We start from the raw sequence: 57,671 nt of genomic DNA, 5'->3' as shown, positions 1-57,671 counted from the left end.
CTCAGCTGGCTTGAGGGATTTGCAGCCAGTTATTTTCTCTGTACCAGCGGGCAGACTCTATGATGCCCGCTTCATTGCTCCAGATCGGGGTGTACCCCAGCACATCCTGCATTTTCCTGGTGGAAAAGTTTCTGTCCTTTGAATAAAAGGCGACTCTTCGGCGATAGATTGGAGGTTCAATTTTAAAAGGTCTGCAGAGGGCTTCGCAGATGTCACCCAAGAGGAAAAATGGGCCAATGGGAAGTCTCAGAATCCTGAGTCTGGTATTGTACTCTTTTGCGATGATGGCGGCCATATCTTCCAGACGGATGGGTTCTGTGGCTCCGATAATAAACGCCTCACCAAGGGCTTTTTCTGCGGTTGCAGCAAGGATAATGGCATTGGTCAGATCGTCTACATGGACAAGGTGGTACCAGCATTTGCCTTTTCCCAAAATAGGAAAGACCTTTGCCACCGCCATTTTATAGAGCTTCAGTAAGCGCTTTTCACCCGGTCCGTAGATGGCACAGGGGCGGATAATGCTAAAAGGGAAAGGGGTGGTGCTGGTAAACTCCCTCAGCCAGTCCTCTGCCTCAACTTTTGTTCGCTGGTATCCGTCGCCGGGGCTAAAGGGCGAGTTCTCATCCCCCGGAGGATTGGGGATATGGCCATGCACTCCCATGGTAGAGACGTGGACAAGGCGTTTGAAGCCTGGGTTTTTCAGAGCTTCCTGGACAATGAGCTGGGTGGAAACCAGATGAACATTTCTATAGTCCTGCTCGGTACTTTTTGCCTCTCGAAAGGCGGCGGCGACATGAAAAACATAGTCCACATCTTTCATTGCGACCTGTACGGTGCTTTCATCGTACACCTCGCCACGAAACCAGGTGACGGGCATGCCGTCAAAAGGGGTTATGTTCGAGGTGGCTCTTGCTATGGCGTTGACCTGGAGGCCCTGGGCCACCAATTTTTTAACCAGAACCGTGCCGGTAAAGCCGGTGGCCCCTGTTACGAGTACTTTTGTGCCGGTTGGGATAGTATTTGTCATTGAACTTTTGTCGGGTTATTCAAATTTGTTGGGCTCCTGAAAAGCTTCCTCCGTATCGTTGTAGCTCGTAGGCGCCAATTCACTGTCCCCCATGTTGGTACGAGCGAATCGGCTGCTAGAATGCTGCACCTGATACATCGTGCTTTTTCTGGAGCCTGCCTTTAGTTGTAGAATGTTTTATCAGACTTTACACAATCGTGATTTCGCCCAGTCGTACAACTCGTCCACCCTTCGTTTATGGGCTGCGTAAACATGGTCCTTTTCTACAAAGGCGCGGCCATTCCTACCGAGTTTCAAGCGTAATTTTGCATTTTTGGCAAGCTCTATAATGCCCGCACCAAATGCTTTGGGTTTGGCCTCAGCCAGGTAGGCTTCGTTTTCGGTGACGATCTGGGTGTGGGTGTAGAGCTTTGTCAGCAGGACCGGTTTCCCTGAGTGGAGATAAGGAAAAATCTTCATGGGGGTATTCACGCCTCTCACCCGTGGAGCCACAAGAATGTCGGCATCTGCAAGATACGCGTCGAGTTGATCAAAGGGGCGGGGGCCGAGAAAATGGATATTTTTCTCTACGCCCAGATCGGTTGCTTTTTGTTTGTAACGCTCAATATCCTCTGGAACACCACCAATAATGACGAGTTCAACCTCGACCTTTTCTTTCACAACGTAAGGAAAACTCTCAATAAGCAGGTCAACTCCCTGGTATTCTTCGAGGTTGCCGCAATACAGCAAGATCAGGCCATCGGATTTGATCTCGTTTCTGATCAGTCCCGTCGGTTCCATGTCGGGATTTTTCAGCTGAGAGATATCATGGAGGGTGATGGTTTTGGACGATTCATTTTGCTCGCACAGTTCCCGCAGCGCGTGGCAGACCGGAGCGTTTGCCAGAGCACCTTTCATGGCGTGCGCCTCAAACCAGTTAAATATTTTTGCTAATGGTTTTAAGCGTGGATTTTTTTCGACCATCTGCTGGGCGATGGAGGAGTCGATGTCGTAGATATATGGAATTTTGTATATCAACTTCATCATCATTGCCATAAAGACGGCCTCTTCGCCGGCGTGGATGATGGAGTATTTGTTTTTATGCACCATTTTCCAGGTGTAAAAAAACATAAAGAAATCGATATACAGTTTCTTCAGTGAGAATCCGGGGCGGACATTTTTGACATAACCGCAAAAAGGGACCCGATACAGTTGCACGTTGGGCAGATCAATATCTTCTCCTTCCGGGTATGCAATGATATCGACATCGGTGTCGTTTCTTTCTGAGAGAGCCTGAAGAATGAGGAAGGCGTCAATGGGAGTCCCTCTGTTAATAAAAAACGGGTGAGGACTAAGTTTTAATATCTTCATTTGTTTGTTGTCAGTGTCCATGTAATTCTTGTTAGTGTGCTATGCATCTTTAAATCCGTCTGGGTGATTAGAATGCCAGTTCCACGCAGTTTGGAGGATACTTTCAAGAGAATTGAATTGCGGTTTCCAACCAAGTTCCCGGATGATCAGCTCAGCTGATCCCACGAGTGCTGCCGGATCACCGGGCCGCCGTTCTGCATAGCTGTGTGGTATCGTTTTCTTCGTCACTGCTTCAGCGGTTTTAATGACATCAAGAATGGAATAGCCGTTACCGTTGCCAAGATTGTACTTCTTGCTTGCCCCGCCTGCAAGGAGATGGAGCAATGAGAGGTGGTGGGCCTGCGCCAGGTCCTCTATGTGAATATAATCTCTGATACAGGTTCCATCCTGGGTGGGATAATCGGAACCGAAAATAGTCAGTTTTTCCCGTTGTCCCAGTGCCGTTTGCAGGACCAGTGGGATGAGGTGGGTCTCGGGATCATGATCTTCACCGATCTCACCCTCAGAATCAGCACCGGCCGCATTGAAATATCTCAAGCAGACGGATTTTAAATTGTGGGCGTGGTCGAGATCGCCCAGTATCTGTTCCATCATCAGTTTGGAGCGCCCGTAGGGATTGATCGGGTTTTGCGGAAAATCCTCAAGTAACGGAAGTTGCTCCGGCTCTCCGTAGGTCGCACAGGTGGACGAGAAGATGAAGTTGAGAATATTGTGCTCCACCATCTCGGTCAGCAGGGTCAGGGTGGCAGCGATATTATTCTGGTAATACTTCAGCGGCAGCTGCATGGATTCTCCCACGTAGCAAAACGCTGCAAAATGCATGACCGCTTCAATCCTGTGTTCTGAGAAGATCTTTTTGAGGAGGGCTGTGTCCGCCATTTCCCCCTCGTAGAAGGGACCCCATTGGACAGCCTGACGATGTCCGTAGCTGAGGTTGTCAAGGACTACCGGGGTCATGCCGTTTTTGTGGAGATACTTGCACATGTGGGAGCCGATGTAGCCAGCTCCTCCAACGACGAGGATTTCTTTCATTGCAAACTTCCTATATTGTTTTGATCATTAATTTTAAGCACTGTATTTGTTATTGTATATCCAAATTTGACTTATTTTTTAGTATGTATTGAACTCATTACCTGCTGAGCTGCGATGTTTCCTGCTCCAATTGCCCGGGGGTCCAGAGTAATAATCTGGCCATTTCATCAGAAATAGTGGTCAACAGTTCTGGATCTGGGGGGCATGGGCTGTCTGGGAAAAGCCTGCGGTAGATGAGATCATCCAGGTGGAAGGTCATTTCATGGTCAACACAGTATCGGGTAAGGCCTGTATAGAATGCATGGTCTGAGATCGGTTGCCCTTTCTCGATCAGAGAAGTCAGGTAGAACTGTATCACATAAGGAAGAGCATTGCCAAAAAGTTGGAAGGCTATTTTGCACTGCTGATGATTTAAAACACCCAGGTATCGAGTCCGGTAGAGTCGAAAAAGTTGATTGCTGTCCTCTGCCGGGCTGCCGTAGGGTAGATTGCTGAAAGAAAGAACATCTTTGACTTTTCTGCTCGGGAAAAGATGTTGCAAAGCCTTTAAAACCACATCAAAGGCGGTGGTGAATTTCACCCCTACCACCTGAATAACATCACCTGGACTATTTTCTTCCCGATCGACAATTTTATAATGACCAAGGATGCGGTCGGAGGCCATGGGTTTGCCATCGGTTGTGCCGGGAACATAGCCGACATGGGTTGATTGGATGGATACCTGATTGTTTTCCTCCCTGAGTGCTTTCTGGGTTGTCAGGTGAAACTCTTGTACGGTGCTGTCTTTGGCTTCCCAGGGTTTTGAGGGGTCAGGACAATCTTCCCAGTGGGTACCTTCAATGGAATAGTTTTTCCAGGGGACGATAAACAGGAACCTGGAGCCATCTCCTTTGGCGTTGCGAACTTTTGTGGCAAAAGAGGTGGCAGAGTTAAACAGGGAGGGCACTATGACGTTCAATCCCCTGATCAGCGAGAGTTTTTGCAGCTCGACAGGCAGTGGCCGCAGTTCAAGATCATCCTGAAACCAGGAGCCGGTGCAGAGGGCTATTTTTTTCGTCAGCAGACAAAAGGTTTTCTTTTCGAGTTTGTCCTCGACAAAGACGGCAAGGTGATCCCTTGTCCTTCTCTTGATCTTTACCACCTTCATCTGGTTGGCGATTTTCCCACCAAGTTTGGCTGCACTCTGTAAAAGGCCGATGACAACCCGTTCTGGTTCAAGACAGATGCCATCATACCAGAGTGCGCCACCACGGATGTTTTCTTCTGCCATGTGTGGAAAGCGTCTGGCAACTTCTTGTCTGGAGAGGATCTCCGGGCGTTTATTGAGGTTTTTGGTTAATTTGTTTCCACAGACCAGTTTTTCGATCGTGCCATACATTAAAAAAGCAAGGCGAAAGGCCTCATTACCTTTCATGGTATAGCCACTGGTGGGCAGCAGGCACGGCAGAGGTTTTACCTGATGGGGAAACAGATGGTAAAAACGTTGTTTTTCCCGGATGGATTCCACGACACGTTTTATATCAAGGGTCTGCAGATAGCGCAGTCCTCCATGGATAACCTTTTGAGAATTGGCGGAGGTGTGTTCGCAGAAATCATCCTGTTCAAGTAAAACAGGACTGATACCGTTTAATGCTGAGGTGTAGGCCATTGAGGCCCCATATATACCACCACCGACAATGATAAGATCATGGATTGTCGTGTCGTTTTCAGGAGAATAGCGTTTCATGTTTTCTGGGTAAAACGGATATACCCGTATGGTTTATTTATTATTTTTTCAGGGGAGGTGGTCAGTTGGCTGGAAAACAGCTGCTGGAGGGTATCGTTGGGTTTTCAGTTTTCCGGACAGCCCATGTTGGAAAGGTGCTGTGCTGTGCCCGATCCTCTCCTGTCATCAGAATTATTTTTACTGGGCTGCCTGGCTTTTGCATAGGTTACTGACCGGCGCGGTTTTTGAGCAGATTGTCGAAGTATTCAATGGTTTTCACCAGACCATCTTCGAGCTTGACCTTAGGGGTCCAGTCCAGTTTTTGCTGGGCAAGGCTGATCTCAGGCTTTCTCTGTTTGGGGTCATCCTGGGGCAGGTCGACAAAGGTGAGCTGTGACTTTGAGTTTGACATGGTAATAATACGTTCAGCCAGTTCTTTAATCGTGAACTCTCCGGGATTTCCCATGTTCATCGGGCCGATAAAATCGTCGCCGGCAGACATGAAGCGGATCATCAGTTCAATGAGATCATCCACATAGCAAAAAGAACGGGTCTGTTCTCCGTCCCCATAAATGGTAATGGGTTTATTCTGCAGGGCCTGAATGATGAAATTAGAAACGACACGGCCATCATTGGGGTGCATGTTCGGGCCATAGGTGTTGAACAGTCGACCCACCCTTATATTGACCCTGTGCTGGCGATGATAATCAAAAAAGAGGGTTTCAGCGCAGCGTTTACCTTCGTCGTAGCAGGATCTGATTCCGATTGGATTTACATTTCCCCAGTAGGACTCCGGTTGCGGATGGATAGCAGGGTCGCCATAGACTTCACTGGTGGAGGCCTGGAAGATTTTGGCTTTTACTCTTTTGGCCAGACCGAGCATGTTGATTGCTCCGTGCACACTTGTCTTGAGGGTCTGGACCGGGTCATGCTGGTAATGAATAGGCGATGCTGGGCAGGCAAGATTATATATTTCATCAATTTCCAGATAGAGCGGGAAGGTGATGTCGTGGCGTATTAGCTCGAAATAGGGATGTCCAATCAGGTCAACAATATTGTCTTTTGAGCCGGTGAAATAGTTGTCAAGACAGAGAACCTCACAGGATTCTTCAAGCAATCGTTTGCATAAATGTGAGCCAAGGAAGCCAGCACCGCCGGTGACGAGAATTCTTTTTTGTTCTTTTTTCATAATATTGACCTGATATCTTACGTTGTACGCCTATTTCAACAGCGTATGCACCCTTCGAAAAGGAAATGGTAGAGCCTGAGTGTACAAGAAATGCATCTATACTATACAAAGTGTATCTTTCCCATGAAAAGCGGTAACAGTGGGTGAATTTTTTTCGGAATTCAATTGTCTTTTTGTGTGTATCTCATTGTAATGATGGAAATACCTGTGTGAATTATGTAACGACAGCCGGTCATCTTTCTCCAATCTCATAGTGTGGTCACTCTTTTTTTTGATTGTCGTTCTTCCTGTGCCTATAGTTATGTCTTTACCGTGTAGGGTTCCGTGATTCTGGCTTGATCGGGACTTCTATGCATTATGAATAATTATGGTTTGTTATGGCAGTTGAGAAAGATTTACCCTTGAGAGGAGTAACTGTACTGGAGCTTGGTCATATGGTCATGGGCCCCACCTGCGGTCTGGTTCTGGGCGATCTGGGCGCAGACGTCTACAAGGTTGAACCCACTGGCAGCGGTGATGACACCCGTTGGCTGAAAAACTTTGGTTCTGGTTTTTTCACCTTTTTAAACAGGAATAAAAAAAGTATTTCCATAGACTTAAAATCCGATCAGGGTCGGGATGTATTTTATCAACTTGTTCAGGTGGCCGATGTTGTGATCGAGAATTTTGGTCCCGGTACTGTGGAGCGGCTTGGGGTGGACTACGATAGTTGCAAGAAGATGAACCCTGGTCTTATCTACTGTTCCCTGAAGGGTTTTATGCCAGGGCCCTATGAAAAAAGGTTTGCTCTCGATGAGGTGGTACAGATGATGGGAGGCCTTGCCTATATGACCGGGCCTTCAGGCAGGCCGCTCAGGGCTGGCGCTTCTGTGACCGATATTTTTGGTGGCAGTTTTGGTGTGATAGGAATCCTGGCGGCTCTCTATGAGAGAAAAACGTCCGGGAAAGGTACCTTTGTTCAGGCAGGGCTCTATGAATCTGTCGCCTTTCTGGTTGGCCAGCATATGGCGGTTGCAGCTGTTACCGGGGAGGCGCCTCAACCCATGCCGGAGCGGGGAAGGTCCTGGGCGGTGTATGATCTTTTTACCACAGCAGATAACAAAGAGGTCTTTATCGGTATAACCTCAGATCGACACTGGTCAAGATTCTGCCGGGTTTTCGATTTTTCAGACTGGCAGGATAATCAGGAGCTTGCCACAAACCAGTTGCGCATAGAGGCGCGGGAGTGGTTGCTGCCTGAACTGACGAGACGATTATCACTGCTTTCTCAAACGGAACTGATGGATAAGGCTGAGCAGGCAGGGATCCCTTTTGGACCGGTGAATCAGCCGGTGGATCTCAAAGATGATGTTCACATGAATGAATCGGACTCCCTTTGTCTGGTGAAAACTCCTGCCGGTCAAATGGCGAAGCTTCCAAAAATTCCGCTTCGCCTTGACGGCAGCTCTTTTGGTATTCGGCATCAGCCGCCAGGGGTCGGGGAAGGGACCCTGGAGCTTTTACAGAAAACAGGTATGACTGAGGCTGAGATTGAGCGTCTTGTCCTGCAGGGAGTTCTTCAGGTAGAACAATAATGGCTATTCTTCGTTCTGAAAAAATTTCAGCCTACTCCCATGCGGCTACAATTCCGGTCTTTGTTGCTGGAACGCTTCTTCTTGCCATTATTGGATCAGGAAATCTTGCAATGCAGGTTGCTTCCATTGTTTATGGACTTTCCGCAATTTTTCTGTTTAGCGCCAGTTTTTTGTATCACGCCAATAAAAGAGCAGAAAATGACAGGAGCCTGTGGAGAAAATTTGACCACATGGCAATTTTTTGTCTTATCGCCGGGACCTATACGCCGATCTGCTTTTTTTACCTCGAGGGCCCTATGAAGTGGTCTATTCTTGGCGCTCAGTGGGGACTTGTCATTGCGGGTACTCTTTTTAAGTTCTATTTCATTAATGCCCCACGCTATATCGGGACCCTGATTTATCTTATTATGGGCTGGATTGTTCTGGTTCCCATTGCAACCCTGGTGCGAACCATGCCCCAAACCGGTCTCATTCTCCTTACCGCAGGCGGTGTACTGTATACCGTGGGTGCAGTAATCTACGGTTTTAAATGGCCAAATCCTATGCCGCGTTTTTTTGGGTTTCACGAGATTTTCCATTTCTTCGTCTCAGGGGGTGCGATTTTGCATTTGCTGATGGTCTGTTATTGTCTGAAAGATGTCATAGCAATTTAATTCTGGCTGTAGTTATCGTGCAGGTGAACCGGTTTCCCTTCTCCTTTCATCATTTTTTCTGCAGTAGACAAAACAAGGGAGGTCGAGAAACAGAAAAATATTGACCCGTTGCAATAATATGATATCATATTGTCTGATACGCTATGTATGATATAATATTGTATGAAATAATATGAGCTGAAATTCAAGGAAGTGGAACAGGTTTATGTCTATAGTTTTAGTAGGTGGAGAAAAGGGTGGGACCGGTAAGACGACACTGGCAACAAATATGGCAGCTCTTCTTGCCCTCGAAGGCAAAGATGTGCTGTTGATTGATACCGATCGGCAGGGTACCGCCTCGTTTTGGGCTGCCGTGCGCGAAGAGGCGGAGGTAGAGCCGCGTATTGCCAGTGTACAGAAATTTGGCAAAGGTTTAGCAGGACAGGTTCAGGATCTGGCCAATCGTTACGATGAGGTGATTATCGATGCCGGTGGGCGTGATTCCATGGAACTCAGGTATGCACTTGGAGTCTGTGACAGGGCGTACGTCCCGGTACAGCCCTTTCAATTTGATATCTGGACCATCAGGCAGATGGATGAACTGGTCTCCATGGCAAAGGGGTTTAATCCCAAGCTACAGGCCTCGATCGTACTCAATAGGGTTTCGACAAATCCTGTGGTACGCGAGGATAAGGAAACGAGGGAGTTTTTTGCAGGAGAAGGTTTTGAACATCTGTCGATTATGGAACCTATTCTCCACGAACGTATATCATTTCGAAAATCTGCAAGGGATGGATTGTCTGTTACGGAATGGAAGCAGGACAAGAAGGCAAGTGCAGAAATGAATCAGTTTTTCAGGGAGATTTATTGTGGCTGAAAATAAGAAATCGGTTCTTCGTTCTACCCCGACAATCAAAAAAACATCGGATCTTGATAAATTCGCAGCAGCAGCTGGTAAAGACAGTGTTGCAGTTGATAAGGTCTACCCGTGGGAAGACCCCAGAATTCGGGAGGATGTGAAGAAGAATCTGCCTCTTCGCCTCCCCGAGCCGTTGTATATGAAACTGAAATACATCGCCGACCATACACCCTACAGCATGAATTCTTTTATCCTCGAGAAGCTGACGGAGGAGATAGAAGAAGAGATTCAATCTCTGCTTGGATAACATTCGATCTCCTTGGTTGCAGGTTTTTCTCAGCTTCTCGACATACTCGCTGTATCGTCGAGAAGCTCCGAAAAAAGCTGCGGCCCGGATAACAAACCTTTTGAAAAAACGATGAGCGCCTGCTTACGACACCATTGTTACAAGGTGGTGTCGTAAGCAGGCCGATCTATGGCTTCATTTCATACTGATCTTTCATGCTGAAAACATAGGTTTCCCAAAGGTAGTCAAACCTCTTTTTGTCTTCTACAGGTCGTTTAATCATGCTCCGGCAGATGGTTTGCTGGACCAACGTCATTGATCCCTTGGTGTAGAGTTGCAGGGCAAATTTGGCAAAATCCCGTATCATTACATCAAAAATCTGATCGAGTAACTGTTCATCGATTCCCAGCAGTTTGGCGTTTTCAAGAATCAGTTGTCCATAGACGACCAGGGTGAAAAGTTCGCCTAAATTCAGGAGAAAGTCGAAATCCTTGATCTGTTCCTTGCCAGGCTTACCGAGGACAAGAAACAGCTTGAGGAGCCTGATCTGTTTTTTGAAGATGCTGATGTTAGGCAGATTGTACTGGTTGTAAATTTTTTTATAGTCGTGGAATCTGGTTTTTCCAAGACCTTTGGTTGCCCCCTGGTGAAAGAGGAAATCATCATTTTCAGGAGCTGTCCTGCTTTCAATATCCGGGTATTTTCCTGGTTTGAAGAAGTAGTTGGCCATAAACTTGACAATGAGCGCCATATTAACATGGACGGTGCCTTCCAGTTTTGGCAGGGCGCGGATATCGCGTGCGGCCATTTCAAAATACATATCCTTTTCGAAGCCTTTGGCTGCGATAACATCCCAGAGACCGTTAATAACCTCTTCACCCTGGGTGGTGACCTTCATTTTGACCATGGGGGTGAACAGCAGGTACCTGCGATCATCCGGGCCTGCGGCGCGCATATAATCTATGGCCCGAAGGGCAAAGAGCTTCATGGCGGCGAGCCGTACATAGGCGTCGACGAAAAGCTCTCTTATATGCACAAAATCGGTGACATAATGGTCAAAAAGATGGCGATGACAGGCATGGTTCAAGGCCTCGTAATAGGCATGGGTACAAATCCCAATGGAGGCCCAGCCAAGATTGAATTTTCCGACGTTTACGGTATTTAAGGCCATATCCCAGGCATCTCTGCCTTTGGCAAGGATCTCGTCTTCACCGATGGGGTAATCGCTGAGCTTATATTCAGCCACATAGTTTTGTGAGTTGAGAACGTTTTTGACGAGCTCATATTTTTCATGTTTTGGCTGTGCTACAAAAAACACATATTCGCCAGAGTCAGTGAATTTACCAAAGGTAGAAACAAGCCCTGCTTCATTGGCGTTGCCAATATAGTATTTCGAGCCGTTGGCCAGATAACTGCCGTCGGCTTGAGGGGTAAGTCCCATGTCACTGGTGTAGATGTCTGCACCATGTTCCTTTTCCGAGAGGCCGAAGGCGAAAATTGCACCTGTGTCAAGAAGCTCCGCTGTTTTCTTTTTTATCCCTTCATTATTGCTCATCCATATTGGGCCAAGCCCGAGAATAGTGACCTGCCAGGTATACCAGTAACTCAGACCATAGAAGCCCAGGACTTCATTGATAGCGCAGTTTCTATAGGTATCCCAACGCTTGGCACCTTCGCCGTATTGACTGGTGGTTAAAAAGGTGGCAAAAAGCTTTTCTTTTTTTGAAAACTCCAGAAAATCGGCATACCAGACCCTTTCGTGGTCGTCATGTTTGAGCTGTTCCTTACCTTTATCTTCAAAGAATTGAATAGTTTTTCGGACAAGATCTCTGGATTCCTGGTCGAGATGTTGATAGGCTTCATTTTTTGGATGTAACAGTAAGCCCCGGGTAACCACAATCTTGTCTTTTTGTGATGTATTGTTTAGCACACCCTCACTTGTAGACGTCAACAACATGACAAAAGCCTCCTTGTTAAAGTACATTGATTCGCACGTTTTTTCTTGTTAACGTGCGTTAACTTTCCCGGTAAAAAAAACTTATCTTTTATGTCAGTAAGCCAACGAGTAACCTGTGGAACATACGTTGATATTTTTTATGCATTTCTTCGTGGGTGTCGGACGCTTTTTTCGAAACATACAAACCAAAAAAACCGTTACAGGTAGAAAGAAGGAGCATCGCCACTTCTTCTGCATCATCTGATTTTAAACTTCCCTCCTCCATGCACTCCTGAACCCGCTGAACCATGAAATGCCGACTGATGGTCGCATCCTGGGTCAGGGCGCCTTTAACTTTGTGTTCAACGGTGTGGTCCATGGTAAGAAACAGAATTTCGTAATATTTCTTCTGCTCCGTTGCAAATGCAAAAAATCTTTCAGAGGCATGCTTGAGTCTTTCAAGGCCAGTGTTGTCACTCAGTGAAGATTGTAGATACGAGTTAAAGGTACGAAAACCTTCCCGCAACACCTGGTGGTGAAGGGATTCCTTGTTTTCAAAATGACGGTAGATGGCGGTGGCTGAAATGCCAGCGCGTCGAGCAACCTGGCGCATGCTCATACCCTTGTAACCATGCTGCAGATAGATATCACAGGCAGCCGATAGTATGGTTTCTTTAGTGTCTCTCATGTTAACACCTGTTAACACAAAGGCAAATATTTAGCAATAATTTATAAATTGGAAACGAAAAAGAGATAAAAGTAAGTGATTTTGCTGATTCCGGTTCCTTATTTCTATTTATCTCTAAATACTCAGCAAATTTGACAATGACAGAGTTTTTCGAGATAATTCGCATGTAAACAAAATGCATTTCATACAACCATAAGAGAGAGGCAAAAAATAATGGCAGTTTTTTATCCGATAGTGTCAGTTAGAAAGATTAAAAATAATTTTGCCTGCTGTTTATGCACTGGATTGGTTTTTCTCGCGATACCCCTTGCGGCACAAGAGAACGATCTGATCGATATGAGCATCGAGGATCTCATGGCTATCCAGGTGACATCGGTGAGCAAAAAGGCCCAGAGTCTCTCAGACAGCGCGGCAGCGGTCTTTGTTATTACCGCAGACGATATAAAGGCGTCAGCGGCTACCTCAATCCCTGAACTTTTACGGATGGTGCCGGGCCTCAGTGTTGCCCGCATTGATTCGAGCAAGTGGGCGATCAGTGCCAGGGGATTTAATTCGAGGTTCTCGGATAAACTGCTTGTACTCATGGATGGTCGAACCGTTTACAGCCCTCTCTATTCCGGAGTCTACTGGGAGGTTCAGGATACGGTTCTGGAGGATATCGAAAGAATTGAGGTGGTCAGGGGCCCGGGGGGAACCGTCTGGGGAGCAAATGCGGTAAATGGGGTTATCAATATTATTACCAAACATGCAGCGGATACACTCGGAGGACTTGCCACCGTCGGTGGTGGTACAGAAGAAAGGGCCTTTGCCGCAGGGCGTTACGGTGCGACCCTGGCAGAAGGAATTTATGGCAGGTTTTACAGCAAGGGCAGCTATCGGGATAGTTACCAGTTCGCTACAGGTGACGATGCCGGGGATTCCTGGCAGGACTACCGGGCTGGTTTTCGTGTAGATGGAAGTATGGCATCCACGAACAGTTTTAATGTTCAGGGAGATATTTATAAAGGTGATCTCAATCAGGAACTTGAATTTCCCGTTTTAGGGGAGCCCTATTACTATACTGACGATGCTGAAGCTGATACCGTCGGAGGTAATATCCTTGGATCATGGACACAATATCTGGCAAAGTGGGGAGAGTTGGATTTTCAGTTGTACTATGACCGTGCCAGTCGTGAAGAACCGGCTGCCTACGAAGAATCCGATACTCTTGATTTTGAGTTTAAACACCATGTGGCGCTTGGTGATAGAAATGATCTGATCTGGGGAATGAATTATCGCTATATCAGTATGGGGTTTGATAACACCTTTTGGACAAGTATGGACCCGGAAGACGACGACACCCAGCTTATCAGTTTTTTTCTCCAGGATGAATATAAGGCAATAAAAGATAAGCTCACCGTGACCATCGGTTCTAAATTTGAGCACAATGATTATACCGGTTACGAGGTTCAGCCGAGTATAAGGGCACTATTCGCCCCTCAGGAACACCATAAAATATGGGGATCCATAGCCAGGGCTGTCAGAACTCCCCACAGGGTAGAACGGGATTCTACCGTCGTAACCGTGGTGTTACCGCCTTCCTCTGGACCAAACGCTTTTCCCGTTCAGGCGGTGGGAGGTCTGGCTTCTAATGATGATTTTGATTCCCAGGAGGTGGTCGCCTACGAAGGGGGATATCGCTATCTGGCAAGTGAGAATCTCTCTTTTGATCTGGCGTTATTTTATAACGATTATGACAAGCTGCGCAGTTTTGCTATTAGCCCATATTTTAACGGCAGTTATGCGGAGGTGTACAATCATGTTTTTAATGAGGCGGAAGGTTCAACACATGGTGTTGAGCTTGCTGTTGCCTGGCAGGTCAGCGAGCCCCTGAAATTAGATTTTGCCTACTCCTACATAAAAGAAGATCTGACAGATATTTATACAAGTTGGGGGAGTGAGGCACCGACAAATCAGTTGTCCCTCAGAGCGAACTGGCAGATCAGCGATACTCTGGTGTTGGACGTCTGGGGACGTTATGTTGATGATGCTGCCTGCATGTATGTAAAGTCCTACTCTTCAAGGTATGATTACACCATTGAGGATTACTTCACTGCGGATGTTCAGATAACTTATAGTCCTACCAAAAATCTTGATGTATCCCTTGTTGGTCAAAATCTGATTGAAGAAAGTCATGAAGAATATGTTCAGGAGTTCTGGTCAAAACCAACTGAGGTGGAGCGCGGTGTGTATCTGAAAGCAACCTACCGTTTTTAAGAAAGTGCGATGAGGTCTGTTGCTATGGTGCATAAATGAGCCGCCTGTTTGCCGGAAAAACCAGATGTTGGCGATGTCTGTTGCTTGCCTGTCTGTTGAACATCTCCTTTATATTGTGTAGTTTTCTTGCTTTTGCTGAAGCAGAAAATGAATATGCGGTGAAAGCCGCCTTTATTGCTAATTTTATTGTTCTGACGGAATGGCCAGACGATGGAAGCAGTAAAGCTTTGGATGTGGTAACGCTCTGTGTTGTGAGTGACAGCCCTCTTCCGAGACCACTTCAGGGGTTAGAGGGAAAACAGGTGGGCAGCAAAACAATCCATGTCGTCACCGCCACACCGGACACCACCTTACCGGCCTGCCAGGTTGTCTTCTATATGCAGGATGTGGATTCGGAAAATCTTGTTCGAACCCTGACCGCCGTTCGTTTTGCACCTGTCCTTACAATAGGCGAAAATAACAACGTCACCAGGCTTGGGGGAACCATGCATTTTTATGAGAAGCAGGGGCGTTTGAGGTTTGTAATCAATCTTAAAGCAGTAACAGAGCAAAAATTAAAAATGAGTTCACGGTTGTTGCAAGTAGCCACCCTAATAAATGACTAAAATTAAAAATAATAATAATCAAGCTGTGGGATTCTTCTGTCTTTCCTCAATTCGGACAAAACTCGAGCTGGTTCTGTTAATGACGGCTCTTTTGGGTATCTGTCTGCTCAGCGGAACCCTTGCAATTTCCGAGCGGAAAAATGCAAGCAAGAGGCTGATCAGCGAATTGACAACCATGGCCGATGTCGTTGCATGGAACAGTAGTGTTAATTTGATCTTTGATGATAAAAAAGGTGCCACCGAGGCCCTGGTATCACTTGATAAAAAGCCTGATATCGCTTTTGCCTGTATTTATGACAAAGCCGGTAATGTCTATGCACAGTATCAAAAATCTGGCGGTACAGCATTTACAGTGGAGCAGGTTGATTCTGTCTTTCCACAAAATTTACGGCTTGGGTCAGTTTTTGAGAAACAAGGTTTACTGGCACAAATAACCCAGGATTATTGTTTTGTGCTGCGGCCGATTCTGGTAAACGGCATGGTTGAAGGATCATTATTGCTGGTTGACAATATGAACCAGCTACAAGAGCGTCTTCGTAACTTTTTTGTACTCCTTAGTTTTGCAATCGGTGCCATCCTTGTGGTGGTCTTTGGTGTATCGATCTGGGCGCAGAAGCTCTTCACCGCTCCACTGAACAGTCTGATTCTCAGTATGGAAAAGGTGACTAAAGATAAGGTGTATGACGCCTATGTTGAAAAGAAAAGCAGGGACGAGTTTGGAGAGCTGATTGATCATTTCAATGAAATGATAGCTGAGATTCATAGCCGGGACGACGAGCTTCGCAGCTATAGCCAGGATCTCGAGGAAAAGGTTGCCCAAAGAACGGATGCTCTCACTTTTGCCAAAAAGGAACTGGAGGCAAGTGTTGAGGATTTACTCAAGGCAAGGGATGTGGCGGAAGAAGCGAACAGGGCCAAAAGTCAGTTCCTGGCAAATATGAGCCATGAAATACGTACCCCGATGAACGGAGTTCTTGGAATGACAGAACTTCTGCTTGGGACAGAACTGACAAGGTCTCAGCGACAGTTCGCCTCAACCATTCAGGATTCGGGTGAATCTTTGTTGGAAATTATCAATGATATATTGGATTTTTCAAAGATTGAAGCGGGCAAACTTGAGCTGGAATCCGTGCCTTTTAATCTGCAGGAGCTGATTGAAGACGTTATTCAGTTGCTTTCGGTGAAAAGCCGGGCTCAGCGGGTTGAGCTGGCGGCCCTTATTCCACCGGATTGCCAAACCTCAATTACAGCAGATTCTCACCGCTTACGTCAGATTCTCGTAAACCTCGTTGGTAATGCAGTTAAATTTACTGAAAATGGAGAGGTGGTGATCAGGGTGGAGACCCGCAACACAGAGTCGGGCGTTGATCTGTCAATCTCGATTAAGGATACAGGAATAGGCATCAGTCTGAAAAATCAGGAAAAACTGTTCAAACCTTTTTCCCAGGCGGATGGAACAAGTACCAGAAAATATGGTGGCACTGGGCTTGGCCTTGTTATTTCAAGGGAATTGATTGAGCTGATGGGAGGGCATCTTACCCTAGTGAGTGAGTTGGGGAAAGGGTCTGACTTCTCATTTACCATTCCTGTGAAACTTGCCGAACCTCAGAGGGTGGAAAGCCTTGAAGATGATAGAAAAAGTCTTGCCGGACTGCGAGTCCTCGCAATTGATGACAACGCTACCAATCGCGAGATTCTCAGCCACCAGACGGCGTTTTGGAATATGCACTGTGAACTGGCAGAAAATGGACCAGCAGGACTGAAGAAAGTTGATGAGTCACTGCAAAATGGAGCGTACGACCTTATTCTGCTGGATTTAGATATGCCGGAGATGGATGGAATGGAGGTGGCCCAGCGGCTAAAAACGAATCCACTGACCCGTTCTATTCCGATAGTTATGCTTACATCGGTTGGTGCCTACGGAGATATACAGAAAAGCAGGGATATTGGTATTGATCTCTATCTGACCAAACCTCTTCGCCAGCGCGATCTTTATTCTGCAATATATTCAGTTGTCTATGAACCTGAAAAGATCGTCAGTAGAGAGGCGCAGAATGAGATTCAAGAGCATAAAGCAAGACAAGCGAGAAAATTTGGTTTAAAAGTCCTTGTCGTCGAGGATAATAGCACTAACCAGCTCGTTGCCATAAAAATGTTGCGTAAACTGGGCTGCGAAGCTCAGGTTGTCGGCAATGGGCAGGAGGCTGTAGACGCTTTTGGCAAATCCCAGTATGATCTGATTCTCATGGATTGTCAGATGCCGGTTATGGACGGATTTCAGGCAACCAAAAGAATTCGCGAAATTGAGAGTGGTTCACCTGAAAAAGGGAGAACGCCCATTGTCGCCCTGACAGCCAATGCTCTTCTCGGTGACAGAGAGACCTGTGTGGAAGTGGGAATGGATGATTATATCAGTAAGCCGTTTCTGCTTGAACAGATGGCGTCAACCTTATCCTACTGGTTTCCTGAAGGTGGTGGCGCAGAACGCAATGGAGCAGGAGAGAACCAAGGTCTTGTCGTTGACCAGACTCCTCCAGACAACGATGCAGGCGAACCGATTCTTGAGCGTGGTCTGTTAGAGCAGATACGTGAATTACAGATGGATGATGAACCTGATCTGGTCTCGGAGGTGATTTCAACCTACCTTCAGGACACAGAACAGATTATGAAGAATTTACTGACTGCTGATTTTACTGCAGCAAATAACATGGTAAAAAGCAGCGCGCACACGCTAAAATCCAGCAGTGCCAATGTGGGCGCCATGAGGCTTTCCGTCATGGCTAAACGACTGGAAGAGCGGTATGAAGGCAATAGCCCTGAAGAAAATAAAGTACTTATTCAGAAATTGCAGGTATGCTATGGCAGAACCAAAACCGAACTGAAAAAAGAACTGAACTAAACGAATTTTGGCAGTTACCATGACAAAAAAACCTCTCGCACTGGTTGTAGATGACGATAACGCCTCACGTATAACTATGGTGGCGGCGCTCAGAAAAGCCGGCTTTGAAACAGAACAGGCAGACAATGGTGAGAAGGCGGTTGATGTATTCACCCTGAGACAGCCTGATCTGGTTTTTCTGGATGTGATGATGCCCGGCATGGATGGTTTTGATACCTGCAGGGCTATCAGGGCATGTCCTGGGGGGGAATATGTTCAGATTCTCATGGTCACAGGTCTGGACGATACAAAATCTATCGAAAAATCCTTTCTTGCAGGAGGAAATGATTTTGTCTCAAAACCAATAAACTGGGCGGTTTTTGGACACCGTGCACGTTATATGTTGAGGGCGGGCAAGGCGTTAAAAGATGCCTATCTCAGCCGGGGCCTTCTCGCACAGACCCAGGATGTTGCCAAGATCGGCAACTGGAAAATTGATTTCCAGACCGGCCTCTGTACCATCTCTTCCGAGGCCATGGTGCTTCTTGGTTTTGGAGCCGAAGTAAAAGAAGATCTTTCAATTTCTGAAATGCTGGATCTTTTGATCGGCCAGCATAAGCCTGATGTGTATGATACGGTTGTTGATTCAATTCGAGGCCGGGAATCTTTCACGATCAATTTTCAAAGAGAAACACCCCAAGGCTCCGCTCAGCACATCTATATGCGGGGGGAAACCCTGCTCAATGAGAATCGAAAGCCCGATTTTCTCCTCGGCGTGGTGCAGGATATCACCAGGATGAAGCGGGCTGAGGATGAGATCAGATACCTTGCTTTTTATGATAGCTTAACCGGCCTTGCCAACAGAACCCTGTTTCTTGACAGGCTAAAGAAGATCATTGAATATTCAGAGCGCAATGGACGTTCCTTTGCTCTGCTCTTTATGGATATTGATAATTTTAAGCAGATAAATGATACAATGGGTCATTACGCCGGTGATATCCTGCTTAAAAATACAGCCGCAATCATTAAAAAGTGTACAAGAAAAAGCGATACCGTTGGTATCAAAGGTCTCAATTCACCGGGCAATCTGGTTGCCAGGCACGGTGGGGATGAGTTTGTGCTGATTCTGGCTGAAATTGCCTCGCCGGAAAGTGCAGCGATAGTAGCCAGGAGACTGCTTGAGGCAATACCGCAGCCTCAGATTATTGAGAATCAGGAAATATCTGTGACAACCAGCATCGGTATCAGTGTTTATCCGGAGGATGGTACCGATACCGATGTACTGTTCAGGCATGCTGATACGGCGATGTATCATGCCAAGAAAATTGGCAGAAATAATTTTCAGTTTTTTGATGAGTCTTTCAATGCAGCTGCTGTGGCCAGGTTTTCACTTGAACAGGATCTAAAAGTAGCCCTGGCAAATGACGATTTTATCCTCTATTTTCAGCCCCAGTTTAATCTTATTGATCAAAAGGTGGTTGGGGTCGAAGCACTCATCCGCTGGAATCACAGAGAAAAAGGCTTTATTGCCCCTGATCAGTTTATCGCTATTGCTGAAGATTGCGGTCTTATTGTCGAAATCAACAAGTGGGTTATCCGGGCGGCCTGTGAACAAAGTCGAAAATGGAGTAACAAGGGACTGGCTGATGTTCGTATTGCCGTCAATCTTTCAGGGTATAGACTTGGCGAACAGGATATTGTGGGTACTCTGAAAGCAAATCTGGACAAATTCTCCCTGAGCGGTCGTAACATAGAGGTTGAGGTTACTGAAAATGTCCTCATGCAGAATACAGAAGCCATCGTTGAGACCCTTAAAGGGATGAAAGAGCTTGGTGTAAGGGTGTCTCTTGATGATTTTGGTACCGGCTACTCCTCATTGAGTTATCTCACATCTTTTCAGGTCGATGTGATAAAAATAGACCGGTCTTTTGTCATGGGTTGTATCAGTAATAATAAAAATAAAGTCATTATCAAGGCTATTATTGCGATGGGGCACAGCCTTGGAATGAAAATTGTTGCCGAGGGGGTGGAGACCCTGGAACAGTTTGAGTTTTTGAAAAAATACGATTGTGACGAGTGCCAGGGCTACTATTTTTCCCCGGCTGTTCCTGCAATTGAAATTGAACAACGTCTTTTAAAGGCGTCGGCAGCGGTGAAAAGAGCGTAGCAGGTATCAAAAGCCACCTTTATTTTAGATGTTAAAAGAGCCTCCCCACTTATTTTCTAGTTCCGTCCCATTCTTCCTGCAGTCCGCAACCCGTTAACCGATAATTGCTTACCACACCCTTTTGAAGCCGGTAACCCTGTAGGCTGTTTTTTTCGTCTGATTGTTGCAATGTGACACTGTCGCTGACTATTTGTAATTTTTGCATATCTTAAAGTTTTGCTCAGGGTTTTATGTAGGGAATCCAGTGTGTAATGGTGTTGGATAATTGTTGATTTTCTCTTGTTGTCGTTAAAAAAGTGTTCACATCGCTGAGAAGGTTCTGGTCCATTCTGTTCACCGCCCAGGCAAGCATCTCTTCCTTGGCCAGTTGCAGGATCGGGCTGAGCCGGGCCGACTCATATTGGGCTGCAAGGTAGCAGATGACCGGTGCATCATGAACAAAGGCATCTATATCCCCCTTGATGAGAGCGGAGACCGCTTTTTCAGAGGAGCTGAACCTTGTAATATTCGCCCTGTGAATTGTTCTGGTGACGAAAAAGTCGCCAGTTGTGTTTGTTATCGTGCCAATAGCAGGCTTGTTACCCATGAGGCTAAAAATGCCTTTTGAGTAGCGCTTGGCCTCTTGCGACCTGACCAGCAGCAGTTGGCCAGAGCGCATGTAAGGTTGGGTAAAGCTCACTCTGTATGCACGTTTTGGGGTGATGGTCATTCCGGACATGATGATGTCAATCTTACCCGCCTCAAGGCTTGGAATCTGTTTGTCCCAATCCAGCTCAATAAATTTTACCGGCCTTTTGAGATAGACTCCGAGTTGCTGGGCTAAATCTATCTCCAGTCCCTGGAGACGGCCGTCAATTTTATAGACCATTGGAGGCATGTCGGCTGAAATCCCAACCCGTAGCGGAGGTGTGTTGTATGCATTTGGGTTACTAGTGTGATTGTTTTGTATGGCGGGTGTGCAGCCAAGTGTAAGGAGAAGGGTGAAGAGGCTGTAGAGTAGAGGCAGAGCTGGTAATTGGCGAGAACAAATCATTGTCGGGCTCCTGTACAAATAGTGTTCTTGAATGTGTCGAGCCTCACTATTACCTTGAAAACATGGGAGATGCAAGGAACATGGGGTGTTTCCTTGAAGGCTGACCGAAGCTCAGGACGGGAGGCGTATTGACCACGCGTGGTTACATCATTATGTTTCTTTATGAGCGAAAACCCTGGAAGCATGTATTACAAATCAATACCTTGGTGGCTGGTGAAAAGAATATTTCGAGATATCCTGCTGATTATATGGAGTGTTGGCCTTTGGGGATGTTCAGTTGTTCCGACAGGCGATTTTAACAATGTCGGGCCAGGCGCTGGCCAGGGTAGAAAACTGGTTGTCTGGATGTTGTCTGATATCCACTATAAAAATAAGGGCTATTCGGGGGTTTTTGAGTCTGCAATACAGGATCTCAATGAAAATATAGGTCCTGTGGATATGGGAATTATGGCTGGTGACCTCATTCAGTCAAGAAGTCCAGTATCAGTCTTTGAAAGTTTTTTACAGGCAAGAAATGGTTCAAAAGTTTCAGAGTGGTATGAAATTGCAGGCAATCATGATGTTCGTTCTGGAACACTTTTCTATGAGTATTTCAAGAAACCTGCCTACTATGCAGTGGAAACCGGTAACCTCCTGTTTCTTTTTCTCTCGGATCAGTCCGTATCCTCAAGAACAGATATCTCCGATGAGGCTTTTTTCTGGTGGCGAAATATGGTGGAGGGCAACAGAGACCGGATAATTATAACCGTGAGCCATGCACAACTTGCAAACAGCGGTCTTCTGGGATCGAGTGTGAGCAGCAGGGTTATTCATCGGTCCAGCCGCTTTGAAAATGTACTGAAAAAAGAAAATGTTGCATTGTGGATTTCCGGTCACTGCCATTTGCCCCAGACACTGACTGGTACCATGAGTGTACGTAACAATCTGGGTGGAACCTGTTTTGTCAATGTCAGCTCTATCAGCAATGAGCTGTTACTCGACAGTGAATCGAGGATTTTCTATTTTCAGGACGGTTCAGACATTGTCTGGATACGCTCTCGAAATCACACCCGGAAGAAATTCAACACTGCCCTTGATGTCCCTCTGCGACTGAATCATCCATTTAACTGGGGTGAGAAAAAATCCAGTAGCTCAAAGGTGTTAGAAGAGGCTATTTAAACAACTGGCCTTATATTGTAGGCAGGGACAACAATAAAAGGAATTACCGCACACACTGTTGTCAGATGCTGTACGAAAAATGCATGACGAAAATGTGGCGGGGTAAAGAAACTCAAACAAAAAGGACATAATGAGACTGTTTAAGAAAAAAACCCTGACGGGTCTTGCAAGAACATGTGGTTGAGCGGCTAAAATCGGTCCGGCGGATCTGTCGGACGCACTTGCTGGCCTTCAATTTAATCGTGATGAAAATCTTCTGGTCGGTATTGAAACCTCCGATGATGCGGCTGTCTATAAGCTGAGTGACGATATCGCAATGATCAACACGGTGGACTTTATCACTCCACCTGTGGATGATCCTTATTGGTTTGGACAGATTTCTGCTGCAAATTCCATTTCAGATGTTTACTCAATGGGTGGAAAGCCTCTGACAGCCCTGAATGTTGTTATGTTTCCTGCAGGTTATCTGGATATGGGGATACTAAAAGAGATATTACGCGGTGGCAACGACAAGGTGGTTGAAGCGGGCGCATGTCTGGTTGGAGGACATACCGTTGATGACAATGAACCCAAATACGGTCTTTGTGTAAACGGTACTGTTCATCCGGATCACATCATAACCAATGCGGGTGCACAGCCGGGAGATGGACTGGTGCTGACAAAACCTCTTGGCTCAGGGGTTCTTTTTAATGCGGTGAGGGCCGGAAAGTTCCCGCTAAAGGAGCTTGAGCGGGATGTTCTGCCTCTTGTCGCTGCGTTAAACGGTCTTGCCATGGAAAAAGCACTCAACTATGAGCTGCACGCCTGTACAGATATTACAGGTTTTGGAATTCTGGGACATCTTTTTGAGGTGTGCAACGGCAGTGGTGTCCAGGCAACGCTCAACTACAAGGCCTTACAATTTTACTCCGGCGCCTATGAAATGTACAAAAAAGGTCAGACAACCGGGAGTAACCGGGCAAACCGTGAGCTTGTTGCCAGATTTTCGCTCGCTGTCGAGCGAGAGCTTTCCGCAGTTGATGAAGAGTTACTCTACGATCCTCAGACCTCCGGCGGACTGCTGCTGGCCCTGCCGCTTCAGGAAGCCAGGAAACTCGTTATAGAGCTGAGTAATGCCGGGATAAAAGAGGCTGTTTTGGTGGGGGAGGTAACTGATGGCCCCGCGGGGGTGATCATTGCCTGAGGATGGAAAGAGATAATGTCGCCCTGTTGAAACTGATGAATGGAGTACGCGTTGAATTGGCGGCAATCGTATGTTGGTGTTGCAGGTCCATTTGACAGTTCAGTGTAGAGCTATGAGGTGAAGTTGGTTTGCCGGAACCTCAAGTCTTATGAAAACTCACGTACTGTTGGTCCATTTTTAATATATGGTCAATAATCCAGTTTCGGATGAGTTTGAGCAGCGAAGTAGTGAAGATAATCTGGCCGTTTTCAATATCTTCATGTAAACGGTTGACCTGTTTACTGAAATCACTGTGTATCCGGCGATGTTTTGTAAAATCCGGGTAGCCAATTTCTGTGAGATAGTTTTCCTCTGATTTGAAATGGTAATCGATGTAGTCAACGAGGTTGTCCAGGACCCGCGTCCGGGTGACCGTTGTGTTTTCAACGCTGTCATTGAGTAGAGCTTCATGAAGTTCATTGTAGAGGTCAAATAACTTTTTGTGCTGTCCGTCAAGTTCTTCATGCTGAACGCTAAAAGAATCATCCCAATCTATTCGAGCCATAGTTGTTCCCGTCGTAAAGAATTGCTGAGCGTAGTGGTTACCACTATTGTATTGCCTGTACTTTTGCGCGTAAAGGAAAAAAGATATGAATATGTGATTCAGGCTACCTTGGAGAATACAGGATATCCTTTGTTTAATCCTTCTTGGTTTTGAATGCTGAAAGAGAATTGTTAATAGAATTGTGTATTGTTATAAAGGTGTTAAACCCTGAAATTTCAAAGACCTCCAGCACGTGATCCTGCATGGCGCAAGTGGCAAAACAGTAAGGACCGTCTTTAAATGCTTTAGCAGTATTGAGAATAATCCTCAGACCGGCACTGGAGATGTACTCGAGGTCATTGAAGTCAAAGACAAGGTTCCCTTTCGGTGAGACGACAAATGACTGAAGTTCATCTTCAAAAAGAGGGGCTGAGTTTGAATCAAGACGACCAGCAAGACTTACAATCGTTGTGTTATCTTCTGTTTTTATGACAGTTTTCATATTCTGTTTGCAGAGGATTAGTTTTCTGCACTCTCCTTGTAGGTTTTTGTGAAGTGAAAAACATTCTTTCCGTCTGTGCGGTTATAGCTGCAGTTATCACTGAATTTATGGACAAAAAGAATACCCAGTCCACCACACTTCCTGCTTTCTACCGGTGTCGTTGTATCTGCTGATTTGCATTGAGTAGGATCAAATGGAGGTCCACCATCTGTAAGTTGTACCCTTATCTGGCAAGCCGTTTTTTGCATGCTGACTTCAATAGGACATTTTTTACATCCCCCCCCATGTTCAATGATGTTTGTTATAAGTTCATCTAAAACGAGATTCAGCTGCAAAACGTCCTTTTTGGTCATTTTCCATTCTTTACTTATGATGGCCAGGTGTTTCGAGAGCGTCGTCAGACCATCCTGATCTTTCAATATTTTAAAGATGTGGTTCATATCACAATATGGTAACTCCTGCCTGTTTAAGGCAACAGAGCTGTGCCTGGGTCAGGTTTTTACGTTCCCACTGGTATACTTCACGAATCAAGGCTTTAAGGGATAAGGCCGTTGTTTCGGGAAACTGTTCCTGTATTTTTGTATAATGTTCACGGCTAATGGTCAGAACCGTCGATTTCTTACCGGCTTTAAGTAAAAAGAGTGATGGTATGACCCCTAAAAGTGACAACGTCCCGAGGAGATTTCCCTGGTGAAAGTGTTGTACAACCTGTTTGGTATTGCCACTTTTTTTCATCAGTGTTAGCTCTCCTGATAATATAATATATGCCCTGCCATAGTCATCTCCCTCTTCAAAAATGGTTTCATCTTCACTAAAATGTTGACGTTCAGCCACAAAAGCAAGCAGTTTAATTGCCTTTAGCGGCAAGGCGGAAAAAAAATCCAGTTCCTGAAGCAGGGCAAGGTTCTCCTGCATTTCTGAAGGCTGTTTATTGCTTTCCATAGATGAGCTCATGGAGTGCTCCTTTTTGTTCGATGAGGGCCTGATACGTGCCAAATTCTACAAATTTGCCATTTTTTGTGACGGCGATTTTGTCGAAATTTTCTATAATATCAATCCGGTGGACGACGGCAATGACGGTACGTTTGCCTTTCCATCTTGTCGTCATCAGCTTTTGAATTCTGGCCTGGGATTTATTATCCAGAGCCGAGGTGGCTTCATCCATTAAGATAATTTTGGGCTGCTTGAGAAGTACCCTGGCAATGGCCAGTTTTTGTCGTTGTCCACCTGAGAGCTTATCGCCCATATTTCCGACATTAAAATCCATACCAATTTTTGCAATTTTTTCCAGATAATCCTCTTCTATGAGTAGATGAGTGATTGACTGATTGATAATCTCCTGGGCTCCTGGCAGGCCAGGACGGATTTTACCAAAAAATATGTTGTTGAGAATAGACTGATTGGGAAGGTAGCTTGTTTCACAATAAAAGTTGAATAATCCGGGTTTAATGCTGTTGCACCAGTCTGGAAAGCGCATTCTGGCCTGAAGAATTTTGTCCCGTAACTTCTCTGGAAGAGATGTCATGGAGTGGATGCCAGGAGTGAAGGCGAGTGCAATGGAGAGAAGCAGGGTTTGATCGGCCGGGGAGATTTGATCGAGGGTAGTGTTTTTGAGCCCCTTAATGATCTTTTCACATTCCTTGATATTTTCAAAAGAAACCGGACTTTTTTCAAAAAACAGATCCATGCTTTCCAGTCCGGAAAACAGATCGACGGCTTCTACGGCAAGTGTTTCGCCAAGCTGGAGGAGTGGCAGGTGTAGGTTTTCCTGTCTCAGGAAGAGAAGAAAGTTTTTATTTTCAGGGAGCAGGTGTGGGCCAAAATTGGGGTTGGTGCTGGAGCCGAAGATGATATTTTCACCAACACTGGAGTTATGGTGATAGCTGTCTCTGCTGTAAAATTCCACAGATTTTTTTAGTTTATCTCCAAATTTTTCCCGCAGCTTTTTACGGATTCGAATGATCGTCTCCATGGTTTTGGTGTCATCAGGGCCAACGGTACTCTCAAGACCAAAGCGCATTACATCCACAAAGAGTCCCACCTGTTGTAAGACAAGAATCATCTTGTCAAGATCGACAACTTCTTTCGGATCTCCGGATGCAGAGAGCGTGGTAGTTGCCCGTTTGGCGTAAAGGAGATTCTCCCGAATGGTATCGGTAAAAATAAAGGGATTTTGTGAAACGTAGCCGATATTTTCAATGACCTCCTGTTTGCTCAAACTCGACAACTCAACCCCGTCTATTTGTATTGAGCCTTGTGAATACGCATACATTTTGCCAATACATTGGATGAGAGTACTCTTGCCACTGCCTGAGAATCCAACCACCGCGAGGTGTTCACCCGGCTTGAGAGAAAACGTAATGTCCGAGAGCAGACGATGGCCATCTGAGGTCTGAAACGAAAGCCCCTGAACTTCGATGCCGCCGGTCAATGGTTGTTTTGGTGCGGAGGAGCATTCAACCGGGAATTCAGGGAGGGCGTCAAAGTAATTCATGGTGCGGTAATACTGGACTGAGGCATCCTGATAGGTCTGGTAGAAATCAATGAGTTCTTTCCAGGGATCAAAAAGTTTTTCCTGGGCCGAGAGAAACGCGACCATTGCACCAAGTTCCAGCTGACCATTCATAATGAGGTAGCCGCCGTAGATAAAAATGATAAATGGACCAAGGCCGACGAAATAATTGTTGGCGGTTTTAATGGCAAACCGAAAAAGGGACCAGCGTATTCTGATTTTTTTAAGCTGATCGGTTAAATGGCCAAATTTCCTGTTCTCTTCGGCGAAGGCTCCGTGAACCTGCACTTCATGGATACCGGAGATGGATTCGGCGATTTGACTTGAGGTTCTGCGGGACAGGTCCACCCTTTTTTTGTTGGCTCTATTGGCTTTTTTCTGAAGGATAGGCAGGACAAAGACGATAACAGGGTAGAGAAGCAGCGTTACCGTTGCAAGTTTTGTGTTAAGCCACAGCAGGTAGACTGCAAAGGCCAGCAAGGTTAAAATGTTGGTAACTGGTACAGCAAAAGCCATCCCGGCAAAACTTCCGGCAGTACTGAGTTCGGTCATGAGTGACGACACAACCATGCCGGGTTGGGTGGTACGAAAAAAACCTAAAGGCAGCGAGAGAATATGTGCGTAGACCTCCTTACGCATGGTGTTAATGGCATTTTCACCGATCAGGGCCTGCAGATAATTGATTGCCAGCTTCAGGCCTCCTGCGGCGGTAATGGCGATAATATAAATGGCGCTGTAGACCAGTAGTCCGTCGAAGTTTTTTAAGGCTATGGAGTCGTTGATTATTCTTTTTTGAACCTCCAGCGGGACGACTCTGGCAAAGACAATTAAAATGATAACCAGCAGCAGAATAAGCTGTAGCTTTAAATTTCCCGCAAATACCCAATGGAATAGAGATATTTGAGTGATCCGCTTTTTTGGTTTTTTTTGTTTCATATGTCGGTGTTAACGAAGTTTCTGCAATGACCATTTATGTCATTGTCACCACGTTTGTTGTGCCAAAACGATCTCTATTGGTGTTGTGTAACTCAGACATGTCGTCACTATCAATTACAAGAAGGAGTTTCCTCTGGGAGGTTTGAGCCGGTGTTCATGAAAACAGATCGGGGTCTTAATGGTATCTGCAATATAAATCTCTTTCTCGTTCAATAATTTACTTCTTTATTCAATTGTATAGCATGATGGTTGAGTATACCACAATGGCTTTTCATGGCCTGTGGTGCCGAATCTGTCGGACGGAATGTTATCGTCTTTTCTCTTGAGAAGATATTGCTCTGTTCATTAGTGCCGTTGAGGAAGAGTAAAATAACAGCCTTGGTATCAAAATGGTCGGAGTTGTGGACGCTCCGGTTCGCTTTTGAGACCATCTAAACACCTATTCTCAGGCAGAAGGCTGTGGCTATTGACAAATAGACATCCATCATATAAAAATAGCGGTTGCGTGTAAATGTACAATACTCGTTTTCCAGTGTCTGAAATTGTTTGTGATATGTATCTGCAATTACATGCTTTATGTTTGATAACGCAATAAATGCGTTTCCTTTTTTATAGAGCTCTTGGGTCAATGAGTACATTGTCAGCTGAAGCATTGTCTTGGACGAAGAAACAAGTAAAAATTTGAGATTTTAAAATATATTTCTCAACGGATTCATATGTTCCCCTTCGCCAGAGCTTTTTCCGGTCTGCACATGATACCTTCGACTATCAGAAAAAATGTGTTTCTACATATTGGCTCGTTGCGCGAAAAATATTTAACAGCAGTATCTGTTCATGATCAAGGCTTAGAGGGTTCCAGAGACGTCACCTGTCAGCGTTTCTGTGGTTAGGAGGCGAAATTTTTACTATTTTATATTAATGCAGTGCAATGTGGTCTTTTATTATGACTTGAAGGCTTGCAGGAGATCCGGAAGGTGGCTTACGTGCTGAATCGATGTAATTTCCAGGGTGTTGAGTAAATCAAGAGGTTTAAGGATGAAAATTGATGATTTAGAAAAGATGGAAAGCGAAGATGTTAGCAGTCTGTCTTCAGTTGAAAGAAGGAATTTTTTAAAGATCGGATTTGCCGTAACGGGAATGTACCTGGGTGGAAGTGTGTTGTCTCTTGTTTCCGTGAAAAATGCCCATGGAGCATCGGCATCCGGTGTAGTCCCAGAACTGGGGAAATATCCATACAATCCTCATTACAGTATGGTCTTGAGGGAGAAACTTTGCATAGACTGTGAACGTTGCAAAGATGCCTGCGTTAAAACAAATAATGTTCCCAGTTATGGCTTCAGGACAACCATCTTAGAAAAGAGACATTCTCTTGGAGAAGATAAGTATGAGACAATTTTTGTACCGGTCCTCTGTAATCACTGTAATCGGCCGCCATGTGTAAGAGTGTGTCCGACGACAGCAACCTGGAAGGATGAGAAAACCGGTATCGTTGTTATGGAACCGAGCCGCTGTATTGGTTGTAAAACCTGTATGGCTGCTTGTCCCTATAATGCCCGGTATTTTAAAGAAGAAGCAAGAACCGTGGATAAATGTGATTTTTGTTTCCAGTCAAGGTTATCCAAGGGAGTGATGACCCCTGCTTGTGTCGAGGCGTGTCCAGCGGATGTTCGAGTGTTCGGAAACTTAGCTGATCCTGCAAGCCGGGTTTCCCAGCTCGTTCACTCACCGGAGACTATGGTTTGGGTGTTACGTCCGGAGACAGGTGCTATCCCAAATGTGTTTTATATAAATTCCTGAGACTGATTGTAATGTGTTCATCCATTTCAAAACATGTGGAATGAAGATGATACGTAGGAGAAAAAAATGAAGAAGCTTTTGATGTTGATGGTACTCGGTGTTTTCCTGCTTACCGGTGCATTGCTCTGGGCCAGTGGTGATGGTCAGGAGCAGGAGGAATATGATGAAGATACCTATGGTCCAAAAGATCCCATTATCTGGGTAAAACCAGTTAAATCAGTTGTCTTCGAACATAAGGTTCATACCATGCAGGGAGGTCTTGAGTGTGACTCCTGCCATGATGATCTCTTTGAGATGGAAGCGGGGGTAGCTGAAGAAAATGAAGATTTTACCATGAAAACACTTTATGAAGGTGGTTATTGCGGTGCCTGTCATGATGGATCCACAGCCTTTGCTTCAAATACTCGTTGCACAGCCTGCCATATCGGGGCTCGGGGACAAGCTCGATTGCTCGGAGCGGATGGGGCAACTGAGAAAACGCACTAATTTGAATATCAAATAGAACGATGTTTATGTTGAAGGAGAAGGGGAATGAAGGGAAATAATACGACCACAATGCCGACATCATCAGTGACAGTTCCAGGAAATAAATTGATGTGGCTGAGTCTGTTTTTGATTTTTATTGGTGTGGCCGGGGCCGTTTACGCTCAAGTGATCGGTCATCACCATGCATTTGCAAACACCCGTGAGATGCCCTGGGGAATGCTTATCGGCGTATATGCCTATTTTGCTATTGTTTCTACAGGCCTTTGTCTTCTTGCTGCGTTTAGTCATGCCTTCGGGGGGAATCAGATGGCGCCGTTGGCCAACAGGATGGTGTGGTTATCGATAATCACTCTGCTCGGAGCTTTTACCGTTATTGGTCTTGAAATCGAAAATGTCTGGCGGATGCCGCTGGGGGTGATTCTACATCCCAATGTGACCTCGAATATCTGGTGGATGGGAACATTATATGGCATAGCTGTTGGGGTTATGTTTCTAGAGCTCTTGCTGATATTAACCAAACGCTATTCGATCGCTATTATCCTGGGAGTTGTCGCGGCAATTACTGAGGCCCTTGCCAACAGTAATCTTGGTTCAGTCTTTGCGTCCCTTCAAGCGAAACCTTTCTGGTATGGTTCTCAGCTTCCCATATTTTTTCTTTCATGTGCCGTCTTATCCGGGGCTGCAGCTATTGTGATGTTCACACACTTCAGTCATCTTCTGCAAAGACGTCAGATGGCTACGGATACTTTTCAGGGTTTGCAGACTGCCGGCAAGGTCATGGTTCTTATGACGTTTCTTGTGACTCTTGCAACTGTATGGAAATTTATCAACGCGTATGCGAGTAACGACGAAATGATAATGGCAGCCGATTCTCTTTTTAAAGGACCATTGGCTATAAATTTTTGGGTTTTTGAAATTGGTTTAGGTCTGGTTCTGCCAGGTTTACTCCTGGCAATTACCCGTTTGAAATCTATATCTGTCATGACTGCAGCCGCTATTATGGTTCTGGTTGGACAATTCTTCTCGCGTTTCAACTTAGTGGTCTCCGGGCAGATTATTCCAAGCGATTACGGATTTGTCGGAGTCCCACAATATCTACCCTATACGCCAACAGTTTCTGAATATCTTATAGTCGTTGCGGGGCTGGGGGTCGTTGGGTTTGGTTTCTTAATCGGAGAGCGCTTTTTTGATGAAACTTTTCGCACGAGTGCGCACTGAGAGATTTTCCCTGTAGTAGCCTGGGTTATTAGAAAAATGAAAAAGGTCTGTCCAACTGTGTTGGACAGACCTTTTTTCATTGGAAAGAAGATAACAAAAACTTTTCCGGTACATCAGGAAAAGTTTTTAAATACTGTAAATATCAACTTTTGTTTGGGTCGAAATATTTGAATTTCTGCTCATTGAGAATATTGTCTACAGAACGCATATTTCCCTTCATATAGAAAATGTTGGGTTTTGTGTCATCTGCAGGACGAATAACCCATACTTGTTCTTCAAGTTGATGGACGAGCTTATAGACAATGTTTTCAGGATCTGTGAGGTTACCGAAAGTTCTTGAGCCCGTCGGACAAGCAGCTGAACACCCCGTCTCTGTTTCTCCTTGAGAAAGTCTTTTGTCCCAGCAAAAATCACACTTGTCAACTGCACGTTTTTCAACATTAAAATAGCGTGCATCATATGGACAGGCGAGAATGCATGTCTTGCAACCAATACATTTTTTGTTTTCCATAAGGACAATGCCTGTAACCGGATCTTTATAAGTTGCCTTTGTAGGACACGCTCGTACACATGCAGGCTTGTTACACTGGTTGCAGAGCACAGGAATAAACTCAACTTGCTTGTCAAGTTTACCTGTGTATTTTTTTGTCAGGATCCGGGTTCTGTACCCATACTCTGGTACGTGATTTGTCATGTTGCAGGCGTCAACACATTTTTCACAGTCAATACAGAGAGACTGACGAATAACCATGCTATAGTGTGGATTATAGGGGTATTTTTCAACAAAAACTCCTCCCCCTGATGCCTGGGCTTTGCCAATTACGGAGGTGAGTGACAGTATTGTTCCACCAGCGTATACCCCGGCAATGGAAAGGCCGAGTTTAAGGAATTTTCTTCGTTCCTGAACGGTGACTGACCCCGTCCCTTCATTTATTAGTTTATCCAAGCTTAATTTGGGATACTTCATGATATCTTATCCTTTTACCTATTCATTCAGTTTGGTGGTGATACTGTCTCTGTTCCTGGTTCTTAGTGCCTTATAAATTTTTTCGAAGTCTATGCTTATCTCCCGTTTATCGGGATGAACCAGTATGACAGGAGAGTTACTCAGGGTATCACCAAATTCTATGGTGACGTTTCATGGCATCTTCTTCCGTTTCACCTTCTTCCATAAAGTGGATAGCACCACAACCAGGGCAGATATAGCCGCCCTCAGGGACAATCTCATGTTTTTCAAGTTGATGGCCGTTGAGCATTTTTTCTCCAGCAAAGTAGGTAAGGGCAATAAAGCCGATGCCAAACAGTGAGGCCATGATTTCATGCAGGCTCGGAGTGTAGCTCAGTAGATCAGAAGCTTCAACAACACCAAGTGAGTGGTACACAGACTCCATCTGGCCCGGAATGACGATATCATAGCGCATGTAAAAGATACCTATCATCATGAGCCCTGTTGCCACTAAGATCAAATTAAAATTATTTCCCCTGGAACGGATCAGTAGATAAAGAGGTAAAAACATGCCGAGAAAAACTTCAAATAGCCAAAAATTGACTGCATAATCGCCTGTTAAGAGCGACATAATTATCAATTCTTTACCTTCTGAGACCATTCCTGTTAAAATTTTCCAGATAGTGAAGAAGATAATTACGGAGATAAGGAAGATCGTGACTTGAGTTACTGCTTTAACGGCGCGCTCCATACGTTGGTTCATGATTTCGGGATTGATTTTCCAACCCAGCGTCGTGAAAAAAAGAATAGCGCAACCGCCTGACATTGCGGCAGAGAAAATAAAATAGATGGGGAGGTAAGGGCCATACCAGAATGGACGACCATGGAGCATTCCAAAGACAGCTCCAAGATTACTATGTGCTGCAACTCCGACAACTAAACCAAAGAAGCCCATCAGCCTTGAGAGTGTATGGTTTTGCTCGAGTAAAAAGTAGTATTCAATGATCATGAAGAGCAGATATGCACCATACAGAGTTCCCATCCACCACATGTTGGACACAAAATTTGGAGAGAAAACATTCCAGATAGCCATTCTGAAAGGGTTCTCAATGTCAAAGAAAATGATGCAAAACCCACCAAACATAAAGATGATCGACATGAAGACCGCACGTTTAGCTATGGGCATAAATGCTTCCCCGCCAAAAACGTGGCCTATGGAAGAAATAATACAGAGGCCCGTTGAGGTAACGACACAAAATATGTACACCGCAATGAGGAGCCCCCAAGAAATTTCCCGGGTTACCCCATAGACATGGTGATATCCCACGTATAATGCATGCAGCCCAAATGCGAGTCCAGCCATGGTCATAAGGAGAAAAAAACCCATTATGATTTTGTAGCCGGGGCTTGCATCTTTCAAGGCTGTAAGGCCATGAAATCCCCATCTTTTTGAAATGTTAACAATTCTGGCGGTCATTTTTTCCTCTCTTGATTATATTTATCACTCGATAAAATGGAAATAAGATAGATCCCGTTGATTCCACTACATTGGAAAGATACCGGGATGCAGCTTAGTGGTTGCTCTTTTTAGGGGCATCTATTGTTGTTTCTTCCTCTGCCAGTTCCACTGCTCCTTTTACTCCGATATGGCAAACAGTACACCGAGTAAGGTACCCGAAGGCTTGTGATGAATCATGGCAGGTACCACAGTATCTTTTATGAAGGTCTGTGAGGTATTGTCTCTTTTCAGCAGGATTGTCAGAAATAAAGGGTTTCTGATCTTCAACGCCACCCTGTTTCATAGTGAAAACTTCTTTATGACAAGATTCACAGGAAAGTTCACCCTTTCCTACATGAATCGAGTGATCAAAAACGACTGATTTTACCGGTTGTGTAAAAATGATTTTTTCAGTGGGAGCAAAGTGACACGAACCACATTGGCCGGCAGAATCAAATGCATCGCTGCCGTTATGACACGCCCCGCAGGTTTGCCCTTCGGCCATTGCTTTCATGGTGAAGGTTTCGCGCTGTGAATCGGCTTTGGATTCCATTGCAAAAATGTCATCATGGCAGTCGGCACATTCAAGTCCGGCTTCCATAGTATGAATTTTATGGTCAAAGGTGGCCATGGCGGGTTCTTTCCAGACAATTGGTGCTTCAGGACCATAGGTGTCAGCATCGTAACTCTCATCGGCCAACCCATTACCAACAAGAAGGAGATATGCTGAAAAGATCAAGAAACATTTTTTCAATAAAGTGCTTTGGGTCATAGTGGTGCTCCGGTAGAAATTAATCAGAATAAAACAAAGTATTTGTAGAGCTTCTCAGACAAGCTCCTAATCAGCCATTTTGGGTTTGTTATAGCTCTATGTAACCGTTCTAATTCCATAAACTATTAGAAAGCCGGGAGTATGTATAATGCCCTCTAAGAGTGTTATCTCAATCTTGCATTCACAAAATACAGATCAAATGATTTGTCATCGTAAAACGACATGTTGCATTCATAAAAAACACTTTATAAACGCATCACTGCATGAGTACAAGTGTTCTGTTCTTTGCTACCCTCAGGAATTGATAATTCCAGCGAATAAGCTTTGTGATTGACGGTTGAATTATGTATACGTTTTCAGCTTTGCTGTCTCGCATATTCGGCAGGTCAGCGTAGAATCCGACTCATCAATTGCAAACTTCAGGTGTTAAATTTCTTTATTGAGCTGAGCAACACGTTCGGCAGCATGAATGATATTTTGCAGAATTTTCGTTTCTTCCTTGCCAATTCCCGCTTCCCGATATGAATCAGCTAATAATTGAGCATAGTTAATGATACCGTTCGATAAATTATTACTTTCATTGATAATGGCAGCAAGTTGTTCGTTGCGAGGTTGTTGATTGCCATTCACAGCTGAGCGACTGCCATTTCTTTCAAGGAGATCATTTACTGCGTCTATAAACATGGCTATTTCGGAACAGGCATCATTGTTGTAGCTGATACCACTGGCGAGCACAGCAGGGTCTTCAGTTTGTCGAATAATATGGAGCAAAGGCACCATTGTTTTTTTATAGAGAAAGAGCAGTGAAAAGCTAATGAGACAAATGACCGCGGCAAGAGCACCGATCATTACTGTTTGAAATTGCACAACCTTTGCTCGCATCTGACTGACAATGATTCTGTCAAATTGCATCAAATACTCTGCAAGTATGCGCATTTTATTTTGCAGATTGAGACTGTGGGCCGTTTTGTCTTTACTGGATAGAATTGCTTTTGATGCGATGGCCAAGCCCGAAAGGTCAAACTGTTTTGCCATGTCAAGTCGATACTCACCGGGAATAAGTGTGTTTTCCTGGAGCCTTGTGAGCGACGAATTTAGAACCTTAAGCTGGTTTGCCGTACTGATAATCTGCTCCCAGTCTTTTTCAATCAGAGAGGTCGTTATCTGTTCACGAATTGTGGAGAACTGAAAAAGCATTTCCTCACTTTGAGTGCTGATTGCACTATATCTTTCGGTGAGCTGGTATTGGCGGATACTGAAGATGATAACTAAAATAAGTAGGGAAGCAACACCTGCAAAAGATATGTAACCCATTTTTTTTAAGGACCGCATGGATTATCCCTTTTTTAGTTTTGAGTGAATACACTTGTCAGCCGCAGGACAGGTTTTGCATTGATGTATATCAACAGTGTCTGCTTGAATCTCGTTCGTACAATGGCGGGTTATTATGATCTCTAAATCTTCCTCATCGAGAGTTTCGACCTCAAGTAGGATAGCAGCCAGTCGTTTGAGAAGGTAGTATTTCTCTTGAAGGATTGATGTCGCTTCCTGGCTACAGGTTTCAAGGAGCTCTTTTATTTCTTTGTCGATAGTCTCCGAGGTTTTATCGCTCATTTCCATTCGTCTGGCGCCACCACCAAGAAAACCGGCGTTATCGACGATCATGGCTTGAGGTCCAACTGCATCACTCATTCCCCACTTGCAAATCATATTGGTCGCGAGTTCAGTTGCCTGGGCTATATCACCCTGGGCGCCGGTTGTTCGCTCTTGAAAAGCCAATTCTTCCGCGGCTCTTCCTCCCATGAGGATGGTAATTCTGCTCTTGAGATACTTGTAACAATAACTGTTTCTATCACTCACCGCGAGCTGCTGCGTCTGCCCTAGGGCCAGTCCTCGAGGGATAATGGTTATTTTATGGATGGGGTCAGAGTTCGGTAATAACTTAGCCAGTATGGCATGACCTGCTTCATGATAGGCAAGCACTTCCCGGTCGCTTTCGGAGATGATCATACCTTTTCGCTCAACCCCCATCATGATACGATCACGGGCATGCTCAAAATCAATATAATCAACGTAATTCTTTTTGTCCCTGGCGGCCAGAAGAGCGGCCTCGTTGACAAGATTAGCAAGCTCTGCACCTGTAAAACCAGGAACCATACTGGCAATTTTTGCCATATTAAAATCTGGTGCAAGAGCTACTTTGGCACCATGAACTTGAAGAATCTTCTCTCTTCCCTTTGTGTCGGGTGGTAGTATATTAACTTGCCGATCAAACCGCCCCGGGCGCCTTAAAGCCGGGTCCAGAATATCAGGTCTATTCGTTGCAGCTAAAACAATAATTGTATCAGAGGTGCTGAAACCATCCATTTCAACAAGCAGGGCATTAAGTGTCTGACTTCTTTCGTCTTGTCCACTGGCCGTATCCCCTCCTGCTCTTCTTCCGCCAACAGCGTCGATTTCATCAATAAAGATAATACATGGCGCTTTGGCTTTGGCGTCTTTGAAAATATCTCTTACTCTTGAAGCGCCAACACCTACAAACATCTCTACAAAGTCGGAGCCACTAAAACTGTAAAACGGAACTTTTGCCTCCCCGGCTATTGCTCTTGCGAGCAATGTTTTGCCAGTGCCGGGAGGGCCTTGGAGCAATATCCCCTTAGGACTGACTGCTCCTATCTGGCTATACTGATCAGGATCTTTCAAAAAACTGACAATTTCTTGTAATTCTTCAAGGGCTTCAGGCACCCCAGCAACATCATCAAATGTGATTGCTTTGTGGGGACCGTCTGGCAAAATGATTTTATCCGATGCAAACTTGTTGTCATCCTCGCTCTTTTTTTTCTTGATCAGGGAAAGAACAACTGTAAGGGAAAGTAAAATAATATAGATGAGGGCGATGGTCTGAAAAATTTGATCCGAGCGGTCTTTTTTGAAAATGATCTGGATATCTTTTTCTTGAAGCTCGGAAATGAGTTTTTCAGGATCAGGTACAGTTGTCTCATAACTGTCCCCATCAGCATGTTGCACGATAACTCTATTGCCGATAAAAGTTATTGTCGCAAGATTGTGATGTGTTAGACAATAGCGAAATTCACTGTAGTTTACTGTCCGGAAGGTGTGTTCTACATTCCAAATTCCATAACCGAGAATGAGCAGTATGGTAAAAAGAAAAAACAGTATGAGATTGCGGAGTAAAATTGACATCTAATTGTTAAATAATCCCATTAAGTTCCATTTATTAACCTACTTGAGTATTGACCTCAAAGCTCATTTGGAACGAGCAGCGTTTTACAACAGCCGTGTTTTAAACCACCCTTCGACCAAACCCACTCAGCGAAAAGCTGGCCGGGATAAGCGTCTCGAAGGCCTCTCTTGGTTTGCTGTCTGCTGGTAGAATTGAGTTTCTAATTTTGAAGCCACTTCTCTTTTTCCAGCCTTATTATGACAGCCTTTTCGGGTAAAGAACTAAGGCATTACGACCATGTGATGATTTTCTTGCATCATATAAGAAATAAAAAGATAAGAAAGTTGTGAGGTTACAACTTCTATTCAGGTTATTCTCCAGGAAAGCCTTTGATAGAATAAAAGCCAGAGAGGGGCGAGTCTCTCCAGCCGAAAAAAACTCACGACAATACGAATTTGTCGTGAGTTTATATAATACCCTATAAAACAGAAAATTTACATAGTGCCAAACGTAGCGCCAAACAGACTTTTCAATAGTTCAATAGGGCCACCGGTGGAAATAAAAGCACTGGATAAACAGACAAGACCCCAAACCCCAATCATTGCAGCACAGGCACCTGAAACATACATCCCAACCTTGTGAAGTTCACTACTGGTTTGTTCTACTTCATGGACCGTAGTTTTAGAAACCGACATTTCTCTGGCAATTGCTTTTCTTTCCACTTTAGATACCTCTTTTTATTTGTATTTTTTGGGAGATCCGGGCGAGTGTAGACTTAGCCTGTAATTGCTTTGAATAAATTACTTAAAAGTTCGGCTGGGCCGCCACTGGTGACCATACCGGCAATTAGACTAACAACTGCCCAGCAGCCAATGAGTACCGATGCAACACCGATCACACCAACACCTATTTGACCATTTCCAATACTGACGGTATCAAGGGCTACACTTTTGTCTCTGGTTATTGCGGTTGCATTTTTCATTGTTTCTCCTATTTGTGGGCTGTTTCTTTAATTTTTAGTGGATATACCAGTTCTAAAGCACGTTTCATGCCAAATTATAATAATCGAAAACTAAACGTACCTGAGCACACAAGTATTCAACGTGGCAACTGTGTGTAAGGTGAAACAAGATAATTTAAAAGGAAATCTATTGCAAGAATGGGAGACAGAAAAGACAAAATAGTGTTGCGAAAGTGTAGCTAGTGGAGTGATATATGTTGCATTACTGTTGCGCGCAACGTTATTGCAACACAATTAAAATGCTAACTGTTGCTGTTTGTGGAGGGTAGTGTCGCATTGTCATAGACAATTCCAAGTCGCTGCATTTTACGATAAAGAGTAGATCGATCAATTTTGAGCATGCGTGATGCTTTCGCCTTATTGCCGCGTGCACGCCTCAGGATATCAATAATTTCATCTTTTTCGCTCACATACGGGAGAAGAGTTGAGCTTTGCCGAGTCAGTGTGTGAATATCTGTCGCGGGATCAGTCCCTGGAATTGCGTTTTGGATTTCTTCTGGAAAGTGAACGAGCGAGATAGTCGTTCCCTCACATAATACACAAGCTCTTTCGATAACATGGCGAAGCTCGCGAACGTTACCCGGCCATGAGTATTGAACAAGTCTCTCCATAGCCTGGTCGGAAATGCCATGAATATTTCGTTTCAGTTTCTCACGGAAAAGCGAAAGAAAGTGGTGGGCCAGGATAGGAACTGAGTCTTTTAAACGACGCAAGGGGGGTAATTTAACTTCAACGACCTTGAGTCGATAATAAAGATCTTCACGGAAACTCCCGTCTTTTATTTTCTGGGTAAAATCAATATTGGTCGCGGCGATAATTCTGACATCGACTTCGACTGGGGTATCCTGGCCAACTGGCGTGAAGGTCTTTTCCTGGAGAAACCTGAGTAAACGCAATTGCATGCGAGGTGAAATGTCCCCGATCTCGTCAAGAAATAGTGTCCCCTTATCTGCAAGCATGAGTCGACCCTGGCGGTCCGCGTTCGCACCAGTAAACGCCCCTTTTTTGTGGCCAAAAAGCTCACTTTCCAAGAGTTCTTCGGTAATCGCCCCACAGTCAACTTTGATGAGTGGCATATCTCGCCGGGAGCTTTCAGCATGCAAAGCCTCTGCTGCCAGTTCCTTGCCGGTACCGGATTCACCGGTTACCAAAATAGCCGTATCAACTTTACCAACATTTTCAATGAGTTTGTAGATAGCTCGTATTTCAGGACTCGACCCCACATAGCCATGGAAAGAGTTTCTGAAATTGGTGTCTACTTCTGCTGCAGGGAGGGTGATATCCCTTGCGACTATGACAACTCCATCGAATTCATCAAATCCGTCTTTCAATGGGGCCGCATTAAGACTAATGATTCGAAGATTTTCATCGGATATTTTACATTCGATCTGATGTTCCCTTACTTCTTTACCGGTTGACAATACCTGTTTTGCATCCTGCAGGCAGGCCTTTGCCATTGTACTTTGGTAGGATTCTAGGTCTCTCTGGTTTGTAGACGAAGAAGAGAGAAGCCATTGTTTTGCAGTTTCATTGAGTTGTACAATTTTCATCTCATTATCTATGGTGACGATGGCATCCCGCACCGAGCTGAAAATTGTTTCAAGATAACGTTTAAATTTATCATTTTCCTGCTGAAGTCTTTTCTTTTCGTTTTCCAGGCGCCAGTGTTTCAGCGCCTGTCGAACAAACTTCAGCAGTGTTTCTTTGTTTACGGGTTTGGAAATGTAATCAAATGCGCCGTAACGGACGGCATCAGCGGCGGTATCGAGATTTGGATACCCAGTTACCATCACTACAGGGCATTTGATATCAGATTCCCTGATTGCATGAAGAAGATCCGTTCCTTTTTTCTCCTCGAGAACGATGTCACTGATGATAAGATCAAACTCTTGGTTTTTGATTGCAACTAATGCTTCATCAAAAGTAGCAGCCGTCGTTATAGGTCCATATCCTTCCCGGGCGAGAAACATCTCAAAAGTCAGACGAATACTCGCTTCATCATCAACTATAAGGATTCGACTCTCTTCTTCCTGGTAGGTTTGATTGTCCATTTCAGTGCCTTACTCCTGTAAAGCTGACATTCATTTCAATGTTCCCCTGGAGTCTATCGCATACCTGTAGAACACTGAACCGAGAATCCCGGTTTTTTCCCCTTTACCGGGGTTAGGTGCCAAGTGCGGGAAGTTCTAATATCATTTTGGTATATTTATGCATAATTGAATCAACCTTTATCATGCCTCCGTGGTCCTGAATGATGCCATAACTGATACTCAGCCCCAGTCCGGTTCCCTTGCCGGACGGTTTTGTGGTAAAAAACGGTTGAAATATTTTCTTCAGAATTCCTTGGGGAACGCCCGTGCCGGAATCTTTGATGAAAATCTGAATGATAGATCCGTTTTCCTCATTTAAAATTGTATGAAAGTTAATTTCGATTTTTTTATCGGGAGAAGTGTTGGGGTACCGCTCATTTAAAGAATACCGTGCGTTACTTATCAAGTTGAGAATAACTTGCTGTAATTGGGTGAAATTACCCATTACCTGATACGGGACATTCGGATAATCCACTTGTATTTTGATACCATCTCTCGTGCACTGATGCTTTACAAGAGAGAGGCTATCCTTGATGACTTGAAGAATGTCAATAGGTTCTTTGCCTTTGTCGCTTTCACGGGCAAAAGAGAGCAGGTTTTTAGTGATGAGGGCAATTCTTTCGCCTTCGTTGACTATTCTTTTTAGGAGTTCAGCCTGCAGAGAATCTTTTTCACTGTCGTCGAGCAGCAGTTGCGCAAAATTAATGATTCCGGTGATTGGATTGTTGACCTCATGGGCGACGCCTGCAGCAAGTTCACCGATCGCGGCCATTTGAGCCGTTCTCAGAGAGTCAGCTTTCCTCATCTCATCCCCGGTCAGTTCCCTTGCTATAAGAAGAATTTTCCGAACTGTTTCATCTTTGTCTTTTACGGGTGATATTGTCAGTAAATATTCGCCAGCCAGGCCCGGAAGTGTGGTCTCTTCAGCGCGCGAAGAGCAGGTAAGTAAAAAATCTTCGAGCGGACATTTGAGATGTGGCGAGCTGCCCCCATGGATGATTTTACAAATTCCCTGGCCTAAAATTGCGGGGAGCTGTTTTTTAGCAGCGTGGAGTGCCGCGTCGTTGGCATCAATAATTATGCCGTCAGGAGTAACGACAAACACCGGGTCTTGAATTGCGTGGAAAAGTTCATTCTCTACATTAGTCAGACAAAGCATATGCGTTTAAGAAATTTCCGGTAGATTGTTACCTAAACCATGCACACGCACAATAAGAAAATAATTTATTTATGTAAAACAATATGTTGCACTCACAATGCTTATTGTAGCAATCACATATCCTGAGTATTATTTTCTTTTAATTGCTCCCCTTCGGGACCGGCGATTTCACCGAATCTGTCGTGTTAGCAGAGCTTTGACGTATGTATATACGGCTGTAGCTCCGGTGCCTCACATATCCGTCAACCTTACCGGTTGCAAGATTTAGGTGTTAATTGTTATGGCTTGTTGACAAGATCTTAACATACCCTGGACTTGAAAAAGCTGTATTTTTTCAATTAGGTTTTTAATAACGTAATTGGATCAACGCGGATTTGCAACTCAAACAAAGGAATAATCTGCGCTAAAAAATATCAGAGATTAACGCTATAGTGACCTTTTTGAGAATGGCAGCACTCTTGTTTGCTGTTTCATAATTTTTGACAATACATCTTTTGCTTCATCACCTATTGTCCTGTCTATCTTTCATTAATCCTCGTCCATTTCAGTGCTGATCATTGATCGATCATACATCAATTTTGCCAGATAAAGAAATGGGGTGTCGATTGCTGCTACGATCCATTTAAGCAAATAAGTCGTGATGAGGATCTGCACGAATTCACTATTGGGAAGAAGACCCCAAAAGGCGATGAAGGTGAAGAGTACAGTGTCGATGAGTTGGCTGACCATGGTACTGGCGTTATTGCGGAGCCAGAGGTATTTGTCACTTGGAAAAAGGTTTTTCCAAATATTATATGACCATACATCATGAAGCTGAGAGAAGCCGTAGGCAATGAGAGAGGCCAGGGCAATGCGTGGTAGGATGGCAAAGATGTTGTTGAGACTTTCCTGAATAAAATCAAATTCATTCGGTTTAAAATTCAGGGCAATGTTCATGATGATTACTGTTGCGGCAAGAGAAAAGAAACCGATAAAAACAGCTTTTCTCGCAGCCTTTTTACCGTAATTTTCCGACAGAATATCAGTGACCAGAAAAGAGGAGGCATAGGTGATATTACCAAGGGTAACCCCTATGGAAAGGAGGTCCACCATTTTGAGCACCTGAATATTAGCGAGAATGGTAGAAATCGGAATCCAGATATAGAGGCCGATTTTACCAAATAAACGATAGGAAATAATGATAGCGAAGAAATTGGCCAGTAAGAGAAGAAGCCAGAGAGATTCGTTGGAAAAATGTGATAGGGCAAGGTTCATAGTGGTCATGCAGGGGCCTCAGAAAGAAAATCGTCATTCAAAATGGATAGAAATGGGAGAAATGACAGAGGAGACGGCTGAGCCTTTAAACGAACCAATAGAAGAGTATCCTCGGTTTTGATAAGGCGGGTAGCCGTGACCGCCGTCGGGTTACCCCCGAAAAATAACCACACAATTTATCAGAACTTATCTACTCGAGCAAGCAAAGATACTTCTCAGAAGAAAAAAAATGCATTAGGGTGACAAAGAGCTGGTACTCAACAGTGCCAGGGAGGTAGATAAAAAACAACAGATAAACCGTGTAAACGCACATTATGAAAAATAATGCTTACTTGCCAGTCAAACAGAAACAGGTTTCGACACTGGTATTCGAACAACTCAGAGACAGTATTTTCAGGGGGCAACTCAAACCTGGAGAGCAACTTCTCCCGGAAAGAGACCTCGCGGATACAATGCGGGTCAGCCGCACGTCGGTCAGGAATGCTATCACTCAGCTAATCACAATGGGCTATCTGGAGACGCGTCAAGGTAAAGGAACTTTTGTAGTGAATCGGGATGTTTCAGATTCCAACAATCCGTTTGCCTCTATTATTTCACCGGGAAAGTCCACAGTGGATGAACTTCTGGAGTTCAGAATAGGTCTGGGATTACACGGTTCAACGCTTGCTGCCGAAAGGGCCACGGAGAGCGATATTGTTTTCCTTGAGGACACCCTGAAGCGTGAGGAAGGTGTCGTTCCCACAGCGGAGACCGAGACAGAGGCGGATATTGCTTTTCATATGGGTATTGCCTATGCAACGCACAATTCAGTCTATGTCGATTTGACCAAACGGTTTTATGAGTACATGTTCTTTCGGATAAAGGAGTTACATTCGTTTCTTTATGAAGTGCAGGCAAATCTTGAAGCGGTGGAACGGCAGCATTTGGTCATTCTGGAAGGCATTAAAACGCACAACCCGAAGGTGGCTCGAGATGGAATGCGCAATCATATACAGTTTTTACGGGAAATAATTTATTCGTATTCTAAACGTTGACTGGCCTCTATTTTTCGCCTACAAAAAAACCTGAAAACAGTCAGATGTTTTCAGGTTTTTTGTTATAAAAAAGCTTGATCTTGTTAGTTTTTTACTGCCCTGCAGTTAAAAGACGTTAACCGGCTTTTGGTTGCTGTAAAGGGTTTTTAATGTTTGAAGTAGAGGTGTTTAAACTCTTCTGCTGCTGCTCGCAATGACTCTACATTTGCAAGGTCTGTTGTCTGCTTACATTTCATGCTGAATACGAGCATTTTATGCAGGGCCGCAATCTTTTTATCGTAATCAGCCGCGTCGAATTTGATTCTCTGGGTCATGAAGTACTGGGTGACAATATCCTGGATGTATTCAGCATGTTTGTCTTTGTTGGTGACCCAACGGACCAGCTGATTGATGTCTTTGCCGCTTTCAAGCTCAGTAATACTCTTCATCGATTTTTCGATGGTGCCCGCATGTTCGATAATCAGATTCATCCTGAGTTCGTCGTCATAGATACCACAGGGGATTTCACAATGAGCCTGGGCACTTGCCATGTAAAACCCGAGTGAAACGAAAAGGACTGCCAGTGAAAGAGCAATTTTTTTCATACTTACCTCTCTGTTGGTTAATTTGAATAAGAAACTGACTGTGGTGCTACGGATTTTCTCCTGGGAGAATCGTCACTATAAAAGAAACCATTTTGTTTTACGCGCCGGTCATGACGATTGAACTGTTTGTACAATCGCACCGAAGACATCAAAAAAATATGAAGTGTTGAAGTTGCTAGGATTACCCTACGAATATAGTGAAGATCAACGGATAGTCAATAGTAATTATTACTATTGTGGGTCTTCTTTCACTTTGATCAGGACCAGGGTGATATCGTCCTGCTGGTGAACATTGCCATAAAAATTCTGCACTTCAAGGAAGAGTCTCTCCTGTATTTCCCGGGCCGATTTATTGGCATATTGTCTTATAATTTCTTTGATACGTTCACGCCCAAAGAGCAAACCCTCTTGGTTTGTGGCCTCGCTGATGCCGTCAGTTCCTATGAGAATAATATCTCCTGGCATAAGAGAATGAGTAATATTTTCTTCAAATTCGTAGCGACTATCAATGCCAAGGACCAGACCTGCACCTTCCAGTTGGCTGAACGAATCTGTCATGACATGATAGAACAGGGGTGGCTCGTGACCGGCACGAATCCAAGTAAGCTTTTTAGATTGTGGGCTAATTTCTACAAAAAACATCGAGGTAAACCGTCCAGATTTTTCGCAGTCATTGGAGATATACTGATTGACTTCGTGTATGAGTGAGGCTGGGTTTCTGTATCTCTTTATGGCGGAGGTTAGAAAAGCCCGGACTGAAGTCATGAGCATGGCAGCCCCGATCCCATGACCCACCGCATCCGCTACGACTACGCCAAGTGACTGGTTTGGCAAAAGAAAATAGTCGTAATAATCACCGCCAGTTTGATCGCAATAGATGGAAGAGCCACTGATGTCGAATCCTTTGAGAAAGGGGCTTGATTGGGGAAGGAGATTTTGCTGCACTTCTTCTGCCAGCTTTAAAGAGCTTATCAATTTAAAGCGGTGGCGTAAGCCGTCGATCATTTGATTGGTATGTCCGGCTATGAAGCCAAATTCGTCCTGGGTGACAACTGGAACTTTGCTCGAAAGGTCACCACTACTCACCTTAATGAGTATTTCAGTCTCGTTTTTAAATAGAAGCTGGAGATTTTTTGAGTACGAGAGAATCAAATTGACAATTAAAATAATGAGCACGGAAACAATAAAGAAAACTTCAATGATAACGGTCATGGTGACATCATGAATTGCGTTGGCATTCTGAATATTGTCTGCCAGCCATTGAATATCACGGGTAAAGATAAGAATGATCACAATGGCAACAAGGATTGATGCTGTTACCGCAACCAGGGTGAATTTCTGAGTTACAGGGAATAATTTTTCAGGAATTGAAGCAACACACTGGTCCTGCATTGCCCGTAAAATTATACTTCGTTCCCCTGCAAGTGCTGAGTCAAGACCGATAAAAAGGCCGGCGATAATGCAGCCAATCATTGGAGACAGGGTATAGATAAACGGAAGGTCGTAGCGTATAAGATTATGACCGTTCATCAGAATTCCTGCAAAGATACAGATTGAAAAATCGAGAACAAAAGCTCTTTGTGGCCGCTGCAGTAGGGGGGCAGAGTGGATAAATATTTTACTGAGAAAGGGGCGAAAAATAAGGGGAGGTATAAAACTGAAAAAAATTATGGCCCCCAGTTTCACGGGGGGCATCTGCTCGAGAAAAGGTCAGACCTGACCTCCATAATAAGAAAGGGCAAGTATTGCAAAAGTGTACTGCAAAAATACTCTCATAAGATATTCTATTATGAAGGTTTTATTGAAAAAAGACTTATTGCCTACAAATTACGAACATGTTGTCTGTTGTCAAGCTCGTACCTATTCTTATGCCAGGTAATGGGCGATGTGATGAGATAAAATGCGCGTGCGAAGTATGCACATTGGCTGCAAGAAGAGAGTTGTCGGAAGGCTCGTATTACACCCAAAAAGGCTGCAGTATCTTATCTACTATAGCCTTTTTGTGAGGTGAAATATCCTGTACATCAGCCAAAACGGCCTGTGATATAATCTTCTGTCAACTGGTGAAGCGGGTTGGTAAAGACCTTTTCGGTGGCTCCGACTTCAATGAGATCGCCCAGATGGAAGTAGGCTGTTCGCTGGGAGACCCTGGCCGCCTGTTGCATGGAATGGGTCACAATGACGATGGAAAACTGGGTCCGCAGTTCGGCAATCAGTTCCTCTACCCGTGCGGTTGCTATGGGATCGAGGGCGGAACAGGGTTCATCCATCAGAATGACCTCGGGGCTTACTGCAATGGTTCTTGCAATACAGAGTCGCTGTTGCTGGCCACCGGACAGGCCTGTGCCGGGATCCTGCAGGCGGTCTTTCACTTCATCCCACAAGCCTGCCCGGATCAGTGAGGTCTCAATAATTTCATCGAGTTCATCTTTATTTTTGGTCAAGCCATGAATTTTAGGCCCGTAAGCGATGTTGTCATATATTGACTTGGGAAAGGGATTGGGTTTCTGGAATACCATGCCAACTCTGGCGCGAAGGGGGACGACATCAACGGAGGGGTGATAAATATCAGTCCCGTCAAGTTTGACTTCTCCCGTAACCCTGCAGGACAACACGGTGTCGTTCATTCGGTTGAGGCATCGGAGAAAGGTCGATTTTCCACACCCTGAAGGTCCAATCATGGCAAGGACTTCATTGCTTGCCACATCGATGCTCATCTTGTTTATGGCTTGTTTATCTCCATAGAAAACCTGAATATCTCTACAGGTCATCCGTGGAGTATCTACAAATGGAGTGCCAACGGTTTTACGGGCTGTTGCAAGAGTTTTGCTCTGCTCGGCCTCTTCTAGCATCTCTTCACTGAGCATGGTTGGAAAGGCGTTGCTGGCGTGGTTGGCTGTAAGTTCCATAATATGTCTCTTTCTTTGGCTGCTTTTCTCTTACATATCGGGGCTCTAAAGACCTTGATGTCCTTAGAGCCCCGATGCTGCTGTATCTGGTGATTCTGCCGATAGTTGTGATTGGAAAATTATTTCATCTCAAGGGTTTTGAGAGCAGCGACGTTTTCATGGTACTGCTTTCTTTCAGCTGCTGGCATAGGTATCAGACCCTTATCGGCAAGATAACCGTCTTCGCCCCAGGCTTTTTCGCTGGTAAATTCGTCAAGGTATCCTTTCATTCCAGGGATAACGTCAACATGTGCTTTTTTTACGTAGAAATAAAGAGGGCGTGAAACAGGATAGGAGCCATCTGCAATCGCTTCGAAGGTAGGAGGCATATCTTCGATGAAAGAACCCTGGATCACATCGCTGTTCTGGTCAAGAAAGGAGAAACCGAAGATACCAACGGCTGCAGGATTGGCCTGAAGTTTTTGCACGATGAGGTTATCGTTTTCACCAGCCTCAACATACGCACCATCTTCACGTACTGTCTGACTGAGTGCTTTGTATCCTTCTTTGTCCGTCTTTTTCATGGCTTTGATAACGTCAAAACTGTCGGCGCCAGTTTCCATTGCGAGTTCAACAAAGGCATCCCGGGTTCCGGATGTTGGAGGTGGTCCAAGAACTTCAATTTTGGTTGGAGGCAGGTTGGAATTAATCTCATTCCATGTTTTGTATGGGTTAGGAATAATTTTTCCTGGATTTTTTGGATCAGGTACGTCTTTAGCAAGTGCTAAAAAGATTTCCTGTCGGGTGAGCTTGAGCGGTGCAACGGACTTAGAATGAGCAAGTACGATTCCGTCATAACCAATCTTTACTTCAACGATGTCGTTCACACCGTTTTCTGCACATTTTTCCATTTCGGAACTTTTAATAGCCCGAGATGCGTTGGTGATATCGGGGTGGTTTATCCCAACACCGCCACAGAAAAGTTTGAATCCACCACCCGATCCGGTTGACTCAATTTTCGGAGTCTTGTAGCCTGTGGTTTTGCCAAACTGCTCGGCGACCACAGTGGCAAAAGGGTACACTGTTGAGGACCCAACAATAGAAATATAATCTCTGGCGGCAAGAGCAGGTCCACAAAGTAAAAGCGACAAAGCGCCTGCTGCTGCAATAGTCTTCAATTTCATTTTTCGTTTCTCCTTAGAATTTAATGTACTGTCTGATTTGTAAAGTTGTGCCATGTCTGGCCAGTCGCTGGCTATTAGAACAGGCTATTATTAGGATTCTGTTACCATTTAATTTCAAATTTCTTACGCAGGAAAACCGCCAGACTGTTCATCGCTATCAGAAAGGCGAGCAGGATCATAATTGCTGCAGAGGTTTTCTCCGTAAAGGCACGTTCAGGGCTATCTGCCCAGAGATAGATCTGTACCGGCAAAACAGCCGAAGGATCAGTAAACGAGCCTGGTACATCCACAATAAAAGCCACCATCCCTATCATGAGGAGAGGGGCCGTTTCACCAAGGGCCTGGGCCATACCGATAATTGTTCCGGTAAGCATACCGGGAAGGGCAAGGGGCAGCACATGGTGGGTCACCGTCTGCATCTTTGACGCACCAATACCAAGAGCCGCCTCACGAATGGACGGAGGAACAGATTTCAGGGACGCCCTTCCCGCAATAATGATTGTCGGCAGGGTCATCAGAGTGAGTACCAGTCCGCCCACAATGGGCGTTGAGCGGGGCAGGCCCCAGAAATTAATAAAAATAGCAAGGCCGAGCAGACCAAAAATAATAGAAGGCACGGCTGCGAGGTTGTTGATGTTCACCTCAATGATATCTGTCCAGCGATTTGCCGGGGCAAATTCTTCAAGGTAGACAGCGGCGGCAACTCCAATGGGAAAAGAAAGCGATAAGGTAATGAGTAGGGTGAGAAGAGAGCCTTTTGCAGCGCCCAGAATTCCGGCAAGTTCAGGTTCTCTTGAATCCCCCGAGGTGAAAAAGGTCGTGTTGAATTTCTTTTCAAGCATGCCCTCGGCAGTGAGACGGTCAATCCATTTGAGTTGCAGATCCTTGAGTCGCCTGTTTGACTCAGGAACGTCACGCTGGTACTTGCCCTTGATCAGCATATCAACGTCATCATCGGCAAGCACCCATATCTTTTGTGTGGTGCCTATCAGTTTTGGGGTCTCTTCCACAAGTTCTTGCATCGTGTAGGCGGCAGACGGGCTGATAAGGCTATAGAGCAGCTTTTTATCCTGTCGTTTCGTGACCTCTGGAAACATTTTGAGCAGAGATTTTTTCACCAGCCCCGGAAAATCGGCTTTGGAGATGTTTGCATCGGTGAAAAGATCCTTATTGAATGAGACTTCAATTTCAATATAGGTCTGGGTAAATGCAGAGTATCCGTCTGAAATAATTGTGTAAAACAGGAAAAACACAAAGCAGAGCGAAGCGATGATCGCTGAGAGTCCCATTCGCTTGAATATTTTTTCCGCACGGTATCTTCGGCGCAATTTTGGGCCTGGTTCGAGGAGATTAGTCATTGTCTGTATGATTGTTGAGATGGTTATTTGTCATGAAATTCATTATGCAATAGAGGCGTCGCCAACCTATTCATACTGTTCCCGGTATTTGCGTACCACTCGAAGGGCGATTACGTTTAGCAATAGTGTAAAGACAAAGAGCAGTAGACCAAGGGCAAAGGCTGCCAGAGTTTTGGGGCTGTCAAACTCCTGATCACCAACGAGCAAGGTAACGATTTGTACGGTAACTGTGGTAACTGCCGAAAGCGGATTAAAGGAAAGATTGGCAGAGAGTCCTGCAGCCATAACCACAATCATGGTTTCTCCAATTGCCCTTGAAACTGCAAGAAGTATGGAACCAACGATTCCGGGGAGCGCTGCAGGGATGACCACATAACGGATTGTCTCGAAATGGGTGGCTCCGAGGCCAAAAGATCCATCGCGCATGGATTGAGGAACGGCATGGATGACATCGTCTGAGAGTGATGAAACAAACGGGATTATCATAATTCCCATTACGAGTCCTGCGGCAAGTGCGCTCTCCGATGAAACGGTAAATCCTGTTGCAGAACCAAGATCCCGGATAAGTGGCGCCACTGTGAGGGCTGCGAAAAAGCCGTATACGACGGTCGGAATACCTGCCAGTATCTCAAGAATAGGTTTGGCCCAGGTGCGAAAGGTTGGACTTGCATATTCAGATAAATAAATAGCTGAGAGCAATCCGATGGGGATTGCAACCATCATGGCAATAACGGCAATGAGGAGCGTGCCTGCAAAAACAGGTACGGCGCCGAAAGCACCTGATGAGCCCGCCTGATCAACGCGCATTGCTGTTTGCGGGCTCCAGTCGAGACCAAAGATAAAATCAGTCAGAGGTACGGACTGGAAAAAACGAATGGCCTCAAAGAGTACAGAGAGCACAATCCCCAGGGTGGTGAGTATCGCAACACCGGAGCAACAGATGAGGAAAGCCATACCTGTTGTTTCAACAATGTTTCTGGCCCGCAAATCCTTTGTAATCTTTTTGTAAGCAATACATCCCGGTACAATGCAGGCCACTATAACCAGCCCTGCGACGAGGTTGCTGGCAAATTCGCTCAGGAGGTTATAGGTTTTTGCTGCGGCCTGGACCGCCTCACCGGAATGGCCCGCCCCAAATCCTCCATAGGCGATATTTTTTACCTCATTGAGGACAAGAGTCAGTTCATTTGCGGAGAGTTGTTGCAGATCAGCCGGGAGACTGCGGGTTACCAGGACACTGATGATCTTGTCTTCAAAAAAGATCCATAAAGCAAAAATGATCAAGGCCGGGGCCGCACTGCATATTGCGGTGAATACCCCATAATGCGTTGGTAGAGAATGGAGCTCTTTCATTCCACCTGAGGCAGCTGCAATGGAATTTGCCCGCCTGGTGCCTAAGTAATATGCGGCAATCGAGAGGAGCAGGACGCAGGGTGTGATATATGAAAACATATTTTTTATCGAGCCTGAGGGCTAAATGGGTTAAATGAACTGAAGGGCTGAAAGTTATTCATCTCAATTGAAACGGGTTATTGTTCCTTCGACGAGATAGACAACTTCTTCGGCTATATTTACGGCTCTATCGCCAATCCGTTCGAGATGACGAGCCAGCAGATAGGTGTTGATGTGGTAACCTGGATGCTCCGGGTCACCCTTTATCCTCAGTTTGATATCCTCGTAGCACTGGTTTCTGAAGTCATCGACAAAATCGTCGTCGAGGAAAACCGTTTTCGCCAGGGCGGAATCCCTGTTGATGAGAGAATCGATAGACTTTTTCAGCATGCCGATGACTTTTTTTGACATGGGTGAAAAGTCGTAAAGATCAACATCGGATCGGTTAAACTTTGCGATATTATCAACTCGCATTGCTATGTTAACCGCCATATCCGCAATACGTTCCATCTCGTTGTTGATTTTAATTACCGCGATAATAAACCTGAGATCCCTGGCAACGGGTTGGTGCAGGGCTAGAATCTTCAAACAATCTTCTTCAATTTCAACTTCCAGATCATCAACCTCATAGTCTGAGTTTATAATTGCCTGGGTGAGTTTGGAGTCGTATGAGGCTATGAGGGCAGTAGACACTCGTATTTTTTCTTCAACGATTGAGCTTAGGTGCAGGAGCTTCTTGTTGAGTTTGTTGAGTTCGTGGGTGAATGTAAAATGATGGTCCATATATCTTGTGTCCTGTGCTGTTCATCTGATTGTTGTGAGAGTGGATTCCCTTTGAAGCCTCTCGATTGATCAGCATAATAGAGAGCCTTTGTTTTTGTCCGATTAGGTAATTGTTAGAATACAGTTAGAGGAGCAGGCAGGGGTTGCGGTCGGGCTAAAAATGATACAGGATAGAGGCGTGTAAAAAAACAGCAGGCCAAGAGTTGGCAGGTTAAGGCAGATGCGCCTTTGATCAAAAATGAAAAACTCTTGTCAGATTTTTCCGACATCCGGAAAAGTACCTTCAAGCAGGTTTCAGCTCACCGGCAAAATCTTCCGAGGTACATCATGAAAACAAAACAGACAGAAGAAAATGGGAAAAGTTAATGTTCTGGTGGTGGAAGACGAGGCGGATATTCAACAACTCGTGAGCTATAATCTTATCCGGGCAGGCTTTCATGTCACCTGTGCCGACAATGGTGAAGAGGCCCTGGACAGGTTGCGATCTGAGGAAATTGATTGCGTACTTCTCGACTTAATGCTCCCTGGCATGAGCGGGCTTGAGGTCTGCAAAGCAATCCGGAAGGTTGAAAGCACCAACACCTCGCCCCTCCCCATTATCATGCTCACAGCAAAGGGTGAAGAGGAGGATGTGGTTGCAGGGCTTGAGTGCGGTGCCGATGATTACATTACCAAACCCTTTAGCCCAAAGGTTCTTATTGCCCGGGTAAAAGCGGTTGTCAAGCGCGCGGTAACCAATCAGGTTGATTCCAGCGAATCAAAGGGGGTGCTTATCGTAGTCGACGGGCTGGAGATCGACAAAAGGCGCCACGAAGTGAAGCTGGACGGACAAGAGATTGTGCTCACCACGACTGAATTCAGTATCCTCACATTATTGGCGGGGAAGCCCGGCTGGGTTTTTACCAGGCAGCAGATCATAGATTATGTGCGGGGGTACGATTTCCTTATTACTCCAAGGGCAATTGACGTGCAGATCTTTGGTCTGAGAAAGAAAATGGGGGAACACGGATCGTTCATAGAAACAGTTCGTGGTATCGGGTATCGCTATAAATCCACTGTAGAAAACAGCAATAAATCATGATTAAACCAAAGAAAATAGTCTGGCAGATTTTCCCGGCCAATGTGATTACCCTGATCGTCGCTATTATGATAGTCAGCTGGTACGGTGCGACGACCCTGCAGGAATTTTATCTGCAGGAAACCGAGGCAGATCTTGAGGCCCGAGCCCATCTTTTAAGTGCAAAAATTACCGATTATCTTGAGAGCGGAAGTATCCAGGAGTTAAGGACCTATTGTGTCTCTGCCGGTCGGCTGTCGGGGACACGGATAACCATTGTCGATAACACCGGGGTGGTGCTTGCTGATTCCAACGAAAATCCCGAGGTGATGGATAATCATCGTAGTCGGGATGAAATCGAATTGGCCTTTAAAGGTGAGGTGGGCAAATCACGCCGTTTCAGCCGTACCCTCGACGATAACCGTATTTATGTAGCCATTCCTCTGCAGCTTCGGGATCTTCGTTCGGGGCTGGAAAAAACGGATGGGCTTATCTCGCTGGTCATCCGAACCTCCGTCTCTGTTACATCCCTGGATAAAACCATCGAGCAGATTAAGATCCGTATCATTGTGGGCTCCATTGCTGTTCTCTTACTGGCGGGGGTTGTGACCCTGCTGATTTCAAGGAATGTGAGTCGTCCTCTTGAGCTGATGAAAAAAAGTGCAGAGCGTTTTGCCCGTGGGGATTTCAGTGAGAGAATGCTTCCCTTGGCCAAAAAGACAGCCTCCCTTGAGATTGTGACGCTGGCCGCCTCCATGGACCGGATGGCAGTATTGCTTGATGAAAAGATACAGGCCATTGTTACCCATCGGAATCAATTGGAAACGGTATTTTCCAGTATGGTAGAAGCAGTTATTGCAATTGATACGGAAGAACGGGTGATAAGTATCAACGAGGCGGCGGCCAGACTTTTTGACATGGATAAAAAAACGGCTACCGGTAAGGTCGTGCAGCAGATTGTTCGCAATGTGAAGCTGCAAAACGAAATCAGCAAGACCTTGCAGACCCAGGAAACGGTGGCAGATGAAATAATCCTTCATGAGAAAGACGGGGATCGCTTCCTGCAGACCAATGTGGTGAACCTGAGTAATGGTCTGGGTGAATATGTTGGAGTCTTGGTGGTGATGAATGATGTAACACGGCTCAGGCGTCTTGAAAATATACGAAGGGACTTCGTCGCGAACGTCTCCCATGAGCTTCGTACACCGATTACCTCAATCCAGGGCTATGTTGAGACTTTGCTCGACGGAGCTCTTGACAGTCGTGAGGATTCTGAAAAGTTCCTCCAGATTGTTTTGCGGCAATCCCATCGGCTCAATTCCATAATTGATGATCTTCTCTGTCTTTCAAGAATTGAAGAAGACGCAAAGAATGGCCAGATTCAACGTTCACAGGAATCTTTGCGGCCTGTCCTAGAGTCGGCGATACAGACCTGCCAGATGAAGGCCGATCAGGCAGGCGTGCAACTTGAGTTGAACTGCCTCGATGATATTGATCTTGTCATGAATGGCCCACTTATTGAACAGGCCATCATTAATTTGATTGTTAATGCTATAGCCTACAGTAAACCCTCCGGCATGGTAACGGTGCAGTGCAGTGTCGTGGAGTCTGAGCCTGGACAGGTGATTACAGTCAGTGTCATTGATAGTGGCATTGGCATAAAAAAAGAACATCTGCCACGTCTGTTTGAACGATTTTACCGCAGTGATAAGGCAAGAAGCAGAGCAGTCGGCGGCACTGGTCTTGGGCTTGCCATAGTCAAACATATAGCCCAGTCCCATGGGGGGAAGGTGGTAGTTGAAAGTGTTGAAGGTCAGGGTTCGACCTTCAGTCTGATCTTTGCCACCGGTGAGAATGTCTAGCCAATGAGAAAAGGAAGGTCTTTTTCACGGGTATTATCAAAAGATTTTGACAAGTTGACGGGTTCGATCTATATTGGCCACCATAGAGTTATATGCGGGATTAACTCAGTGGTAGAGTGTTAGCTTCCCAAGCTGAAAGTCGCGCGTTCGAATCGCGTATCCCGCTCCAAATAAATCAGGCACTTATCGAATTTTCGGTAGGTGCCTTTTTGTTTTCCCCTACCTATGACCGGGGTGATTAATCCATTTATACTGTTACGATGCTGTGGAGTTATTGAGCACGAAACTAACAGTTCTTCTGAAGGGAATGTCAAAGAAATTCTGGAAGAATCAATAATCTACAACACTCCATTGATCGCCATTTTTGTGGAAACAACCTCTGCTTTTCAGATGTGCCCCAAATGCTCTATTTACTTTGGGTTTTGTAGGGCATGATCAAGTTCAAACTAACAGGAAAAACCTTTCTGATTGCCGTTGATAAGATCGTTAATATTGCCAAGGGCTCCTTCAAGATATATGGTGCGCTTCAAGATCTGAATTCTACCAAATACACAACGGAGTTTACTCATGCCGTCAATCGAAGTGCTAATCGCATTTACAGCCGCTGCTTTATTAATGAATATCTCGCCAGGACCTTCAAATCTATATGTGATGGCAAGGGCTATAGCGCAAGGTACGCAGGGTGGTATTGTCGCAGCAATGGGGCTGGCAGTCGGCAGCTTAGTGCATGTCGTCGCCACCGTACTTGGGTTATCTGCAATTTTCGCTCATTCACCAACCCTCTACATGATAGTAAAACTAACAGGAGCAGCATACCTGATATACTTGGGTATAACTTATTGGAAATCAAAAACCTCTGGTGGCAATGAAGCGATTCAGCGGCCCCAAGAGAAACCGCTGCTATCTGTCTTTCAGCAAAGCGTTATAGTTGAAGTGACTAACCCCAAGACAGCGTTATTTTTTATCGCGTTGTTACCCCAGTTTGTTGTACCTGAATCCGGGCCGGTATCTCAGCAACTGCTTGTGCTCGGCATTATCGTTACTATTTCGGCCTTGCCCTGCGATATACTCGTTGCAGTATCTTCCAGTAAAATCTCAAATTGGCTGGTGAAACACGAACGAGCACAACAAATTCAAGATCGCATATCTGGATCAATCCTTTTCGCTATGGGTGCATATATTGTGTCTGATGAGATTATCAACTCGAAGGTATGATTTAAGCCCTTGCGCTTCAACCTGAGGCTATTCCTGTAACGGTCATGGAGAAGTTCTCATCAATCCCTAACAACATAAAAAGGTATTTTTGACCTTTGGGGCATCAACGATATCCTGACAAGAAAAAAGCATTCTCATATCTAAGATGGTTCCAGAAAATCACAGAGAGGACTTGATTATCGATTATCAGAATTTATCGAAACCTTGAACGACCATATTTCAGATCGAACCGCGGTTTTTACTTACCTTGTTACTTACACAGTCCGACAAAATCAAATGACCATGGCCTATAGACCTGATTTACAGGAAATTGAAAAAGCATACCAGGAAGTAATACTTCACTGGTGCGAGATTGATGATCAACTCGATGATTTGAAGATAGGTAGAAAAGATACTCCATTTGACCAGAGGTTAATGGACAACATGATGTACGCCTGGGAGTATATAGATTCTTTTATAAAAGAGAATGAATACAGTTTATTCTCAAAAGAAGGTGGGCCGAACATGCTTGAAATTAATCACAGAGTCCACTATGGCCAGGATTATACTCTCAGAGAGGAATACCTCAAAGCCATTGACGCAACCACAGAGAAATTTTCCAGGCAGATTGTACCCATTCGAAAATATTACAAAAGAAAGACCGCCCTCCAGACTTCAGTCAGTAAAATTGCCTCAGAGGTGTATATAGCCATTCTCGGGCAACCGCAGCTCTTTATCGAGGGCAACCATAGAACCTAAATTCCCGGGCTATTGTAACGATGCCGGTGGCGTGACACCCAATTTAGTATAAAGTTCAATCTGGCGTTTTGTGGTTTCTCCAATCTGAAGCTGTTGTCCCGGCACTTCAAAGCATTCAAT

At 45.1% G+C, this 57,671-nt stretch carries 47 protein-coding genes, 1 tRNA gene and 1 pseudogene; 19 read left to right on the top strand and 30 right to left on the bottom strand.

Annotated elements, in window-relative coordinates; translation table 11 throughout:
• Position 1: 1 nt before the first annotated feature.
• From FCL48_RS20980 to FCL48_RS20960, 5 genes are all read right to left on the bottom strand, one after another.
• The gene (locus FCL48_RS20980; RefSeq protein ID WP_136875338.1) at positions 2–1,027 is read right to left on the bottom strand and encodes an NAD(P)-dependent oxidoreductase; all 1,026 of its coding nucleotides are present in this window, start codon (positions 1,025–1,027) and stop codon (positions 2–4) included.
• 180 nt (positions 1,028–1,207) lie between these two features.
• Complete coding sequence (locus tag FCL48_RS20975) at positions 1,208–2,377, bottom strand: glycosyltransferase family 4 protein (protein WP_169309309.1); 1,170 nt, start codon at positions 2,375–2,377, stop codon at positions 1,208–1,210.
• 39 nt (positions 2,378–2,416) lie between these two features.
• Positions 2,417–3,409, bottom strand: a complete 993-nt coding sequence (galE, locus tag FCL48_RS20970) for a UDP-glucose 4-epimerase GalE (protein ID WP_136875334.1) — start codon at positions 3,407–3,409, stop codon at positions 2,417–2,419.
• Between the two features lie 97 nt (positions 3,410–3,506).
• Positions 3,507–5,135: an FAD-dependent oxidoreductase gene (locus tag FCL48_RS20965; protein ID WP_136875332.1), complete on the bottom strand. Its 1,629-nt coding sequence runs from the start codon at positions 5,133–5,135 to the stop codon at positions 3,507–3,509.
• A 205-nt stretch (positions 5,136–5,340) separates the two neighbouring features.
• Positions 5,341–6,303: a UDP-glucuronic acid decarboxylase family protein gene (locus FCL48_RS20960; RefSeq protein WP_136875330.1), complete on the bottom strand. Its 963-nt coding sequence runs from the start codon at positions 6,301–6,303 to the stop codon at positions 5,341–5,343.
• Between the two features lie 377 nt (positions 6,304–6,680).
• On the opposite strand from FCL48_RS20960, the gene FCL48_RS20955 reads away from it, so the two are divergent.
• The 4 genes from FCL48_RS20955 (at position 6,681) to FCL48_RS20940 (ending at position 9,675) form a co-directional block, all read left to right on the top strand.
• On the top strand, positions 6,681–7,877 hold the full coding sequence (locus FCL48_RS20955; RefSeq protein WP_136875328.1) for a CaiB/BaiF CoA-transferase family protein: 1,197 nt from the start codon (positions 6,681–6,683) through the stop codon (positions 7,875–7,877).
• On the top strand, positions 7,877–8,530 hold the full coding sequence (locus tag FCL48_RS20950; RefSeq protein ID WP_136875327.1) for a hemolysin III family protein: 654 nt from the start codon (positions 7,877–7,879) through the stop codon (positions 8,528–8,530). Before FCL48_RS20955 ends, FCL48_RS20950 begins: the two co-directional genes overlap by 1 nt.
• Positions 8,531–8,735: 205 nt before the next feature.
• Complete coding sequence (locus tag FCL48_RS20945) at positions 8,736–9,386, top strand: AAA family ATPase (protein ID WP_136875325.1); 651 nt, start codon at positions 8,736–8,738, stop codon at positions 9,384–9,386.
• Positions 9,379–9,675, top strand: a complete 297-nt coding sequence (locus FCL48_RS20940; protein ID WP_136875323.1) for a hypothetical protein — start codon at positions 9,379–9,381, stop codon at positions 9,673–9,675. Before FCL48_RS20945 ends, FCL48_RS20940 begins: the two co-directional genes overlap by 8 nt.
• A gap of 166 nt (positions 9,676–9,841) precedes the next feature.
• Here the strand turns inward: FCL48_RS20940 and FCL48_RS20935 are convergent, their stop codons facing one another.
• Positions 9,842–11,611 carry an acyl-CoA dehydrogenase gene (locus FCL48_RS20935; protein WP_136875321.1) on the bottom strand — a complete coding sequence of 590 codons (1,770 nt, stop codon included), beginning with the start codon at positions 11,609–11,611 and terminating at the stop codon, positions 9,842–9,844.
• A gap of 88 nt (positions 11,612–11,699) precedes the next feature.
• A complete protein-coding gene (locus FCL48_RS20930; protein WP_136875319.1) occupies positions 11,700–12,278 on the bottom strand; it encodes a TetR/AcrR family transcriptional regulator in 579 nt (192 codons plus the stop codon).
• 213 nt (positions 12,279–12,491) lie between these two features.
• Between FCL48_RS20930 and FCL48_RS20925 the strand changes: the two genes are divergently transcribed.
• Genes FCL48_RS20925 through FCL48_RS20910 form a run of 4 tightly spaced genes read left to right on the top strand, consistent with a single transcriptional unit; the run spans position 12,492 to position 20,184 of the window.
• The gene (locus tag FCL48_RS20925) at positions 12,492–14,534 is read left to right on the top strand and encodes a TonB-dependent siderophore receptor (RefSeq protein ID WP_136875317.1); all 2,043 of its coding nucleotides are present in this window, start codon (positions 12,492–12,494) and stop codon (positions 14,532–14,534) included.
• A 35-nt stretch (positions 14,535–14,569) separates the two neighbouring features.
• On the top strand, positions 14,570–15,139 hold the full coding sequence (locus tag FCL48_RS20920; protein ID WP_136875315.1) for a YfiR family protein: 570 nt from the start codon (positions 14,570–14,572) through the stop codon (positions 15,137–15,139).
• Entirely contained in the window at positions 15,132–18,038 is a 2,907-nt protein-coding gene (locus FCL48_RS20915; RefSeq protein WP_136875313.1) for a response regulator, read from the top strand. The genes FCL48_RS20920 and FCL48_RS20915 overlap by 8 nt, the downstream gene beginning before the upstream one ends.
• 19 nt (positions 18,039–18,057) lie before the next feature.
• Positions 18,058–20,184: an EAL domain-containing protein gene (locus tag FCL48_RS20910; protein WP_136875311.1), complete on the top strand. Its 2,127-nt coding sequence runs from the start codon at positions 18,058–18,060 to the stop codon at positions 20,182–20,184.
• A 220-nt stretch (positions 20,185–20,404) separates the two neighbouring features.
• Here FCL48_RS20910 and FCL48_RS20905 read toward each other — a convergent pair whose 3' ends face one another.
• The gene (locus FCL48_RS20905; RefSeq protein ID WP_136875309.1) at positions 20,405–21,217 is read right to left on the bottom strand and encodes a transporter substrate-binding domain-containing protein; all 813 of its coding nucleotides are present in this window, start codon (positions 21,215–21,217) and stop codon (positions 20,405–20,407) included.
• A 213-nt stretch (positions 21,218–21,430) separates the two neighbouring features.
• On the opposite strand from FCL48_RS20905, the gene FCL48_RS20900 reads away from it, so the two are divergent.
• Together FCL48_RS20900 and selD are read left to right on the top strand one after the other, a co-directional pair.
• A complete protein-coding gene (locus FCL48_RS20900) occupies positions 21,431–22,375 on the top strand; it encodes a metallophosphoesterase (RefSeq protein WP_169309308.1) in 945 nt (314 codons plus the stop codon).
• Between the two features lie 193 nt (positions 22,376–22,568).
• Positions 22,569–23,558 (top strand): selenide, water dikinase SelD, encoded by a 990-nt coding sequence (selD, locus tag FCL48_RS20895; RefSeq protein ID WP_136875305.1) that lies wholly within the window; start codon positions 22,569–22,571, stop codon positions 23,556–23,558.
• 139 nt (positions 23,559–23,697) lie between these two features.
• Here the strand turns inward: selD and FCL48_RS20890 are convergent, their stop codons facing one another.
• The 5 genes from FCL48_RS20890 to FCL48_RS20870 all read right to left on the bottom strand — a co-directional run bounded on the left by FCL48_RS20890 (position 23,698) and on the right by FCL48_RS20870 (position 28,031).
• Positions 23,698–24,102, bottom strand: a complete 405-nt coding sequence (locus FCL48_RS20890) for a bacteriohemerythrin (protein ID WP_136875303.1) — start codon at positions 24,100–24,102, stop codon at positions 23,698–23,700.
• A gap of 133 nt (positions 24,103–24,235) precedes the next feature.
• On the bottom strand, positions 24,236–24,583 hold the full coding sequence (locus FCL48_RS20885) for an STAS domain-containing protein (protein WP_136875301.1): 348 nt from the start codon (positions 24,581–24,583) through the stop codon (positions 24,236–24,238).
• 17 nt (positions 24,584–24,600) lie between these two features.
• The gene (locus tag FCL48_RS20880; RefSeq protein WP_136875299.1) at positions 24,601–25,023 is read right to left on the bottom strand and encodes an ATP-binding protein; all 423 of its coding nucleotides are present in this window, start codon (positions 25,021–25,023) and stop codon (positions 24,601–24,603) included.
• Position 25,024: 1 nt separating this feature from the next.
• Positions 25,025–25,537, bottom strand: coding sequence for a cyclic nucleotide-binding domain-containing protein (locus tag FCL48_RS20875; protein ID WP_136875297.1), 513 nt, complete (start codon positions 25,535–25,537; stop codon positions 25,025–25,027).
• Positions 25,512–28,031 (bottom strand): ABC transporter ATP-binding protein/permease, encoded by a 2,520-nt coding sequence (locus FCL48_RS20870; RefSeq protein ID WP_136875295.1) that lies wholly within the window; start codon positions 28,029–28,031, stop codon positions 25,512–25,514. The genes FCL48_RS20875 and FCL48_RS20870 overlap by 26 nt, the downstream gene beginning before the upstream one ends.
• A 1,035-nt stretch (positions 28,032–29,066) precedes the next feature.
• Between FCL48_RS20870 and FCL48_RS20865 the strand changes: the two genes are divergently transcribed.
• From FCL48_RS20865 to nrfD (FCL48_RS20855), 3 genes are all read left to right on the top strand, one after another.
• On the top strand, positions 29,067–29,828 hold the full coding sequence (locus tag FCL48_RS20865; protein WP_136875293.1) for a 4Fe-4S dicluster domain-containing protein: 762 nt from the start codon (positions 29,067–29,069) through the stop codon (positions 29,826–29,828).
• A gap of 66 nt (positions 29,829–29,894) precedes the next feature.
• A complete protein-coding gene (locus FCL48_RS20860; protein WP_136875291.1) occupies positions 29,895–30,314 on the top strand; it encodes a cytochrome c3 family protein in 420 nt (139 codons plus the stop codon).
• Between the two features lie 45 nt (positions 30,315–30,359).
• Positions 30,360–31,532: an NrfD/PsrC family molybdoenzyme membrane anchor subunit gene (nrfD, locus tag FCL48_RS20855; protein WP_136875289.1), complete on the top strand. Its 1,173-nt coding sequence runs from the start codon at positions 30,360–30,362 to the stop codon at positions 31,530–31,532.
• A 142-nt stretch (positions 31,533–31,674) separates the two neighbouring features.
• Here nrfD (FCL48_RS20855) and FCL48_RS20850 read toward each other — a convergent pair whose 3' ends face one another.
• From FCL48_RS20850 to FCL48_RS20805, 10 genes are all read right to left on the bottom strand, one after another.
• A complete protein-coding gene (locus tag FCL48_RS20850) occupies positions 31,675–32,499 on the bottom strand; it encodes a 4Fe-4S dicluster domain-containing protein (protein ID WP_136875287.1) in 825 nt (274 codons plus the stop codon).
• 148 nt (positions 32,500–32,647) lie between these two features.
• Entirely contained in the window at positions 32,648–33,955 is a 1,308-nt protein-coding gene (gene nrfD / locus FCL48_RS20845) for an NrfD/PsrC family molybdoenzyme membrane anchor subunit (RefSeq protein ID WP_136875285.1), read from the bottom strand.
• A 94-nt stretch (positions 33,956–34,049) separates the two neighbouring features.
• Positions 34,050–34,748, bottom strand: coding sequence for a c(7)-type cytochrome triheme domain-containing protein (locus tag FCL48_RS20840; protein WP_136875283.1), 699 nt, complete (start codon positions 34,746–34,748; stop codon positions 34,050–34,052).
• 426 nt (positions 34,749–35,174) lie between these two features.
• Positions 35,175–36,080 carry a hypothetical protein gene (locus FCL48_RS20835; RefSeq protein WP_136875281.1) on the bottom strand — a complete coding sequence of 302 codons (906 nt, stop codon included), beginning with the start codon at positions 36,078–36,080 and terminating at the stop codon, positions 35,175–35,177.
• A gap of 3 nt (positions 36,081–36,083) precedes the next feature.
• Complete coding sequence (ftsH, locus tag FCL48_RS20830) at positions 36,084–37,952, bottom strand: ATP-dependent zinc metalloprotease FtsH (protein ID WP_136875279.1); 1,869 nt, start codon at positions 37,950–37,952, stop codon at positions 36,084–36,086.
• Between the two features lie 474 nt (positions 37,953–38,426).
• Positions 38,427–38,654, bottom strand: a complete 228-nt coding sequence (locus tag FCL48_RS20825; protein ID WP_240744910.1) for a hypothetical protein — start codon at positions 38,652–38,654, stop codon at positions 38,427–38,429.
• A gap of 53 nt (positions 38,655–38,707) precedes the next feature.
• Positions 38,708–38,914 carry a hypothetical protein gene (locus FCL48_RS20820; RefSeq protein WP_136875277.1) on the bottom strand — a complete coding sequence of 69 codons (207 nt, stop codon included), beginning with the start codon at positions 38,912–38,914 and terminating at the stop codon, positions 38,708–38,710.
• Between the two features lie 281 nt (positions 38,915–39,195).
• Positions 39,196–41,004, bottom strand: coding sequence for a sigma-54 dependent transcriptional regulator (locus FCL48_RS20815; RefSeq protein WP_136875275.1), 1,809 nt, complete (start codon positions 41,002–41,004; stop codon positions 39,196–39,198).
• Between the two features lie 112 nt (positions 41,005–41,116).
• Complete coding sequence (locus tag FCL48_RS20810; RefSeq protein ID WP_136875273.1) at positions 41,117–42,202, bottom strand: nitrogen regulation protein NR(II); 1,086 nt, start codon at positions 42,200–42,202, stop codon at positions 41,117–41,119.
• A gap of 528 nt (positions 42,203–42,730) precedes the next feature.
• On the bottom strand, positions 42,731–43,465 hold the full coding sequence (locus tag FCL48_RS20805) for a queuosine precursor transporter (protein WP_240744909.1): 735 nt from the start codon (positions 43,463–43,465) through the stop codon (positions 42,731–42,733).
• Positions 43,466–43,770: 305 nt separating this feature from the next.
• Here FCL48_RS20805 and FCL48_RS20800 point away from each other — a divergent pair, with 305 nt between their 5' ends.
• Positions 43,771–44,490, top strand: coding sequence for a FadR/GntR family transcriptional regulator (locus FCL48_RS20800; protein ID WP_136875271.1), 720 nt, complete (start codon positions 43,771–43,773; stop codon positions 44,488–44,490).
• 146 nt (positions 44,491–44,636) lie between these two features.
• Here FCL48_RS20800 and FCL48_RS20795 read toward each other — a convergent pair whose 3' ends face one another.
• The 7 genes and pseudogenes from FCL48_RS20795 to phoU form a co-directional block, all read right to left on the bottom strand.
• Positions 44,637–45,074: a superoxide dismutase [Ni] gene (locus FCL48_RS20795; RefSeq protein ID WP_136875269.1), complete on the bottom strand. Its 438-nt coding sequence runs from the start codon at positions 45,072–45,074 to the stop codon at positions 44,637–44,639.
• A 231-nt stretch (positions 45,075–45,305) separates the two neighbouring features.
• A pseudogene (locus FCL48_RS20790) lies at positions 45,306–46,772 on the bottom strand (PP2C family protein-serine/threonine phosphatase); the annotation flags it as partial.
• A gap of 326 nt (positions 46,773–47,098) precedes the next feature.
• Entirely contained in the window at positions 47,099–47,926 is an 828-nt protein-coding gene (gene pstB / locus FCL48_RS20785) for a phosphate ABC transporter ATP-binding protein PstB (RefSeq protein WP_256374304.1), read from the bottom strand.
• Positions 47,927–48,102: 176 nt separating this feature from the next.
• Positions 48,103–49,146: a substrate-binding domain-containing protein gene (locus tag FCL48_RS20780; protein WP_136875265.1), complete on the bottom strand. Its 1,044-nt coding sequence runs from the start codon at positions 49,144–49,146 to the stop codon at positions 48,103–48,105.
• Between the two features lie 101 nt (positions 49,147–49,247).
• Complete coding sequence (gene pstA, locus FCL48_RS20775; protein WP_136875263.1) at positions 49,248–50,504, bottom strand: phosphate ABC transporter permease PstA; 1,257 nt, start codon at positions 50,502–50,504, stop codon at positions 49,248–49,250.
• A 66-nt stretch (positions 50,505–50,570) separates the two neighbouring features.
• Complete coding sequence (gene pstC / locus FCL48_RS20770) at positions 50,571–51,956, bottom strand: phosphate ABC transporter permease subunit PstC (RefSeq protein ID WP_136875261.1); 1,386 nt, start codon at positions 51,954–51,956, stop codon at positions 50,571–50,573.
• 63 nt (positions 51,957–52,019) lie between these two features.
• Positions 52,020–52,679: a phosphate signaling complex protein PhoU gene (phoU, locus tag FCL48_RS20765; RefSeq protein ID WP_136875259.1), complete on the bottom strand. Its 660-nt coding sequence runs from the start codon at positions 52,677–52,679 to the stop codon at positions 52,020–52,022.
• A 352-nt stretch (positions 52,680–53,031) separates the two neighbouring features.
• On the opposite strand from phoU, the gene FCL48_RS20760 reads away from it, so the two are divergent.
• From FCL48_RS20760 to FCL48_RS20740, 5 genes are all read left to right on the top strand, one after another.
• Positions 53,032–53,760, top strand: a complete 729-nt coding sequence (locus tag FCL48_RS20760) for a response regulator (RefSeq protein WP_136875257.1) — start codon at positions 53,032–53,034, stop codon at positions 53,758–53,760.
• Complete coding sequence (locus tag FCL48_RS20755) at positions 53,757–55,598, top strand: ATP-binding protein (protein WP_136875255.1); 1,842 nt, start codon at positions 53,757–53,759, stop codon at positions 55,596–55,598. Before FCL48_RS20760 ends, FCL48_RS20755 begins: the two co-directional genes overlap by 4 nt.
• 94 nt (positions 55,599–55,692) lie before the next feature.
• A tRNA-Gly gene (locus tag FCL48_RS20750) sits at positions 55,693–55,767 on the top strand.
• Positions 55,768–56,165: 398 nt separating this feature from the next.
• Complete coding sequence (locus FCL48_RS20745) at positions 56,166–56,813, top strand: LysE family translocator (protein ID WP_136875253.1); 648 nt, start codon at positions 56,166–56,168, stop codon at positions 56,811–56,813.
• 282 nt (positions 56,814–57,095) lie between these two features.
• A complete protein-coding gene (locus FCL48_RS20740) occupies positions 57,096–57,551 on the top strand; it encodes a hypothetical protein (RefSeq protein WP_136875251.1) in 456 nt (151 codons plus the stop codon).
• The last annotated feature ends 120 nt before the right edge of the window (positions 57,552–57,671 follow it).

The sequence above is a fragment of the Desulforhopalus sp. IMCC35007 genome (assembly GCF_005116575.1).
Lineage (GTDB): Bacteria > Desulfobacterota > Desulfobulbia > Desulfobulbales > Desulfocapsaceae > Desulforhopalus_A.
The sequence above is the reverse complement of the archived record's forward strand: the minus strand, read 5'-3'. Positions and strand labels throughout refer to the sequence as shown.

Coding starts and splice junctions, on each gene's coding strand:
- FCL48_RS20980 (WP_136875338.1), bottom strand. CDS start 1,027: ATGACAAATACTATCCCAACCGGCACAAAAGTACTCGTAACAGGGGCC.
- FCL48_RS20975 (WP_169309309.1), bottom strand. CDS start 2,377: ATGAAGATATTAAAACTTAGTCCTCACCCGTTTTTTATTAACAGAGGG.
- galE (WP_136875334.1), bottom strand. CDS start 3,409: ATGAAAGAAATCCTCGTCGTTGGAGGAGCTGGCTACATCGGCTCCCAC.
- FCL48_RS20965 (WP_136875332.1), bottom strand. CDS start 5,135: ATGAAACGCTATTCTCCTGAAAACGACACGACAATCCATGATCTTATC.
- FCL48_RS20960 (WP_136875330.1), bottom strand. CDS start 6,303: ATGAAAAAAGAACAAAAAAGAATTCTCGTCACCGGCGGTGCTGGCTTC.
- FCL48_RS20955 (WP_136875328.1), top strand. CDS start 6,681: ATGGCAGTTGAGAAAGATTTACCCTTGAGAGGAGTAACTGTACTGGAG.
- FCL48_RS20950 (WP_136875327.1), top strand. CDS start 7,877: ATGGCTATTCTTCGTTCTGAAAAAATTTCAGCCTACTCCCATGCGGCT.
- FCL48_RS20945 (WP_136875325.1), top strand. CDS start 8,736: ATGTCTATAGTTTTAGTAGGTGGAGAAAAGGGTGGGACCGGTAAGACG.
- FCL48_RS20935 (WP_136875321.1), bottom strand. CDS start 11,611: ATGTTGTTGACGTCTACAAGTGAGGGTGTGCTAAACAATACATCACAA.
- FCL48_RS20930 (WP_136875319.1), bottom strand. CDS start 12,278: ATGAGAGACACTAAAGAAACCATACTATCGGCTGCCTGTGATATCTAT.
- FCL48_RS20925 (WP_136875317.1), top strand. CDS start 12,492: ATGGCAGTTTTTTATCCGATAGTGTCAGTTAGAAAGATTAAAAATAAT.
- FCL48_RS20920 (WP_136875315.1), top strand. CDS start 14,570: ATGAGCCGCCTGTTTGCCGGAAAAACCAGATGTTGGCGATGTCTGTTG.
- FCL48_RS20915 (WP_136875313.1), top strand. CDS start 15,132: ATGACTAAAATTAAAAATAATAATAATCAAGCTGTGGGATTCTTCTGT.
- FCL48_RS20910 (WP_136875311.1), top strand. CDS start 18,058: ATGACAAAAAAACCTCTCGCACTGGTTGTAGATGACGATAACGCCTCA.
- FCL48_RS20905 (WP_136875309.1), bottom strand. CDS start 21,217: ATGATTTGTTCTCGCCAATTACCAGCTCTGCCTCTACTCTACAGCCTC.
- FCL48_RS20890 (WP_136875303.1), bottom strand. CDS start 24,102: ATGGCTCGAATAGATTGGGATGATTCTTTTAGCGTTCAGCATGAAGAA.
- FCL48_RS20885 (WP_136875301.1), bottom strand. CDS start 24,583: ATGAAAACTGTCATAAAAACAGAAGATAACACAACGATTGTAAGTCTT.
- FCL48_RS20880 (WP_136875299.1), bottom strand. CDS start 25,023: ATGAACCACATCTTTAAAATATTGAAAGATCAGGATGGTCTGACGACG.
- FCL48_RS20875 (WP_136875297.1), bottom strand. CDS start 25,537: ATGAGCTCATCTATGGAAAGCAATAAACAGCCTTCAGAAATGCAGGAG.
- FCL48_RS20870 (WP_136875295.1), bottom strand. CDS start 28,031: ATGAAACAAAAAAAACCAAAAAAGCGGATCACTCAAATATCTCTATTC.
- FCL48_RS20865 (WP_136875293.1), top strand. CDS start 29,067: ATGAAAATTGATGATTTAGAAAAGATGGAAAGCGAAGATGTTAGCAGT.
- FCL48_RS20860 (WP_136875291.1), top strand. CDS start 29,895: ATGAAGAAGCTTTTGATGTTGATGGTACTCGGTGTTTTCCTGCTTACC.
- nrfD (WP_136875289.1), top strand. CDS start 30,360: ATGAAGGGAAATAATACGACCACAATGCCGACATCATCAGTGACAGTT.
- FCL48_RS20850 (WP_136875287.1), bottom strand. CDS start 32,499: ATGAAGTATCCCAAATTAAGCTTGGATAAACTAATAAATGAAGGGACG.
- nrfD (WP_136875285.1), bottom strand. CDS start 33,955: ATGACCGCCAGAATTGTTAACATTTCAAAAAGATGGGGATTTCATGGC.
- FCL48_RS20840 (WP_136875283.1), bottom strand. CDS start 34,748: ATGACCCAAAGCACTTTATTGAAAAAATGTTTCTTGATCTTTTCAGCA.
- FCL48_RS20835 (WP_136875281.1), bottom strand. CDS start 36,080: ATGCGGTCCTTAAAAAAAATGGGTTACATATCTTTTGCAGGTGTTGCT.
- ftsH (WP_136875279.1), bottom strand. CDS start 37,952: ATGTCAATTTTACTCCGCAATCTCATACTGTTTTTTCTTTTTACCATA.
- FCL48_RS20820 (WP_136875277.1), bottom strand. CDS start 38,914: ATGAAAAATGCAACCGCAATAACCAGAGACAAAAGTGTAGCCCTTGAT.
- FCL48_RS20815 (WP_136875275.1), bottom strand. CDS start 41,004: ATGGACAATCAAACCTACCAGGAAGAAGAGAGTCGAATCCTTATAGTT.
- FCL48_RS20810 (WP_136875273.1), bottom strand. CDS start 42,202: ATGCTTTGTCTGACTAATGTAGAGAATGAACTTTTCCACGCAATTCAA.
- FCL48_RS20805 (WP_240744909.1), bottom strand. CDS start 43,465: ATGACCACTATGAACCTTGCCCTATCACATTTTTCCAACGAATCTCTC.
- FCL48_RS20800 (WP_136875271.1), top strand. CDS start 43,771: ATGAAAAATAATGCTTACTTGCCAGTCAAACAGAAACAGGTTTCGACA.
- FCL48_RS20795 (WP_136875269.1), bottom strand. CDS start 45,074: ATGAAAAAAATTGCTCTTTCACTGGCAGTCCTTTTCGTTTCACTCGGG.
- pstB (WP_256374304.1), bottom strand. CDS start 47,926: ATGCTAGAAGAGGCCGAGCAGAGCAAAACTCTTGCAACAGCCCGTAAA.
- FCL48_RS20780 (WP_136875265.1), bottom strand. CDS start 49,146: ATGAAATTGAAGACTATTGCAGCAGCAGGCGCTTTGTCGCTTTTACTT.
- pstA (WP_136875263.1), bottom strand. CDS start 50,504: ATGACTAATCTCCTCGAACCAGGCCCAAAATTGCGCCGAAGATACCGT.
- pstC (WP_136875261.1), bottom strand. CDS start 51,956: ATGTTTTCATATATCACACCCTGCGTCCTGCTCCTCTCGATTGCCGCA.
- phoU (WP_136875259.1), bottom strand. CDS start 52,679: ATGGACCATCATTTTACATTCACCCACGAACTCAACAAACTCAACAAG.
- FCL48_RS20760 (WP_136875257.1), top strand. CDS start 53,032: ATGGGAAAAGTTAATGTTCTGGTGGTGGAAGACGAGGCGGATATTCAA.
- FCL48_RS20755 (WP_136875255.1), top strand. CDS start 53,757: ATGATTAAACCAAAGAAAATAGTCTGGCAGATTTTCCCGGCCAATGTG.
- FCL48_RS20745 (WP_136875253.1), top strand. CDS start 56,166: ATGCCGTCAATCGAAGTGCTAATCGCATTTACAGCCGCTGCTTTATTA.
- FCL48_RS20740 (WP_136875251.1), top strand. CDS start 57,096: ATGGCCTATAGACCTGATTTACAGGAAATTGAAAAAGCATACCAGGAA.